This is a genomic window from Pseudonocardia sp. (genome assembly GCF_035305885.1).
Classification (GTDB): Bacteria; Actinomycetota; Actinomycetes; order Mycobacteriales; family Pseudonocardiaceae; genus Pseudonocardia.
This window is the reverse complement of sequence record NZ_DATGOP010000017.1, coordinates 1-54,592: the sequence shown is the minus strand read 5'-3', so window position 1 is coordinate 54,592 and position 54,592 is coordinate 1. Positions and strand designations below refer to the sequence as shown.

The window sequence follows — 54,592 nt, the reverse complement described above, 5'->3', positions numbered from 1 at the left end:
CGTCGCGTGGACACCGTCGTGCTCGACAAGACCGGCACCGTGACCACCGGTCAGATGAGGCTCACCGGCGTGCACACCGCCCCGGGGGTCGACGCCGACGAGGCGCTGCGGATCGCGGGTGCACTGGAGAACGCGTCCGAGCATCCGATCGCCAGGGCGATCGCGCGGGGAGACGTCGAACTGGTCGGCGAGCTGCCGGGCGTCGACGACTTCGCCAACGTCGCCGGTCTCGGCGTCCAGGGCATGGTCGACGGTCACGTGGTCCTGGTCGGGCGGGCGGCACTGCTCGAGCAGTGGAGCCAGGAGCTGCCGGAGGACTTGGCCAAGGTGCGCGCCGACGCGGAGAACCGCGGGGAGACCGCAGTGGCGGTGAGCTGGGACGGCGAGCCCCGCGCGGTGCTGCTGGTCGCCGACACCGTCAAGGAGACCTCGGCGGAGGCCGTGACCCGGTTGCGTGCCCTCGGGCTGCGCCCCGTCCTGCTCACCGGCGACAACGAGGCGGTGGCCCGTACCGTCGCCGCGCAGGTGGGCGTCGACGAGGTGGTCGCCGAGGTGCTGCCGCAGGACAAGGTCGACCAGGTCGCCAGGCTGCAGCGCGACGGCAGGGTCGTCGCGATGGTCGGTGACGGCGTGAACGACGCCGCCGCGCTCGCCCAGGCCGACCTGGGCATCTCCATGGGCACCGGCACCGACGTGGCGATCGAGGCGAGCGACATCACGCTGGTCCGCGGCGACCTGCGCGCGGCCGCCGACGCGATCCGGCTCTCCCGCCGGACGCTCGCCACCATCAAGGGCAACCTGTTCTGGGCGTTCGCCTACAACGTGGCCGCCCTCCCGCTCGCCGCGGCCGGCCTGCTCAACCCGATGATCGCCGGGGCCGCGATGGCGTTCAGCTCGGTGTTCGTCGTGGCGAACAGCCTGCGGCTGCGCCGGTTCCGCTGAGCCGGCGACGGGCCGGACCGGAGCGCCGGTCGGGCCCTGTCACGCGGTCGCGGCGGTCCCGAGCGCGTGCCAGGCGACCGTCCGTTCGAGGCCGGTGCGCAGGTTCGTCCGCGCCCGCCACCCGAGGTACTCGCACGCCGGCCCGGGATCGGCGACGAGGTCGCGGTCGCCGGGCCGGTCCCGCAGGCGCCCCCACCGCGGCGCGACGGGCGTGCCGAGAACGTCGGCGATCAGCGACACGACGACACGGATCGACACCGGCTCGCCCGTGCCGATGTCGAGGACGCGCCCGACCGCCCTCGGCTCGACGGCCGCGGCGAGCAGGGCGTCGACGGCGTCGTCGGCGTACACCCAGTCGAGCCGGCGGGTGCCGCTGGACAACGCGGGTGCGACGCCACCGAGGAGGCTCTCGACGACGTGGGGCACCAGCCTGGCGGCGTTCGGGTCGTCCGGGCCGTAGACCATCCCGAGCCGCGCGACGACGACCGGCAGGCGTGCGAGGTCGCGGAACAGGGTGGCGTACGTCGTCGTCGCGATCTTGGACGCCGCGTACGGGGAGGAGGCGCCCTCGCCCGGTTCGAGGCCGGCGTGCTCCTCGAGCGAACCGGCCAGCACCACCCGGCAGCCCGGGACGTCGGCAGCGGCGGCCATCACGTTCACCGCGCTCACGAGGTTGTCGTCCAGCATCGGCCCGACCAGCGCGAGGCTGCGGCCGCCCTCGGCGCGGCTCGCGAGGTGGACCACGACGTCGGGGCGCACCCGCCGCACGACGAGGGCGGTGGCCTTCGCGTCGGCGAGGTCGGCGCACCACCACCGCACGCCTGGCTGCGCGTGGGGTTGCGAGCGGCTGGTGGCGTGCACCTCGGCGCCGTTCGCCACCAGGCGGCGGACGACGTGGCGGCCGATGAACCCGCGGCCGCCGGTGACGAGGTGACGAGTCGGATCGGTGCGCATGAAGGCCTTCGCGGGAGTGGGCTGGTGGGGACCTGGCACCGAGTCTTCGCGGCCGACGCTGTGGCGACGCTGAACCCGGCCCGCCCGGCGTACCGTCGGCGGCGGGTGCGGTGGTCGCACCGGGGAGGACCGGGGGATGGGAGTGCCCGACGTCGAGCGCCTGCGCCGCTTCTGGGACCGCCACGCGGACTCCTACGACCGGCAGATGGCGTTCCTCGACCGCAAGCTGTTCGGCGACAGCAGGCGGTGGGCGTGCCGCGGCGCCGCCGGGGACGTGCTCGAGGTGGGCATCGGCACGGGCTTGAGCCTCGACGGCTACCCCACCGACGTCGCGCTCACCGGCGTCGACCTGTCCCCGCGGATGCTCGAGCACGCCCGCCGCCGGGCCGCCGCGACCGGCCGCCCGGTCACCCTGCAGGTCGGCGACGCGCAGCGGCTCGACTTCCCCGACGCCGCCTTCGACACCGTGGTGTGCACCTTCGTGCTGTGCTCCGTCCCGGACGAGCGCCGCGCGATCGCCGAGATGTGGCGCGTGCTGCGCCCGGGCGGGCGGCTGCGCCTGGCCGACCACGTCGTCAGCACGTCCGCGCCCGCCCGCGCGCTGCAGCGGCTGATCGAGCTGGTGTCGGTCCCCGTGGGCGGGGAGCACTTCCGCCGCCGCCCGGTCACCCACCTGCCCGGCCAGGGGTTCGCGGTCGAGCAGCAGGAGCGGTTCGCGCTGGGCATCGTCGAGCGGGTCGTCGCGCGGAAGCCGGCAACCGGTACCCGGGTACGGGCTTAGCGTGGCGGCGGAGGTGAGCGCGATGACGCGGCGGTCGAGCCGAACGCTGCGGTCGGGCGAGCTGGCGAGGGCCGCGGGGGTGAACGTGCAGACGCTGCGCTACTACGAGCGTCGCGGCCTGCTCCCCGAGCCGCGCCGCAGCCTGGGCGGGCACCGCGAGTACGACCAGGACGCCGTCACGGTGCTGCGGGTCATCCGCGGGCTGGCCCGGCTCGGGTTCACGCTCGCCGAGATCGCGGAGCTGATCGACGTCGGCTCCCACCGCGGGCCGCGCCCCGGCCTGCGCGAGGCCGCGACCGCCAAGATCGCCGAGGTCGACGCGAAGATCGAGCACCTGTCGCGGGTCCGCGCCGCGCTCGCGGCGGTGGTCGGCGCCGAGTGCAACGACCTCGCCGCGTGCTCGTGCGACCCGGCCTGCCCGATCCCGTTCACCGAGCTCGCACCCGCCCCGGACGCCCGGGCGCGGTGATCGGCGGCCGGGGGTGTCGAATCGGTCGGGTCCTCGGACGTCTCAGGGGCGTCGAGACGCCGACCCCGTGGGAGGACACGTGAAGTACGTGCTGATGTTCGCCGAGACAGCGCAGTACGCCGAGGAGCTCGCCGCGGCGAGCGACGCCGAGCGCCAGGCCGCCTACGAGGAGGTCGGGCGCTGGTTCGCCGAGCACGCCGCGCGGATCACCCACCACGTCCACCTCCAACCCCCGCACACGGCCACCACCCTGCGCCGGGACCACGGCCGCGTCGAGGTGACCGACGGGCCGTTCGTCGAGGGCAAGGAGATCGTGAGCGGGTTCGTCGAGGTCGAGGTCGCCGACCTGGACGAGGCGCTCGCCATGGCCCGCTCGTGGCCCGCCTGCCCGGTCGTCGAGATCCGCCCCGTCGACCCGTGACCGTTCCGCAGGACGAGCTGGCCCGGGTGGTGCGCGACCACGCGGGCCGGCTCGCGGCGACGCTCACGCACCTGCTCGGCGACTTCTCCGCGGCGGAGGACCTCGTGCAGGACGCGGTCGAGGCCGCGCTGCGGCGCTGGCCGGTCGAGGGCGTCCCGGACCGCCCGGACGCGTGGCTGTTCACCGTCGCCCGCAACCGCGGGCTCGACGTGCTGCGCCGCCGGGCCCGCCACCGCGAGAAGCTCGCCCAGCTGCGGTGGCCGGTCCGGGAGGAGCCGGACGACCGGCTGCGGCTGCTGTTCACCTGCTGCCACCCCGCGCTCCCGCGGCACGCGCAGGTCGCGCTCACCCTGCGCACGATCTGCGGGTTGACGACCGCCCAGATCGCCGCGGCGTTCCTCGTGCCGGAAGCCACCGTGGCGCAGCGGATCACCCGGGCGAAACGCAAGATCACCGACGCGGGCATTCCCTACCGCGTCCCGTCCGACGCCGAGCTGCCGGAGCGGCTGAACGAGGTGCTCACCGTCGTCTACCTGCTCTACAACGAGGGCTACCTGTCCTCGACCGGCGACTCCGCCTGCTCGCGGCGCCTCGCCGAGGACGCCGAATGGCTCGCGACGTCGCTCGCCTGGACACTGCCCCGCGAGCCCGAGGTCCTCGGGCTGCTCGCCCTGATCCGGCTCCACCAGGCGCGCGCCGCCGCGCGGTTCGACGGGTCGGGGCGCATCGTCCCGCTGCCCGAGCAGGACCGGAGCCGGTGGGACCACGCCGCCATCGCCGGTGCGGGGCGGCTGATCGCGCGGGCCGCCGCCCTCGGCCGGCCCGGGCCTTACCAGCTGCAGGCCGCGATCGTCGCCTGCCACGCCGAGGCGCCGGGCTTCGCCGACACCGACTGGGCACAGATCGTCGTGCTCTACGACATGCTGCTCACGCTGGCCCCGTCCCCGGTCACCCGGCTGCAGCGCGCGATCGCCCTGCGCCACCTCGCGGGGCCGGCGGCGGCGTTGGAGGAGGTGTCCGCGCTCGCCGACCAGCTCGACCGCTACCCGCTCCTGCACGCCACCCGCGCCGAGCTGCTCAGGGCGCTCGGCGCGGCGGACGAGGCGCGGGAGGCCGACCGCCGCGCGCTCGACCTCACCGCGAACCCCGCTCAGCGCGCGCTGCTCGAGGAGCGCCTCGGCGGGGTCTGATCGCGTCGCCACGGGGCCCGCCCGAGGAAGGCCAGCATCCGGGTCTGCTCGTCGCTGCCGTCGGGCGGCGCGAGCTCCGGCCCGAAGAAGCCCGGGCGGCGCACCGCGTGCGCGCGGGCCCAGTCGAACGCGAGGGTGACGAGCGCCGGGTCGAGCCGCACGTCCCGGCCGAGGGCGTGCCCGACGTCCCACGTGTGCGCCACGAGGTCGGTCGTGAGCAGCGTGACGACGGCGCCGAGCGGGACCTCGCCGATGCCCGTGATCGACGTCGTCCGGGCGAGCGCCTCCGGGTTCAGGGTCGCCGTCGATCCGGCGCGGGCGGCCCGCCAGGCCGCAACCGGGTCGGGGCCGGCCAGCTGGGCCGGGTTTGGTGCGCCCGGGGCGCCCCGCTGATCCGGGTGGTCCTCCCCGGTCGCCCAGGCCCGCAACTGGTGCTGCCCCCAGATCGCGTGGCCCGCCACGTCCCGCACCGTCCACTCCGCGCACTCCGACGGTGCGTCCCACTCGTCCGGTCGCACCTCGGCCAGCACCGCCTCGAAGTCGTCCTGGGCCTTCCGGTAGTCCTGCAACGCATCCACGGGTCGTCCTTCCGCTCGGGATCCGACAACCCGCAGACGAACCAGCGCCCGCCGATCTCGACAGCCGGCACCCCGGTGTTCGCTGGTTTCCTCTAGACTTCCTTCTTTGGCCTAACCAAGGGAAGTTGAGATGACACAGCTGTACTCCGTGGAGGAGGTCGCGGCGCTGCTCGGGCTCCACGTGAAGACGGTGCGGAGCTACGTGCACGACGGCAAGCTCGACGCCGTCCGCATCGGACGGCGGTACCGGATCCCGGCCGAGGCGCTCGAGGCCTTCACCGGCCGCGCGGTCGCCCCTCCCCGGCGGGGTGCAGCGGTCGAGGTCTCGAGCGTCGTCCAGATCGACGACGTCGACCGCGCGCTGGCCGACCGCATCTCCACGCTCGTGGTGAGCAGCCTGGGCGGCGCGCCGAACGACGACGGGCGGCTGCGCGTCGAGTCGTCCTACGACCCCGCACGGTCGCGCCTGAAGCTGATCGTGCTCGGCGGCCCGCAGAGCACGGCCGAGCTGCTGCGGCTCGTCGGCGCGCTCGTGGAGGACCGGTCGTGACGGGCATCTACACCTCGCAGGCCGGTGCCCGCGCCGTCGAGGAGACCTACCGGCGGCTGCTCGCGGGCTGGCCGGTGCCCGCCGAGCACCTGCGCGTGCCCACCCGCGAGGGCGAGACCTTCGTCGTCGCCTCCGGCCCGCCGGACGCGCCGCCGCTGGTGCTCCTGCACGGCTCCGGCTCCAACGCGTCGATGTGGGCGCCCGACGTGGCGGCGTGGTCCGAGCGCTTCCGGGTGTACGCCGTCGACGTCATCGGCGAGCCGGGCCGCAGCGCCCCCGCGCGACCCGCGCTGTCGTCCGGGGCGTATCCGCGCTGGCTGGGCGACGTCCTCGACGCCCTCGGCGTCGCCCGCGCGGCCGTCGTGGCCGTCTCGCTGGGCGGGTGGCTCGCGCTCGACTTCGCCACCCGGTACCCCGAGCGCGTACGGCGCCTCGCGCTGCTGACCCCGGTCGGCGTCGCCCCCGCACGGGCCGCAGGGGTGCTCGCCGCCGTGGCGGTGAAGCCGTTCGGCGCGTGGGGGACGCGCGCGTCCGTGCGGCTGCTCCTCGGCCCGGAGGCGCGCAGGCAGGAGGCGTCCGCGGAGTTCGTCCGGCTCCTGGCGCGGCACTACCGCTACCGCATGGAGCCGGTCCCCGTGGTCGACGACGCCGCGCTGCGCCGCGCCACCATGCCGGTGCTGGCGGTCCTCGGCGCCCGCGACGCGCTCGTGCACACCCCGCGCACGGCGCGCCGGCTCGTGCGGCTGGTGCCGTCGGCCACGGTCCGGGTCCTCCCCGGCGTGGGGCACCTGCTGCCCCCGCAGACCGCGCCGGTGCTGCAGTTCCTCACCGCCGCGGCCTGACGCGCTACGCGCGCAGGGCCGCGTCGCGGGCGATCCGGTCGGCCCGGCGCGTGGTCTCCGGCAGGCGGTGCCGGGCGAGCCGCAGCACGTGCTCGCACGCGGCGTCGAGGCCGATGCGGTGCCCGACGGACACGAATACCGGGCGGACGCCGTGCTGGGTGCGCAGCGCCCGCCCGATGACCTCGTCACCGTCGAGCTGCGGCGTCCACGAACCCCGGGCGGGCTTCGGCATCTCGAACGGCACCGGCGGCGACTTCGCCACGCCGATCGTCGGCACGTCGGTGAGCAGCCCGACGTGGCAGGCCAGGCCGAAGCGGCGCGGGTGCGCGACGCCCGCGCCGTCGCACAGGATCAGGTCGGGCACGCGCTCGACCGACTCCAGCGCGGCGGTGACGGCGGGCAGCTCGCGCAGGGCGAGGAGGCCGGGCTCGTAGGGGTGACCGGCGGGGGCGCAGGCCGTGCGCGTCTCGACCGGCCGCAGCGTGGTGGCGTCCAGCACCACCACCGCGGCCACGACGTCGTCGGTGCCCTCGCGGTGCGCCACGTCGATGCCGGCGACCGTGCGCAGGTCCGCCGGGCCGTCACCGGTGGCGTGGACGAGCGCGCTCAGCTTCTCCTGCTGCGCCACGGCCTCGTCGCGCGTGGTCGGAGGCGGCCCGAGGGGATGCAGGTGCACGTCGGCGGAGGCTAGCGGTTTCCACCCCGTCGGTCACCGGTCGAGATCGATCAATCCAAGATCGACATCACCCGGAAGCCGGCCGGCTCGCCTGCCCCGCGGCGGGCGAACTCCTCGTCCCCCATCGCGAAGGTCCGGCGGCGCAGCGAAGCTCGTCGGTCCGATGCGGGAACCGCGAGGCGGTGACCGAACCGGAACGATCGGGTACACCTGCAGTGTGAGCGAGCACGAGGAGAAGGTCCTGGTGCCGGCGCTGGTCGGCCTGGAGGTGAGCGACGCGCACGAGCTCGCCTTCGAGGCCAGGGTCGTCGTGGTCACCGCCGACCCCGACGAGCCGCTTCCCGTCACGGGCACCGTCATCGCGCAGACGCCGCCCGCAGGCACGAGGGTCCCGCCGGCCGCTCCGGTCGCCATCGCCGTCGACTCCGGCGGGGGCGGGGGCGGAGGCGGGGGCCGCCGGCTCACGACACCGCCACCGGGGCCGCGCGACCCGTCCGGCACGAAGACGCCCGCGTGACCCCGGCGGGAAACGCGGGCGCGCCGACCGCGCGGTCCTGTTAGGGTCCCCCGCGTGGCAGCCGCAGGGGACGACGACATCTCCGGGTGACCCGGAGCCCGTCGCCGATTCCCTCTCCCCCACGCCGTGGAGGCTGCCGCATGTCGATCGTCTGCTCGCACCTGTCCTTCTCCTGGCTCGACGACACCCCGGTGTTCCAGGACCTCTCCGCCACCGTCGGATCCGGCCGCACGGGGCTCGTCGCCCCCAACGGCGCCGGGAAGACCACGCTGCTCAAGCTGATCGCCGGGACCCTGCGGCCCACCGGCGGCTCGGTCACCGTCGACGGGGTGCTCGGGTACCTGCCGCAGGAGCTGCCGTTCACGGCCGCGCTGACCGTGGCCGAGGTGCTCGGGATCGCCCCGGTGCTCGCGGCGCTGCGCGCCGTCGAGTCCGGTGACGCGAGCGAGGAGCACTTCACGACGATCGGCACCGACTGGGACGTCGAGGAACGCACCCGGGCCCAGCTCGACCGGCTCGGCCTCGGCGACGTCGCGCTCGACCGGCGGCTCGGGACCCTGAGCGGCGGCCAGGCCGTCTCCCTCGGTCTGGCCGGGCAGCTGCTCGCGCGGCCCGACGTCCTGCTGCTCGACGAGCCCACCAACAACCTCGACCGCGACGCCCGCCGCAGGCTCGCCGCCGTGCTCGACGACTGGAGCGGCTGCCTGCTGCTGGTCAGCCACGACCGCGCCCTGCTCGACCGGGTGGACCGCATCGCCGAGCTGCACCGCGGCGAGATCCGCTTCTTCGGCGGCGGCTTCACGGCCTACACCGAGGCGGTGGCCGCCGAGCAGGAGGCCGCCGAGCGGAGCGTGCGCACCGCCGAGCAGGAGGTCAGGCGGGAGAAGCGGGAGATGCAGCAGGCGCGGGAGCGGGCCGCGCGACGGGCGAGCACGGCCGCGCGCAACGTCAAGGACGCCGGGCTGCCGAAGATCCTCGCCGGGGCGCGGCAGCGGCGGGCCCAGGAGTCGGCCGGGAAGGCCGACGGCACCCACGCCGCGCGGGTCTCGGCGGCGCAGGCCCGGCTCGACGAGGCCGAGCAGGGCCTGCGCGACGAGCAGAGGATCGTGCTCGAGCTGCCCGGCACCCGCGTCCCGGCCGGGCGCACCGTGTTCGCGGGCGAGGGCATCCGGGTGCGCGACCTGTTCGCGGGCCGCGGGGTGGACCTCACGATCCGCGGGCCCGAGCGGATCGCCCTCACCGGGCCCAACGGGGCGGGCAAGTCCACCCTGATGCGGGTGGTCCAGGGCGAGCTCGAGCCCGACGCGGGCACGGTGAGCCGCGCCGACGGGCGGATCGCCTACCTCTCCCAGCGGCTGGACCTGCTCGACCCGGACCGGACGGTCGCCGAGAGCCTCGCCGCCGCCGCGCCCGCGATGCCGCCCTCGCGGCGGATGCACCTGCTCGCCCGCTTCCTGTTCCGGGGCGCGCGCATCCACCTCCCGGTGGGCGCGCTCTCCGGGGGCGAGCGGCTGCGGGCCACGCTCGCGTGCGTCCTGTTCGCCGAGCCCGCGCCCCAGCTGCTGCTCCTCGACGAGCCGACGAACAACCTCGACCTCGTCAGCATCGGCCAGCTGGAGAGCGCGCTCGCCGCGTACGAGGGCGCGTTCGTGGTGGTGAGCCACGACGAGCGCTTCCTCGCCGAGATCGGGGTGGGCCGGTGGCTGCGGCTCGCCGACGGCCACCTGCGCGACACCGGCGCCCCCTGACCGCGACTCGCGCGCCCTCAGCCCGCGACTCGCCGAGGCCCCGGCGAGTCGCGGGCTGGGTGTCCGCGAGTCGCGGGCTGGGCGTCCGCGAGTCGCGCGCTCAGTGCGGGTGAGTCGCGAGCCGGGTGCGGACGCCGACCGCCGCGACCGCACGCTGCACGTCCTCCTGCACCAGGTCGGCGTTCAGCGCGATGGCGGCGGCGCAGCCCGCGCCCGCCGCCGTCACGACCTGGGCGCGCGGGTCCACGACGTTCCCCGCCGCCCACACGCCGGGCACGCCGGTGCGGCCGGTCGGGTCGGTGCGGACGCGGCCGGCGTCGTCGGTCGCGCAGCCGAGGCCCGTCAGCAGCTCCGCACGGGGGACGAACCGCGGTGCCACGAACAGCGCCGACCTCGGCACCACCCGCCCGTCGGCGAGCTCGACGCCGCGCAGGACGTCGCCGTCCACCACGAGGCCGGTCACCTCGCCGTCGGCGATCCGCACGCCGCGGGCGACGAGCTGCTCGCGCTCGCCCGCCGACAGCTCGGTGCGGTGCGGGAAGAACACCGTGTCCGCCGACCACTGCGGCAGCAGCAACCCCAGGTGCAGCGAGCCGAGGACGCCGATCGGCCGGTCGCGCACCTCGTACCCGTGGCAGTACGGGCAGTGCAGCACGTCGCGACCCCACCGCGCGCGCAGACCCGGTACGTCGGGCAGCTCGTCGCGCAGGCCGGTGGCGACGAGCACCCGGCGAGCTCGCAGCGCGCGGCCGCCGGCGAGGAGCACGGCGAAGCCCGGCTCGATCCGGACCACCCGATCCGTGACGAGCGCGCCGCCGTAGCCCACCACCTCGGCGCGGCCCACCTCGAGCAGCCGCCCCGGCGCCATACCGTCGCGAGAGAGGAAGCCGTGCACGTGGGCGGCGGGCGCATTGCGGGGTTCGCCCGCGTCGACCACCGCCACCCGGCGCCGGGCCCGCGCGAGCACCACCGCCGCGTTCAGCCCGGCGGCACCGCCGCCGATCACCACCACGTCGAAGGAGTCCATGCCCGCAGCGTTCGCCCGCCGGCCCGGATTCGGCAAAGTTCCTTGCCGTTTCCGGGACGGCGGCGTTGCCTGGCACCGTGCAGGACACACCGACGATCAGGAGCGCCCTCGCCGAGGTCGGCCCGCGGCTGCGGAGGTTGCGGACCCAGCGCGACATCACCCTCACCGCGCTCGCCGAGGCCACCGGCATCTCCACGAGCACCCTGTCGCGGCTCGAGTCCGGCGCGCGGAAGCCCAGCCTGGAGCTGCTCCTGCCGATCGCGGTCGCGCTGCAGGTGCCGGTCGACGAGCTGATCGGGACGCTGCGGGTCGCCGACCCCCGGGTGCACACCAGCCCGCGCCGGGTGGACGGGCGCACCGTGCTCCCGCTGACCCGCCACCCCGGGCCGCTGCAGGCGTTCAAGCTCACCATCCCGGCCGACCAGCACGAACCCCGCCTCGTGACGCACGACGGGTACGAGTGGCTCTACGTGCTGTCCGGGCGCCTGCGGCTGTGCCTCGCCGACCACGACCTCACCCTCGGCCCCGGCGAGGTCGCCGAGTTCGACACCCGGCTGCCGCACTGGTTCGGCAGCGCGGGGCGGGGCCCCGTGGAGATCCTCAGCCTGTTCGGCCGCCACGGGCAGCGCATGCACGTCCGCGCCCGGCCGCGCCGCTGACCGCGACCCCGGGCTCCCGCCCGGACGCGCCTGCACCCAGCCCACGACTCGTCCACACCGGACCGCGACCCGCGGACACCCAGACCGACCGCGACTCGCGGACACCCAAACCCCGACTCGCCGGCACCCAGACCCCGACTCGCCAGCACCCAGAGCGCGACTCGCCCACACCGAGACCGCGACTCGCGGGCACTCGGCGCGCGACTCGCCGGGGTCAGGGGGTGGCCTGGACCGGGGCGCGGTGCCGTGCGGTGAACTCCATGTCCCGGGTGAGGTCGCCGAAGCGGGTGGTCACCAGGTCGATCGGGTAGCTGTGGCGCAGCACCCACGGCCCGGCCGCACCCTGCTTCGGCAGCAGGTGCTCGGCCCGCCGCACGTAGCCGGAGGTCAGCGCGAGCAGGGGCCGGGTGTCGCCCCTGCCGTCGAACCGCGGCGTGGCCGCGCCGTAGCCGTGCTCGTCCATGTGCGCGAGCAGCCGGCAGACGTAGCGCGCGGTCAGGTCGGCCCGCAGCGTCCAGGACGCGTTGACGTAGCCGATGCAGATCGCGAGGTTCGGCACGCCGGACAGCAGGCAGCCGCGGTAGACGACCGTGCGCCCCGGATCGACCTCGGCGCCGTCGACCGTGATCCGGATGCCGCCGCAGACCTGCAGCTGCAGCCCGGTCGCCGTCACGACGACGTCGGCGGCGAGCTCGCGGCCGGAGTCGAGGCGGATCCCGTTCTCGGTGAACGTGGCGATCGTGTCCGTGACGACCTCGACGCGGCCGGCCCGCATCGCGCGGAACAGGTCGCCGTCCGGCACGACGCACAGGCGCTGGTCCCACGGCCGGTAGCGGGGGGTGAAGTCGCGGTCGATGACGGTCCGGTCGGGGATCTGGCGCTCGAGCCCCGCCCGCAGGACCCGTTTCGCCAGGTTCGGCGCGACGCGGGTGAGGTGGTAGAAGCCCGCGTTCACGGCCACGTTCTTCCAGCGGACGAACCGCTGGGCCCACGCGGGCACCCGGTCGACGAGCCGGTCGGTGCCGGGCAGCGAGATGAGGTAGCTCGGGGAGCGCTGAAGCATGGTCACCTGCGCCCCGCGCTCGGCGAGGGCGGGCACGAGCGTGACGGCCGTGGCCCCGCTGCCGATCACGACGACCCGCTTTCCGGCGCAGTCGAGGTCCTCGGGCCAGTGCTGCGGGTGCACCACCGTGCCCCGGTAGTCGCCGATGCCGGGGAACTCGGGCAGGTAGCCCCGGTCGTAGCGGTAGTAGCCGGTGCCGAGGAAGAGGAAGTCGCAGGTGTAGCGCTCCGTGCCGCCGCCGGTGACCTCGACCTGGACGCTCCACCGCTGCTCGTCGCTCGACCACGCGGCCGCGGTGACCCGCCTGCCGAAGCGGATGCGCCGGTCGATGCCGAACTCCGCCGCCGTCTCCTCGACGTAGCGCCGGATCGACGCCCCGTCCGCGATCGACGTCGCCGAGCGCCACGGCCGGAACGGGAACCCGAGCGTGTACATGTCCGAGTCGGACCGGATGCCCGGGAACCGGAACAGGTCCCAGGTGCCGCCGATCGCGTCCCTGGCCTCGAGGATCGCGTAGCTGCGGCGCGGGTGCTCGGTCTGCAACCGGTAGGCGGCGTCGATCCCGGAGATGCCTGCGCCGACGACGAGGACGTCGAAGTGCTGGTCCACGGGCGCTCCCCCCTGACGGGATCTACCTGCCCCGCATCATGCCCCACGCCGCCGCCGCGCGACGACCGCGCCGACGAGCCCGGCCACCACCACCGCGGCGGCCCCGAGCGCCACCCAGCCGGCGGGCGCGATGACGGTCTTGGCGGCCGGCGCGGCCGCGGTCGGCGCCGCCTCGCCGGGCGGGGGCGCGATCTGCGCGTACCGCGGCCCCGGTTCCGGGTCGCCCGCGACCGTCACGTCGAGCTCGATCGGCACGGGCGCGGCCGCCTCGGGGTCCTCCGCGGCGGGCCCGACCTGGACCGCGATGTAGTAGGCGCCCGCGACGCTCTGCGTCCGCACAGCGTTGTCGTCGGCGGTGCGGTTGTTGTAGCGCACTCCGACGGTGGTCAGCGCGGGCTCGTTCGCGGGGAGCACGGTCTCGGAGCCCGTGTAGCTCGTGTTGTCCGAGTCGATCTCCTCCCGCGACGGGGCGTAGACGACGGTCGAGACGGGCGACAGGTTGCGCAGGGTCCGGCCGGGGGTCTCGGCGAACCGCACGCGGTAGGCGAGCCCCTGCCCCCAGTCGAGCTCCACCCGGTAGAACACGAACTCCCCGCGCTGCAGGGTGTCGGTGTAGCGCCCCGGGCCGTCCAGCTCGGCGGCGACGTTGAACGAGCCGCCCCCGACGACCGACCGGGCCGGCCCCTGCGGTTCGACGAAGTCCGGCGCGGGCAGCACCGCGGCCGGCCCCGGGTCGGTGACCGGCGGCTCCACCAGGACGAGCAGCTCGACGGGCAGCCGCTCCGGCACACCGCTCGACACCCGGTCCCAGGTGAGCGCGAACGTGTAGCGGCCCCCGCCCCGGCACTTGTCGCCGGTCGCGCTGCCCGTGTCCGGTTCGGTCGCGCCGGTCCACGTCGACTCGACGGTCAGCGCCTCGCCGTGGCTGGAGTTCGTGGCCTGCTCGCTGGTGAACTCGTGGCAGTCCTCGCCGTCCTCGCCGAAGGTGCGCAGTTCCAGCACGTTGAAGTCGCTGGTGGCGCTGACGCCGGACAGGCGCGGGAACGACACGGTGGCGCTGAAGTACGCCGTGGCGCCCTCCGGGACGTCCACCGCGTAGTGGCGCTGCTCGTGCCGGCCGATGGTGTCGAGGTGCTGGCCCGGCGCGGCGACGGGCGCCGCCGCCACGGTGGGCGCACCGGTGATCGGCGTGCCGGCGGGCTCGTAGTTGCGCAGCGCGGACCCGGCGACGCGCGGCAGCACCCGGCGCAGCGCGTCGGCGTCCGGGGCGTCGGTGTAGGTGCCGCCGGTGGCCTGGGCGATGCAGCTGAGCTCGGCGCGCGCCTCGTCGTCGACGCCGAACCCGACGGCGTGCACCACCAGGTCGACGCCCTGGCCCGCCAGCGTGCGGACCACCTCGCACGGTTCCGGCGGCGCGCAGGTGTCGACCCCGTCGGAGACGAGCACGATCGAGCGCGGCCCCTCCTGCGGCAGCTCCTCGGCCGCCACCTGCAGCGACCGCCCGATCGGCGTGTACCCGCGCGGGGTGAGGTCGTCGACGGCGGCGCCGAGGCCCGCCCGGTCGAGCGGGCCGACGGGGCGCACGACCGTGACGTCCCGGCAGCCCTGATCACGTTCGGCGTCGGAGTTGCCCGTCGACGTGCCGTACGCGGCGAGGCCGACGGGGGCGCCGTCCGGCGCGGCGTCGAGGAAGGCGTGCACGGCCTGCCGCGCGGCGTCCATCCTGGTGCCGCCCGCCGGGTCGGCACCGTTCATGGACCCGGACGCGTCGAGCACCACCATCGTGGGCGCGAGCCCGTCACCCGGCTCCTGGGCCTGCGCGGATGCGGGAGCCACCCAGGCGCACACCAGGACGGCGAGCGCGCCCAGGAAGCTCATCTGACGAGTGCACACGGCGGCCGAGTCTCGCACGAGCACCGTGGGCCGGATGGCGCCCGGGTTCAGCCGAAGCGGTCCGGCCGGTAACGGTGCAGGTCGAGGCGGGGTGGCTCGCCGAGCACCACCTCGGCCACGAGCGCGCCCGCGAGCGGGGCCATGGTCAGGCCGGTCGGCCCGAACCCGGTGGCGAGCACGATGCGGGGGTGCCGGGGCGGGGTGGAGCTCAGGGGTCCGAGCAGGGGCAGCCCGTCCGGGCTCGCGGGACGGAAGCCGACCCGGGTCTCCAGCAGCGTCGCGTCGTGCAGCCCGGGCGCGGCGCGCAGCGCCTGCTCCAGCACCTCGAGCTGCCCGGCGGCGGTCACCCGGTGGTCGAACCCGCTGCCGGTCTCCCGCGTGGCCCCGGCGACGACGCGTCCGCCCGGGAACGCCAGCAGGTAGTGGTCGCTGTCGACGGAGGTCACCACCGGCCACCGGTCGGTCTCGTCCGGCACCCCGAGGTGGGTGATCTGGCCCCGCTGCGGCGCCACGGGCAGGTCGACGCCGAGCGGGGCGAGCAGCTCGCGGCTCCACGCCCCGGCCGCCACGACCACGGCGTCGGCGCCGCGCGGCTCACCGCCCACCCGCACGCCCTCGGCGGACAGGACCGCCGTCCCGGTCTCGAGCCGCGCCCCGCGCCGCCGGGCGGCGTCGAGCAAGCAGGCCCGCAGCTGCCGTCCGTCCACCCGCGCGCCGCCGCTGACGTGCACGGCCGCGAGGTCCGGCCGCAGCGGCGGGAACAGCTCGCTCGCCCGCCCGGGCTCCAGCAGCTGCGCCTCGCCCGCGGCCGGGTGCTGCGCCGCCCGCGCCGCCGCCCGCTGACGCAGCCGTCGCAGCACGGCCTCGTCCCGGCCGACGACGAGGCCGCCGACCACGGCGTAGGACGACGGCTGGTCGGTGTCCTCGGCGAGCTCCGCGACGAGCCGCCGGTAGTAGCTCGCCGAAGCCCCGGAGAAGGCGAACAGCTCCTCACCCGCCGTCGCCCACGGCGAGACGATCCCGGCCCCCGCCGCCGTCGCGAGCCCGCGCCGTTCGTCGTCGACCACGACCACCTCGACGCCCCGCCGCGCGAGGTGATAGGCGGCGGACGCCCCCGCGATCCCGGACCCGACCACCACGACCCGCATGGGCGAGATCGTCGCACGGCTGCGCTCAGTCGGGGGTGGCCGCCGCCCCGGCGAACTGGCTCTCGTAGAGCGCCGCGTAGGCGCCGCCACGGGCCACGAGCTCGTCGTGGGTGCCCTGCTCGACGATCCGCCCCGACTCCATCACGAGGATGAGGTCGGCGTCGCGGATGGTCGAGAGGCGGTGCGCGATCACGAAGCTCGTGCGGTCGGTGCGCAGCGCGGCCATCGCGCGCTGCAGGAGCAGCTCGGTGCGGGTGTCCACCGAACTGGTGGCCTCGTCGAGGATGAGCAGCGTGGGGTCGGCGAGGAACGCCCGCGCGATCGTGATGAGCTGCTTCTCCCCCGCGCTGACGTTGGAGCCCTCGTCGTCGATCACGGTGTCGTAGCCGTCGGGGAGGCTGCGCACGAACCGGTCGACGTAGGTGGCCCGCGCCGCGGCGAGGATCTCCTCCTCGGTGGCGTCCGGCTTGCCGTAGGCGATGTTGTCGCGGATCGTGCCGGCGAACAGCCACGTGTCCTGCAGCACCATGCCGATGCTCGAGCGCAGGGTGGCCCGGTCCATGGTGGCGATGTCGGTGCCGTCGAGCGTGATGCGGCCCGCGTCCAGCTCGTAGAACCGCAGGATCAGGTTCACGAGCGTGGTCTTGCCCGCCCCGGTGGGGCCGACGATCGCGATCGTCTGCCCCGGCTCCGCGGTGAGCGAGAGGTGCTCGATCAGCGGCTGGTCCGGCCGGTAGCGGAACGAGACGTCGGAGAACACCACCCGGCCGCAGCGGGTGGCGGGCGCGGCGGGCCGCTCCGGGTCGGGCACCTGCTCCTCGGCGTCGAGCAGCTCGAACACCCGCTCCGCCGACGCGACGCCCGACTGCAGCAGGTTGATCATCGAGGAGACCTGCGTGATCGGCTGGGTGAACTGGCGGGAGTACTGCACGAACGCCTGCACCTCGCCGAGGCTCATCGCGCCCGACGCCACCCGCAGGCCCCCGACCACGGCCACGAGCACGTAGTTCAGGTTCCCGATGAACATCATCGACGGCATGATGATCCCGGAGATGAACTGCGCGAGGTAGCTGGCGCCGAACAGCTGCTCGTTCCGCCGGGCGAACTCGGCCTCGACGTCGCGCCGCCGCCCGAACACCCGCACCAGCTCGTGGCCGGTGAAGGCCTCCTCGATGTGCGCGTTGAGCTCCCCGGTGTGGCGCCACTGCGCCACGAACTGCTTCTGCGACCGCGTCATGATCGCCCGCGAGACCAGCAGCGACAGCGGGACCGACACGATCGCCACGAGCGCGAGCAGCGGTGAGATCACCAGCATCGCCACCAGCACCCCGACGATGGTGAGCAGTGAGGTGAGCAGCTGCGACATCGTCTGCTGCAGGCTCTGGGAGACGTTGTCGATGTCGTTGGTGACGCGGCTGAGCAGCTCGCCGCGCGGCTGGCCGTCGAAGTAGGACAGCGGCAGCCGGTTGATCTTGTCCTCGACGTCGCGGCGCAGGGCGAAGATCGTGCGCTGGACCACGCCGTTGAGCAGGTAGCCCTGCAGGTAGGCGAACAGCGACGCGGCCACGTAGATCACCATGACGGCCACGAGCACCTGGACCAGCAGGGTGAAGTCGACGCCCCGGCCCGGCACGACCCCGGCGCCCTCGAGGACGTTCGCGTAGGCGTCGTTGCCCGCCGCCCGCTCCGCCGCCGCGACCTCCGCGACCGACGCGCCCGGCTCGAGCCGCTGCCCGATCACCCCGGCGAAGATCACGTCCGTGGCGCGGCCGAGCACGAGCGGCCCGACCGAGGACAGGGCCACGCTGAGCACCGCGAGCACGACGACCGCGAGCACCCGCAGCCGCTCCGGCGCGAGCCTGCCCAGGAGCCGCCGCGCCGACGGACCGAACGCGAGCGACCGCTCCGCGGGCATGCCCATCCCGGCCCACGGCGGCCCGCCGCGGCGCTGGGCCGACATCTCGCGCGCGGCGCGATTGGTGTCCGCGGCGGGGTTCGGCCGGGTCATGCCACTTCCTCCGGGGTGAACTGGGACGCGACGATCTCTGCGTAGGTCGGGCACCCGGCGAGCAGCTCGTCGTGGGTGCCGATCCCGACCACGGCGCCGTCGTCGAGCACGACGATCTGGTCGGCATCGCGGATGCTCGCCACCCGCTGGGCGACGACGACCACGGTCGCGGTGGCCGTCACCGGCGCGAGCGCCGCGCGCAGCCGGGCGTCGGTGGCGAGGTCGAGCGCGGAGAACGAGTCGTCGAACAGGTAGATCTGGGGCCGCCGCACGAGCACGCGGGCGATCGAGAGGCGCTGGCGTTGACCGCCGGAGACGTTCGTGCCGCCCTGGGCGATCGGGGTGTCGAGCCCGTCCGGCATGGCGCGCACGAAGTCGGCGGCCTGCGCCACCTCGAGCGCCGCCCACAGCTCCTCGTCGGTGGCGTCCGGGTTGCCGTAGCGCAGGTTGCTCGCCACGGTGCCGGAGAACAGGTACGGCTTCTGCGGCACGATGCCGACCCGGCTCCACAGGTACTCCTGGTCGAGGTCGCGCACGTCGACACCGTCGACGAGCACCGCGCCCTCGGTCGCGTCGAACAGCCGCGGCACGAGCCCCAGCAGGGTGGTCTTCCCGGCGCCGGTGCTGCCGACGATCGCCGTGGTCGTGCCCGGGCCCGCGGTGAATGAGACGTCGCGCAGCACGGGCGCGTCGGCACCCGGGTAGGCGAACCCGGCGCCGCGCAGCTCCAGCACCCCCGTCGGCGCTGCCGGGGTGACCGGACGGGCGGGCGGCACCACCGACGACTCGGTGTCGAGCACCTCGACGATCCGCTCGGCGCACACCGCGGCGCGCGGGATCATCATCGTCATGAACGTGGCCATCATGACGGCCATCAGGATCTGGATCAGGTAGGCGAGGAACGCCGTCAGCGCCCCGATCTCCATCTGGCCGGCGTCGATGCGGCCCGCGCCGAACCACAGCACGGCGACGCTCGACGCGTTCAGCACCAGCATCACGGTCGGGAAGATCAGTGCCTGCAGGCGGCCGACGTGCAGGGCGACGTCGGTGAGGGCGGTGTTCGCGGCCGCGAACCGGGCCGTCTCCTGTGGCTCCCGCACGAACGCGCGCACGACCCGGATGCCCGTGATCTGCTCGCGCAGCACCCGGTTGACCTCGTCGATCCGGGCCTGCATCGCGCGGAAGCCGGGCATCATCCGCAGGATCAGCGAGCCGATCGCGAGCACCAGCACCGGCACGCAGACCAGCATCAGCCAGGACAGGTGCGTGTCCTCCCGCAGCGCCATGACCACGCCGCCGAAGCACATGATCGGCGCCGCGACCATCATCGTGCAGGTCATCAGCACCAGCATCTGCACCTGCTGCACGTCGTTGGTGCCGCGCGTGATCAGCGACGGGGCGCCGAAGCGGTTCACCTCGCGGACGGAGAACTCCCCGACGCGGTGGAACAGCGCCGCTCGCACGTCGCGGCCGAAGCCCATCGCGGTGCGGGCCCCGAAGTAGACCGCGGCGATCGAGCAGACGATCTGCACGAGCGTCACCGCGAGCATCCAGCCGCCGACCGACATGATGTAGGCGGTGTCGCCGCGGGCGATCCCCCGGTCGATGATGTCGGCGTTGAGGCTCGGCAGGTACAGCGACGCCATCGTGCCGCAGAACTGGAGCACCACGACCGCGGCGAGCGGCCGAGCGTAGGGGCGCAGGTGCGCCCGCAGCAGGCGGATCAGCATCCGGGGGCCTCCGCGGTGGTGGTGGGAGCGAGCAGCCCGTCGAGCACCACCTCGACGACCTCCTCGGTCGACAGCGGTCGGCCGAGCGAGATCAGCGGGTGCGTCGAGGAGAACACGAGCATCCGCAGGACGTGGGCGAGGTGGTCGGCGGGCACGCGCAACGCGGCCGCGTCGGCGCCGACGATGTCGACGACCGCCGCGCGGTAGGCGGCGTCGGCCTCGGCGGCCGGGCCGCGCTGCGACTCGTCGGGCGGTCCGGGCCAGCCGAGCGCCTCGAGCAGCCCGAAGACCTCGGCGAACCGGCGCTGCAGCACGTCCACGACCGCAGCGAGCCGGGGCCGCAGGGGCAGGGAGCGGTCGATCGCGGCCAGCTCGCGCCGCGTGGCCTCGGGGTCGAACGCCTCGGCGAGCGCCGCCCGCACCAGCGACTCCTTGTCCGGGAAAACCCGGAAGATGGTGCCCTCCGCGACGCCGGCCGCCTCGGCGATCTGCCGCGTGGTGACGGCGGTGCCGTGCTTGCGCACCAGCGGGACCGTCGCCGCGAGGATCGCGGCACGGCGCGCGGAAGGCGCCATCCGCGGCGCGCGGCGGGAGGACGGGGACACCGCGCCCACGGTAATGAGTGGCCACTCACTAGCCAACTCGATTTCGCCGCCGGCGAAGGTGGTGGCCCCCGATGTCAGGAAAGCCACATTCCTGAACCTGGGCGTCAGGAAAGCCACATCCCTGACGCCCGGGCGGAGGAGAACCCGGGCCGAGGTCGCCGGGTGGCCCCGCTGAGGGGGACGGGGCCACCCGGCAGGTGGGCCGGCGGGCACCCCGAGCTGCCCGGCGACCCACGTCGGTGCCTCACCCGCCGAGGAGCCTCCCGGTGACGCCCTCGACCGTGTCGACCAGCGCGCCGACCAGCCGGCCGACGAGGCCGGGCTGCTCCTCCGGCCGGTCGGGGGACTGCTGCGGCGGCTGCGGCGCCGGGGCGGCGGCCGCGGGTGGGGCGCTCGGCGGCGTCGGCGGGCTCGGCGAGGGGCGCGGGCCGTCGGTGGCCCGGGCTGCGTCGTCGTCCGCGTCGTCGGGGCGCGGCCGATCCGCCCGGTCGCCGGGATCACGCCGGTCGTCCGTCCGGTCCTCCGCCTCGTCCTCCGGCGCGGCCGGGGCGGTCGACGGGCGCGGGGCGGACGCCGCGGGACGGGGGCCGTCGTCGCCGGGCGCGGGCCGCGGCGTCCGGGGGGCGGGCCGCGGCGTCCCGGGGGCGGGTCGGCCGGCCGCGAGGCCGGGTGCGGGGCCGCCGCCCGGCGGGCGGCGTGGCGCACCGGCCGCGGGCGGTTCCGCAGGGCCGCCGGTGCCGTCGGCCTCTTCGGAAGTCACCTCGGGTGAGGGCGGCGCCGGCACCGGAGCCGGCGCGGCGACGGCGGGCGGGGCGGCGACCACGTCCACCCGCCCGGCCGGCGGGGACGTGGTGGCGACGGCCGCCACGCCGAGGGCGCTCGCCGCGACCAGCAGCGCGCCCGCGCCGACCGTCCGGCGCAGCCGCTCCTGGCGGCGCCGCAGCGCCCCGATCAGCAGGTCCACCACGACGAACGCCACCAGGCCGAGCCCGAACGCCGGCATCAGCCAGGCGAGCACGACGGTGACCAGGACGACCGGCACCCCGATCGCCGGGGTGAGCCCGCGCAGCGCGGGCGGCGGCGCCTCCGGCAGCCGCGCCTCGCCGTACGGGTTGCGCCGCCACCACATCCGGTAGCCGAGCAGGATCACCACGATGGTGGCGATCACGATCAGCACCAGCACGACCTGGTTGGCGACGCCGAACAGGGTGCCGGTGTGCGCCTGCACGCCCAGCTCGACGACCCGCGCGAGGAACGGGTAGTCCTCCCATCCGATCCGCTCGGTGACCTGGGCGGTGTAGGGGTCGACCGTGATCGCGTCCTTGCGGATCGGCAGGCCGGGCGAGACCTCGGCGACCGTGTACGGCCGGTCGGGCGCGGTCGGCGCGGAGACGCGCAGCTCGCCGGTGAGCCCCTCGGCCCGCGCCAGCTGCAGCACCCGGTCCACGCCCACGGGGCGGACGCCGAAGGGCACCTCGACCGGGGCGGCAACCAGCTCGGGCGCCCGCACCTGCGGCAGCCCCCACCCGGCGAACCGGCTCATCGTCAGGCCGGTGCCGCTCAGCACGAGCAGGCCGACGGTCAGCCAGACCCCGAGCGGCCCGTGCACGGCGCGCATCCGCGCCTGCTCCCCCTTGCCCCGCGGCCACGGCGTCAGCAGCTCGCGCACGCTGCGGCGGCGCCGCCCCTGCTTGGCCACCCACAGCACCAGCCCGCCGACGACGAGCGCGGGCACCCAGCTCGCGGCCACCTCGGAGTAGAGCCGCCCGAGTTCACCGAGGTGGAGGTCGGCGTGCAGCTGGCGCAGCCAGACGTTGGCCGGCATCCGGCCGTCGACGGTGGTGAGCTCACCGCTGATGAAGTTGGTGTACGGGTCGACGAACACGCTGCGCGCCTCGCCGGGCCGGGTGAGGTTCGGCACCGCCAGGTCGACCCGCGTGGTGCGGTCCGGGGCGGGCGGGGGCACGACCGCGCGCAGCTGGCCCTCCGGGTGGGCGGCGAGCGCCGCGGCGACCTGCTCGCCGACCGGCCGGGGCGCCCCGCGCACCTCGGGGACGAACAGCTGGTTCGCGTAGAGGTCCTCGTGGATCTGCGGGCTCACCGCGTACACCAGCCCGGTCAGGCACAGCAGGAGCAGGAACGGCGCCACGAGGATCCCGGCGAGGAAGTGCACGCGGCGGGCGAGCGGGCGCAGCTGCGCGACGGAGCCGGCGAACGGCCCGCCCCGCAGCCGGACGGTGCGGGCCTCGGCCGGGTCCGGCCGGGCCTCGTGCCGCGGGCTCATCGCGCGACCTCGGCGGGGGCGGGCCCGCCGTCGGGCTGGGCGAGCAGCGCCGACCCGGACGCGGGCACGGCCGACCCGAGCAGCGCCGCGGCGACGGCGGCCGCGGCGATCGCGGCGAGCCGGCGCAGGCGCGCCCGCCCGGACGCGTCGCGCCCGCGGGCGCCGGCGCGCCTGCGCACCCACCAACGGCCGGCGAGCCCGGTGGCGGCCGACAGCACGCCCAGCACGAGCAGCGCGACCAGCCGCCAGCCCGCGGCCGCGACCGGGGCGATCACGAGCAGCAGCACGCCCGCGACCGGCATGAGGCGGGCGAGCCGCGGCACCGCGAGCCGCAGCACGGCATCGCCCGCGGTGCGCATCAGCACCCACAGCAGCACCGGCCCGCCGGCACAGACGGCCACGGCGAGCAGCAGCGCGACCTCCGCGGCGACCGCGAGCGGGGGGTGCCCCGGCCGGGCGAGCGCCCAGGTGGCCGCGGGCGCGGCGGCGACGGCGAGCACCGCGGCGGAGCGGATCCCCCGCTGCGCCGGGTCGGCGGTGTACGGGCCGGTCAGCCACTGCACGAGCGCGGCGGTGACCGGGACGAGCACGAGCAGGCGCACCAGCAGGGCCCCGCCGATCTCCGACGCGAACCCGGCCGCCACGACCGCGGGGTCGAACGCCTCGGTGACCGGGAGCCGGGCGGCGTAGCCGCCGAACGTGACGGCGGCGCCGAGGGTCGCCACGACCAGCCCGCACCACGCGTAGGTGATCGGCCGGCGCGCCGGCGGGTGATCGACCCCGGCCGGCCAGGCGGCGGCGAGCGCGAAGGCCAGACCGGTGCCGAGCGCGAACGCCGCCGTGGCGGCGATGCGGAAGACGTCGTGGAGCGCGCCGACGACCGGGCTCGGCCCGGCCGGGACCTGTGGGACGGCAACGGGCGGGGTCGGGGCGAACACGTGGAACCGCGACGAGCCGGTGATCGGCTCGAGCGTGCTGGACGGCACCGACCAGGCCACCGAGTACGTGCCGCCGTAGCGGGTGAGCGGCATCGGCACCGCGACGGAGTTCTCCTCGCCCGCGACGGGCTGCGGTGGCCCCTCGACCACCTGGTCACCGGAGGGGACGGTCATGCGCACCGTCACCAGGCCCGCGGGCACCGGCCGGTCGAAGGTGAGCCGCACCTCGTCCGGGGACTTGACGGTGGCGCCGTCGCTCGGCGACACCGAGACCAGCGCCGGGTCGCCGGTGCCGGTGGGCGGCGCGAGCAGCAGCGCGCCCCAGGAGGCGGCGATCACGAGGAGCAGTCCGAGCAGGCCGCGCCCCCAGCGCGGCCGGGCGGTCCGTGCTGCCGGGGTCATCGGCGCCCCACCTCGATCCGGTGCCGCGCCGCCGGCTCGCCGGTCACCCGGCGCCGGGCCGGGCGCGTGCGCCGCTCCTGCTGCCGGTACCCCAGCACGCCGCCGACGCCCGCGACGAGCACCCCGGCGGTGAGCAGGAGCCAGGGCAGCGGGCCCGGTCCCCCGCCCGATCTCGGCACGGGTGCCGCCGCGGGGGCGCCCGCGGGCACCGGCGCGGGTGCGGCCGGGGCCGCACCGGGCTGCTCGGCCGGGGCGGCGCCGTCGACCGGGGTGCCGTCGACCGGGGCGATGACGACGGTCGGGGCGCCGGGCCAGCCCGGCCGCTCGGCCGGGGCGGTCCACCGGTCGACGCTGCCGTCCGCGTAGCCCTGGGCGGCGCCGAGCACCAGCCGCCCGCCGCCGGGCGGGAGCGGGCCCGCGGTGACGAGGAACTGCTCGAACCGGCGGGGCGCCACCTCGCCGCCGGTCCACACGATCGACGCGACGGCCTCGTCGACCTCCTCGCCGCCGATCTCGACCGGCGGGTCGACCGGGCGCATCTCGACCCGCGCGCGCCACGAGCCGACGCGCGCGACCTCGACGCGCGGGACCACGACGTCGTCTCCGAAGGTGAGCTCGAGCCGGGTGGTCACCAGGTCGGGCTGTTCGTTGGACAGGCGGACGGCGAAGGTCTGCGTGCCGCCGCCCTCGACCGACCCGGGAACGACGGTCACCCGCGCCGACGCCGACGGCGCGAACGCCAGCATGCCGATCATCGACACGACGGCGGTCGCGAGCGCCGTGGCGAGCGTCGCCGCGAGGCGTCGGGGACTGGATCTCCGGCCGCAGGCCATGGGGGAACTCCCTCGAGCGGACGGTGCGGCCCGGCTGCGGGGCCGGGCCGCGACCGCGGTGGTGGGACGAACTCGGTGCGGTCCGGGGCCGGGGAGCAGCCCCGGACCGCACCGTTTGTCGATCGGCAGCTGGGGCGTCAGCCGATCGGGTTGAGCTGCTCGGGCGTCAGGTCCTCCCGCCACCCCGCGGGAACCTGCTGTGACCAGCCGTTGTAGACGAGCGGGATGGGCAGGACGCCCTGGCCGCCCACACCGGCGTGTGCGACGAGCTCGTCATCGATCGCCGTGTCCGCCGTGCCGTCCAGCACCAGCTGGCCTGCGACCGCGGCGTCGGAGATGTCGCCGTCGCCGTTCGGGTCGACGTCGATCACCTGGACGGCGTTGGAGAACTTGTTGGAGATGTAGGCGTAGTAGCCGCCGCCCTTCTTGGCGCCGAAGTTGGCGCCGTGGCATCCGGCGTTGCAGGGCAGGTCCTTGATCACCTCGTCGGTCCTCGGGTCGATCACCGAGACCGTCTGGGACAGGGTGTTCGCGGCCAGCAGCGCCTTGCCGTCCGGGCTCACCGGGAGCTGGATGGTCAGCCCGCCCCACGGACCGGTGGGACCGGTCTGCGGGTCGTAGTTCTCCCAGAGGTCGATCGTGGAGCTGTGCGCCACCGCGCCGTCGGAGGTGCGGCAGGCGTCCTCGGCCAGCGAGACGCACGAGACGCTCATGCCGAGGAAGTTGGACACGTACGCCTTCTTCGAGTCCGGCGTCATCGAGGTGGCGATCGGGAAGGCGCCGACCGGGTCGTGCTTGATGGTGCCCGACTCCATGTCGATGATCACGGCGTCGTCGGTCAACGTGTTCGGAGCGACGACCGTCTTGCCGTCGTGGCTGGTCCAGTGCGCGTGCGGGTGCGGGGTGATCCCACCGTCCGGGTCGGTGTGGATCCGGCGGGTGACCTCGGTGCCGCCGGGGGCCAGCTCGACGATGTCCGTGCCCGCGTTGATGCCGACCACCAGGTGGTCGGTGTCGGGGCGGGTCATGACGTGCGCCGGGTTGGGCCCGACCTCGACCTGGCGGACGGTCTCACCGGTCTGCAGGTCGAACACGTCGGTCTCGTTGTCGAACCACTCGTTCGCGTACAGGAACCGGTAGTCCTTGTCCGTCCACATGTTGTGGGGGTTGTTCATGTCGATCCCGGGAGCGGCGATCTTCCGGTCGATCGTCCAGCTCTCGACGTCGATCTTCGTGATGGAGCCGTGCTTCTCCTTGCCGGCGAAGTCCTCCATCTGGGTCGCGATCCAGACCTCACCCACGCCCGGCACGTCCGGCTTCTCGTTCAGCGCCGGGAGCGTCCGCGGGTAGCTGAACTTCTGGTCGAAGTAGGCGTCCAGGTTCGGGATCAGGACGGGGTTGCCCGCCCCGTCCCACTGCAGGATCGGCGCCGGCGGCTGGAACGGGTTCCAGGCCACGTCCTCGGTCTCGCTGAACCGCTGCCAGTTGTTCGGGTTGGTGATCACGAAGAACGCGTTCACCAGGCGCTGGATGATGTCGGCGTTCGACGGGACCGCCGCGTCCTGCCCGTTGACCAGCAGCTTCTTGCCGAAGTCGAGGCCCAGCGTGAGCGGATCGTCCACCACGACCGCACCGAGCATGTACGGCGCCACCGAGTCGGCGAACGCGTAGAGGCCCGGCTCGGTCAGCTGGATCGTCTTCTCGCCGAAGAACGCACCCTTGGGGTCGACGTACGGGAAGTCCTCGGCCCCCTCGGGCGCGATGAGCCCGATCGGGTTGCGGATGCCCTCGGACTTGGCCGGGTCGACGTTGAAGGTCACGGTCACCGGCGGGCCGACCACGGCGAACTCCGCGAGCGAGTCGAGCACGCCCTGCAGGTTCACCCAGACCGGGAGGTCGACCAGGTTGACCGGGGCATCGGCGGGCAGCGCCTCGACGATGCCGGCCAGCTCGCCGAGCAGCGACTCGGCCTCGAGGGCGAGCCCGGCGGCCTCCGGCTTCGCCGCGGCGATGCCCTGCACGGCCGACAGGGTCTGCTCCAGGCCCAGCACGTCGCCGAGGCCCAGCAGGCCGCCGGACGGCTCGGGGGCAGCCGCCGGGGCCGGAGCGGGCGCCGCCGCCGGGGCGGGGGTCGGGGTGGCCGAGGCCTCCTCGTCCTCCTCGTCCTCGTCGGCGGTGGCGCTGGGGGTGGCGGAGGTGCTCGGGGCGGCGGGGGTGGACGCCGGAGCGGGCGCCGCGGCCGGCTGGTCGCCGCCGCCGAGCAGGCCGCCGACGATCCCGCCGACGCCGTCGGTCAAACCCTCGACCAGCCCTTCGGCGGCCCCGCCCGACACACCACCGGTGACGCCGTCGACCAGGCCACCCAGGTCCTCGGGCAGCAGGGGGCCGCCGATCCCGGGCACCGCGACGTCCGTGCCGAGCCGGGGCAGCACGGCGATCGCCAGCGAGCTGCTGCCGAACAGGTTCAGCCCCGAGTCGAACCACGCCCCGTTCTTGTCCGTCAGGTCGAACCTGATCGGCACCGGACCGGCGCCGACCGGCTGCTGGGCCGCGGCGGGGCCGGCCGTCGTGGTCGTCGCGCCGACCGCCGCCATCACCGCGACCGCGGCGAGGCGGCGCCGTCTCCTCCCGGTCCCCGATGAATTTTGGGGAGCGATTTTCGACATGTGTTTCCTCTCGTTCCTCCCGCCGTTCGACCGGCGCACCGGAGCCGCAAGCGACTACTTATTGGATACGCGCGGGACGACGGCACACGGAATCACCGCGGCGACCGTTGCAAGAGAATGCGTGGAGCACTCTTCGCGTCACTCCCGGGCCACGGGATGCGCAAATCTTGCACGCAGAACGTAACGCCGGAGTTCGAATGGATGACCCTTCCGTTACATCCCACTAGTCCATACGGAGCACGGTGGTGTGAGCCGGTCGACACTCAGCTTTAACGCCATCCGGCGTAACCCCCGACGGTGATCACTCGTTGGTTCACCCGGCCCACCGCAGCGGCGACGAAAGAACAAGAAAGAATCCGCCCTGCACCGCAGGACGGATTCCGTGAGCGTTGCTGTTCGGTTGTGGCGTCGGTCGGGCTATGCCACGGCGGTCTCCCCCGCCATCGCCCGGCGGGCCAGCGCCCGCACGTCGTAGTCGGCGGCCACGAGCTCGGCCTCGGTCGGCGTGACGCGCTCCAACAGCCGCCGCGCGGCCATGTGGGTGCCCGGGTCGTTGACCGACTCGACCGCGGTCAGCCGCCCGTCCTGCAGGCAGAACACCGAGAACCGCCGATCGTCGCCGCGGATCACCAGCTGGGAGGGTCCCCTGGCCACGCCGACCAGCTGCAGGCGCAGCGAGCCCTGGCTGCTCCAGAACCACGGCAGCGCGAAGAACGGGCGCCGCTCCCCGAGGATGCGCGCGGCCGCGTACCGCCCCTGGTCGGTGGCGTTCTGCACCGACTCGAGCCGCTGCCTGCCGCCGGCGGCGTCGCACACCACCGCGCAGTCGCCGATCGCGGTGATCCGCGGGTCGGACGTGGCGAGCCACCGGTCGACGAGCACGCCGTCGTCGGTGGCGAGGCCGGCCCGCCGGGCCAGCCCGTCCTCCGCGGTGGCCCCGACGCCCAGCACCACGAGGTCCGCGGGCAGGACGCGGCCCGACGCCATCCGCACGCCCGTGACGTGCCCGCCGCTGCCCAGCAGCTCGGTGGCGTGGTCGCCGAACCACAGCCGCGTCCCGTCGGCGCGGTGGTGCGCGGCGACCGCGGCCGATACCGGCGCCGAGACCGCCCTGGCGAGCAACCGGTCGCCCCGCTCGACCACCGTCACGTCGACGCCCCGCTTGCGCGCCGCGCTCGCGACCTCCATGCCGATGAACCCGCCGCCGAGCACGACCACCCGCGCCGCTCGGGCCAGCCCGATCCGCAGGGCGGCCGCGTCGTCGAGGGTGCGGAGCTCGGCGACCCCGCGCAGGGTCCGGCCGGGCAGCTCGATCCGGCGCGGCACGGCGCCCGTCGCGAGCACCAGGTGGTCGTAGCCGACCGACCCCTCGCCCGCGAGGTGCACCTCCTGCGCGGCGCGGTCGATGCCGACCGCCGTCCCGTGGCGCAGGTCGATCCGCTGCTCGGCGAAGAACGCCTCGGAGCGCAGCACGAGCGCGTCCGGGTCACCACCGTCGGCGAGCACCTCCTTCGACAGCGGCGGCCGCTGGTAGGGCAGATGTCGCTCCGCACCGACCAGCGTCACCGGCCCCGGGTACCCACCCGCCCGCAGTGCCGCGGCGGCCTCCACGCCGGCGTGCCCGGCGCCGACCACGACGACGCCGCGCATCTCAGACCTGCTCCGCGGGAACGCGCACGACCAGCTCGGCGCCTTCCTCCATCGGAACGAGCTGGCAACTCAGGCGGCTGTTGGCCAGCCGCGGGGCGGCCGTCCAATCCAGCATTTCGTCCTCGTCGCCCGATGGGGGCGCGAACCGCTCGGTGCTGTGGTCGACGTACACGTGGCACGTCCCGCAGCTCGCAGCACCGCCGCATTCGCCGACGATGCCGCGCACCTGGTTGCGCAACGCCGCCCGCATGAGGTTCGTCGCGACAGCCACCTCGACGGTGTGCTCGGAACCGTCGTCGTATCGATAGGTGACTTTAGGCACGCTCGATCTCCTTCTCGTGGTGACGGCACCCGGTCCACGCAAAAAGCGGTGAACCGACCCTGCCAAACCGCCGTGACCGCGGCGTCGCACACCGTGAAGCCGCCGTAACGAATACCTCCGCCCGCGGCCCTGGTCACCGTGAGCTTATGCGGCTTTCGATCACCGACGCCCGGTCCCGGGATCGGGAATTCCTATCGATCCCCGGTAACAACCGCGAATGGCCGTGTGGGTCGTTTTGTTACGACCCACTCCCGGGAGTGGACCGCGGCGGGTGAGCAGGCCGTCACACGATGTTCACGACGATCATGGATCTCGGTCGTTGGGAAGCATCCGGTCCGGGCCCCCACGCATGAGTCATGCTGGGGGCGTGACGATCGACAACCAGGTGCACCTCATCGGCGCGGACGAGCTGGAGGCGACCGTACGCGCGATCTTCGCCGCGGCCGGGTGCGACGAGGAGGAAGCGGGCCTCATCGCCCGCGAGCTCGTCGGCGCGAACCTCGCCGGCCACGACAGCCACGGTGTCGTGCGCGTCCCGCTCTACGTGGACTGGATGGGCGAGGGCTGGGTCCGCCCGGGGCAGCGGGCCGAGGTCGTCACCGACGGGGGCGCGTTCGTGCTGCTGGACGGCCACCGGGGCTTCGGCCAGACGATCGCCACCCAGGCGGTGGCGCTCGGCGTCGAGCGCGCCACCGCGAACGGCACCTGCATCGTGGCGCTGCGCAACTCGGGGCACGTCGGCCGGGTGGGCGCCTACGCCGAGACCGCGCTCGCCGCGGGCCTGGTCTCGATCCACTTCGTCAACGTCGCCGGCTCGCCGCTCGTGGCCCCGTTCGGGGCCGTGGAGCGACGGTTCTCGACCGCGCCGTTCGCCGTGGGCATCCCGCTGCCGGGCCGCCCGGTCGTGCTGGACTTCGCCACGTCGCTCGTCGCCGAGGGCAAGGTCCAGGTCGCCTCCTACGGCGGGAGGCCGCTGCCGCCGGACGCCCTGATCGGCCCGGACGGAGTGCCGTCGGGCGACCCGCGCCTGCTCTACGGCGACTACGGGCCCACCGACCTGCGCCGCCCCGGCGCCGGGGTGGGCGCCATCCGCGCCTTCGGCGAGCACAAGGGTTCCGGGCTCGCGCTGATGTGCGAGCTGCTCGCGGGCGCCTTCACCGGCGGCGGCTGCGCGGGCCCGCTGGACGGCCCGCGCACGGGCATCGCCAACGGGATGCTGTCGATCTACCTCTCGCCCGCCCACTTCGGCACGCAGGCCGAGTTCGAGCGGATCGCCCGCGAATACCTGGAGTGGGTGCTGGGCGCCCGCCCGATCGCCCCGGCCGCGCCGGTGCTCGCCCCCGGCGACCCGGAGGCGGCCAACCGCGAGGAGCGGCTCGCGAAGGGCATCCCGTTGCCGGTGGACACCTGGGCGGCGATCGTCGCGACGGCGGAGCGGCTCGGCGTCATCCCCTGACGCCTGCGGGCGCGCCGCGGGCCCGCGCTTCCACGGTCGGACCGCGACTCGCCCACACCCAGACCGCGACTCGCCCACACCCAGACCGCGACTCGCCCACACCCAGACCGCGACTCGCCGGTACCGGGAGCGCGACTCGCCCGAAGCTGGCACTCCGGAACGGGGCTTGCGCTCACCCGGACGCGTGGCTACGGTCGCCGCGTCGCCGTCGATGCGTATCGACTCTCCCGACGGAGGGGGTGCCGTGGTCACCAGCCGGGACGTCGCCCGGGTCGCGGGTGTCTCGCAGAGCACCGTCTCCTACGTGATGAGCGGCAGGCGGTCCATCTCCCCCGAGACCCGCAAGCGCGTGCTCGACGCGATGGAGCAGCTCACCTACCAGCCCAATGCGGGCGCCCGGGCGCTCGCGAGCCAGCGCACGCAGGTGATCGGCCTCGTCGTCCGGTTCCGGCCCGGCGCCGACACCACCGGCCTGCTGCCGTTCATCGAGACGATCGCGGGCTGCGCCCGCGCCGAGGACCACGACGTCCTGCTGGTCACGGCCGACGAGGGTTCGGCCGGGCTCACCCGGCTCGCCGGTCGCGCGCTCTGCGACGCGATCGTGATGATGGACATCGAGGCCGAGGACCCCCGCATCCCCGTGGCGGCGACGCTGCGCGTGCCGGTGATCCTCATCGGCGTCCCGAACGACTCCGCGGGGCTGCACTGCGTGGACGTCGACTTCGCCGAGGCGGGCCGGCTCGCCGTCGGCGAGCTGGCCGCCGCGGGGCACGACCGGATCGTGGTGATCGGGCACGCCCCCGAGGTCGTCGCGCGCGACATCAACTTCGTCCGCCGCTTCCAACGCGGGGCCACCGCGGCCGCCGAGGGGCGCGGCATGGCGCTGGAGGTGGTCAGCCCGGTCCAGCCCGACCGGGCGGGCGCCGAGGCGGCGGTGGACCGCGCGCTCGCGCTCGGCGGCGACCGCCCCGGCATCGTCGTGCCGAACTCGCAGGCCGTCCAGCTCGTGGTGCAGGCCCTGCTCGACCGCGGCCGCGTGCCCGGCCGCGACCTCTCGCTCGTCGGTCTGTGCACCGACGCGGTGGCGGAGGCGTGCGCGCCCGCCGTCACCAACGTGTCCCTCGAGCCGCGGGACGTCTCGCGGCGCGCGATGGAGATCCTGTTCCGCCTGCTCGACCGGGAGCAGACGCCGCCCGAGCAGCTCGTCGAGCTGATCCCGCCCCGGCTCACCCGCCGACAGACCACCCTGCCCGCCCCGTAAGCCCAACAGAACAGTCGCGGACCGCCGCGGCCATCCGCACGTCCGCAATCGATACGTATCGATTGAAAGATCGACCGAGAGGACCGGACATGGCTCGACGAGGAGCAGCCCTACGGACCGCCGTCCCCGCGCTGGTCGCGGCCACCGCGCTCGGGCTCACCGCCTGCGGTGGCGGGAGCGCGGGCGGCGGCAGCGGCGAGGTCACCTCGCTGCGGGTGCTCGACTACTACGACAACGACCCCGACCGCGGCGTCTACGAGCGCAAGCTGAACGAGTGCGGCCAGCAGGCGGGCGTGACGATCGAGCGCGAGGCCGTACCCGGCGAGCAGCTGATCCCGCGGGTCCTGCAACAGGCCTCGTCACGGACGCTCCCGGACGTCCTCATGATCGACAACCCGGACCTGCAGCAGATCGCCTCCACCGGCGCGCTGGCCCCGATCAGCCAGTTCGGCCTGTCCGCCGACGGCTACCAGGAGGGCGTCCGCGACGCCTCGACGTTCGAGGGCGAGGTCTACGGACTGCAGCCGGTCACCAACTCGATCGGCCTGTTCTACAACGTCGACATCCTCGACGAGGCCGGCATCACCCCGCCCACGACCTGGGACGAGCTCAAAGCCGCCGCCGCGGCGCTCACCGACGGCGACCGGTACGGGATCGCGTTCTCCGCCGTGGCCGACTACGAGGGCGCCTGGCAGTTCCTGCCGTTCATGTGGACCAACGGCGGCGACGAGACCAACATCGCCACCCCGGAGACCGCCGAGGCGCTGCAGCTGTGGGTGGACCTCGTGAACTCCGGGTCGGCGTCGCGCTCGGTCGTGAACTGGGGCCAGTCGGACGTCCGGGACCAGTTCTCGGCCGGCAACGCCGCCATGATGATCAACGGCCCGTGGCAGTTCCCCGCGCTCGACCAGGTGGAGGGCCTCAACTACGAGGTCGTGCCGATCCCCGTACCGAACCCGGGTGACACCGTGGTGGCCCCGCTCGGCGGCGAGACCTGGACGATCCCGCAGACCGGCGACCCGGCCCGCCAGGCCAAGGCCGCCGAGGTCGTCGCCTGCCTGAACACCGACGAGAACCAGATCGCGCTCGCCACCGAGCGCCAGACCGTGCCCACGAAGACCGCCCTGCGCGAGCGGTTCGTGAGCGAGGTGCCGCGGATGGCGGCGTTCACCGAGATCGTGCAGACCGCCCGCGCCCGCACCGGCAAGCTCGGACCGGAGTGGCCCGCCGCCGCGACCCGCATCTACACCGCGATCCAGACCGCCATCACCGGCGGCGCGCCGCCGCTCGAGGCGCTCCGGCAGGCCCAGAATGGCTGAGCGCGCCACGTCCGCGGTCGCGGGATCGCCCCGCCCCGCGGCCGCCGCGGGCCCGCCGCACCCCGACCGGTCCCCCGCGGGCGGCGCGGCGGCGCGCGCCCGCTCGCGGGGCCCGGCGGGCGGGTGGTGGTCGCCGCGCGGGCGCGAGCGGATGCTGCAGCTGGGGTTCCTCGTCCCGGCCGTGCTCTACCTGGTGCTCTTCTTCGGCTACCCCGTGGTCGAGAACCTCATGATGGGGTTCCAGGAGTACACCACCCGCAGCTTCTACACCGGCGAGGCGCCGTTCGTCGGGTTCGCCAACTACGCCGCCGTGATGTCGTCGGGGCTGTTCGGCACCGCCCTCGCCAACACCGTGCTGTTCACGGTCGGCTCGATCGCCGGCCAGTTCACGATCGGGCTCGCGATCGCGCTGTTCTTCCACCGGCGATTCCCGTTGTCGGGGCTGCTGCGCTCGCTGCTGCTGCTGCCGTGGCTGATCCCGCTGATCGTGTCCAGCGCCGTGTGGCGCTGGATCCTCGACCAGGACAACGGCGTGCTCAACCAGTTCCTCGGCGCGCTGGGGATCGCCGACCACCCGGGCTGGCTCACCAGCACCTCGCTGGCCCTGATCACGGTGATCGGGGTGAACATCTGGCTCGGGATCCCGTTCAACGCCACGATCCTCTACGGCGGCCTGCAGGACATCCCGCAGGAGCTGTACGAGGCGGCCGCGCTGGACGGGGCCACCGGCTGGCGGGCGTTCCGCCACGTCACGTGGCCGCTCCTGCGGCCGGTGGTGAACGTGGTGCTGGTGCTCGGGGTCGTCTACACGATCAAGGTGCTCGACCTCATCCTCGGCCTCACCGGCGGCGGCCCGGCCAACGCGTCGCAGACGATCGCGACGCAGGCCTACCACCTGTCGTTCCGCGAGTTCCGCTTCGGCGAGGGCGCGGCGATGGCCAACGTCCTCATCGTCATCTCGCTGGTGTTCGCCCTCCTCTACCTGCGCGCCAACCGGCGCGCGATGGCCAGGTGAGCCCGATGACCACACGGATCCGCGCGTACGGGAACACCGCGATCGGCGTGCTGATCATCGCCGTGATGCTGTTCCCGCTGTACTGGATGGTCAACGTGTCGCTGCAGCCCACCGGCGGGGCCGTCGCGACGCCCTGGTTCCCGCTCGAGCTGTCGTTCCACGGCTACGCGAGCGCGCTGCGCGACCAGGGCGACAACCTCGTCACGAGCCTCGTCGTGGCGCTCGGCACCGTCGCGTTCAGCCTGCTCGTCGCCACGCCCGCGGCGTACGCGCTCGCGCAGTTCCGGGTGCGCGGGGCCGGGGTGCTGCTGTTCGCGATCCTGATCAGCCAGATGATCCCGGGGATCGTCGTCGCCAACGCCCTCTACAGCGCCTACAGCGACCTCGGGCTGCTCAACTCGATCCCCGGGCTGATCCTCGCCGACGCCACGCACGCCATCCCGTTCGCGATCCTCATCATGCGCGCGTACCTGCTGTCGATCCCGGCCGAGGTCATCGAGGCCGCGCGGGTGGACGGGGCCGGGCAGATCCGCGCGTTCTGTTCGATCGTCGTGCCGATGAGCCGCAACGCGCTGGTGACCGCGGCGCTGTTCACCTTCCTGTTCACGTGGAGCGACTTCCTGTTCGCGCTCACGCTGACCACGACCGAGGACGTGCGGCCGGTGACGCTGGGCCTCTACCAGTACATCGGCGCGTACGGCGTGCCCGACTGGAGCCCGGTGATGGCCACCGCCGTGCTCGCCTCCATCCCGGCGGTCGTGCTGCTCGTCGTGGCCCAACGCTTCGTCGCCGCGGGCGTCGCCAGCGGCGCCGTGAAGTAGAAACCGAAAGGATCCGATCTGTGACTCCCGTCCGCGTGACCGTCTGGGGCGAGAACCGCCACGAGAAGATCGAGGAGCACGTCCGCAAGATCTACCCCGACGGCATGCACAACACGATCGCCGACGGCATCCGCGAGAACCTGGGCGACGGTGCCGTCGTGCGCACGGCCACCCTCGACGACCCCGAGCACGGTCTCACCGAGGAGGCGCTGCAGGACACCGACGTGCTCGTCTGGTGGGGCCACGCCGCACACGACGAGGTGGCCGACGAGGTCGTCGAGCGCGTGCACCGCCACGTCCTGTCCGGCATGGGACTGGTCGTCCTGCACTCCGGGCACTGGTCGAAGATCTTCGTCAAGCTCATGGGCACCACGTGCACCCTGCGCTGGCGCAGCGAGCACGACCGCGAGCTGATCTGGACCGTCGACCCCACCCACCCGATCGCCGAGGGGGTCCCGCACCCCATCGAGATCGCCGAGGACGAGATGTACGGGGAGTTCTTCGACATCCCCGCGCCCGACGAGCTGATCTTCATCAGCACGTTCTCCGGTGGGGAGGCCTTCCGCAGCGGCTGCACGTTCCGCCGCGGCCACGGCAAGATCTTCTACTTCCGCCCCGGCGACCAGGACTACCCGACCTACCACCACAAGGACGTCCGGCGGGTGATCGCCAACGGCGTCAAGTGGGCACGCACGGACCGGCCCGAGCGCAGGCTCCCGGAGCTGCTGCGCTACGAGACCGGCGAGTTCTTCAAGGGCGCGAGCTACACGGGGCCGCTGGGATGACCCTCGCCGACCCCCTGCGCGTCGTGCTCGTCGGCGCGGGCCTCATGGGCCGGGCGTGGCGCGACGTCATCGAGGCCGCGCCGGGCGTGGAGCTGGCCGGGATCGCCGACATCGACCCGGCCACCGCCGAGGCCGCCGCCGAGGCGCTCGCCCGCCCGGTACCCACCGGCACCGACGGCGTCGCGCTCGCGGCGGCCACCGGGGCCCGCGCCATCGTCAACGCCACGGTGCCGGAGGCCCACCACCCGGTCACCACGGCCGCGCTGTTCGCCGGGCTGGACGTCCTGGGCGAGAAGCCGGTCGCGCCGACCGTGGCCGAGGCGCTCTCGCTCGCGGCGGCGTCGGAGGTGACCGGGCGGCTGTTCATGGTCAGCCAGTCGCGGCGGTGGAACCCGCAGCTGTTCGCGCTGCGCGCCATGGCCGAGGACCTCGGCACGCTCGGCGCGCTCACCACGGAGTTCTTCCGCGAGGCCCACTTCGGCGGGTTCCGGGAGGAGATGGACCACCCGCTGCTGGTCGACATGGCCATCCACCCGTTCGACTCGGCCCGGTTCGTGCTCGGGGCCGAGCCGGTGTCGGCCTACTGCGAGGCGCACAACCCGCCCTGGAGCTGGTTCGCGGGCCACGCCTCCGCCACGGCCGTCTTCGAGATGACCGGCGGGGTCCGCTACACCTACACCGGCAGCTGGGTGAGCCCCGGCCGGCAGACGTCGTGGAACGGCGAGTGGCGGCTGTCCGGGGAGAAGGGCTCCGCGCACTGGGACGGCGACAACGACCCGGTGGTCGTCGGCGACGTCGACCCGGCGCCCCGGCCCGCCGCGCCCCACTCCGGCATCGAGGGGGCGCTGCTCGTGTTCACCGACGCGCTGCGCACCGGGGTGCCGCCGATGGGCGAGGTGCACGAGAACGTGCTGAGCCTCGCGATGGTCGAGGCCGCCGTGCGGTCGGCGGACACCGGGCGGCGGGTGCTGATCGACGACGTCCTCGCCGAGGCCCACGCCGAGGCGCTGCGCCGCGAGACGCACCCGGACGTCCGGGACGCGCTGGCCGCCTGGCCGTCGGTGCGGGAGGTCCTGACGGCCCGCCCGTCCTGACCGCCCGGAGGTTCAGGAAAGCCACATCCATGAACGTGGGCTTCGTGAATGTGGCTTTCCTGCAACCCCGGGGTGCCTCGGTTGGGCGGGTGGCCCGGGGACGGGTTTTCCGAAACGGCCCCGCGCGGGCGGGGTCGGGGCCTACCGTCCCGACCATGGACGGACGCGAGTTTCTCGCCGCCTACCAGGACCGCCTCCAGGACGTCCGGGACCGCACGGCCAGGGCCCGGCGGGCGCTGGCCGCCGTCGCGGGCACGGCCACGAGCCGGGACGGGGCGGTCGTCATCACGGTCGACCAGGCGGGCGCCCTGCAGCGGCTGCAGTTCACCGAGCACGCCGAGGTCCTCTCCCGCGCCGAGCTCGCCGCCACCGTGCTCGACACCGCGCGGCGGGCGCGGGCGGAGGCGGCCCGGCAGGCCGAGGCGGCGCTGGTGCCGGTCCTCGGCGAGCGCAGCGAGGCCATGCAGGTGGTGCGCTCCCACCTCACCCCGCCGGAGCGGTGATGGACCGCATCCGGCTCGACGACGCGGTGCTGTCGCGGCACGCGCAGGACCTCGACGCGCTCGCCGCGCGGCTGCGCACCGCCGCGGCCGCGGGCACGCCGCTCGGGCTCGAGGCCTACGGCGTGATCGGGCGGGTGTTCGCGGCGGCGGCCGTCGACGCCACCGCCACCACCTCCCGGTCGGTCGCCGGGTTGGCCGAGGGCGCGCAGGCCATCGGCGACGGCGTGCGGGCCACCGTCCGCGCCTACCAGGAGGCCGAGCGGCGCATCGCGGCGCTGTTCGGCACGGGTCGATGACCGAGCCGAACCCGCTGGTCGCGCAGCCGGTCGACGAGGACGCGCAGCCGTGGGACGACCTGGCGGGCGCCGGGGTCGCGTCGAGCTGGGCGGACCTGCACGCCGCCGCCTCCGCCGACGACGTCGATCCGCTCCAGGTGACCTACGCCGCGGCCGCCGCGGGCCTGGACACCCTCGGCGCGATCACCGACCCGCTCGACTCCCTGCTCACGGCGGGCGTCGGTTGGCTCATCGAGCACGTGTGGTTCCTGCACGAGCCGCTCGACGCGCTCGCGGGCGACCCGGCGCAGATCACCGCCCAGGCCCGCACCTGGCACAACGTCGGCCGCGAGCTCGGCGCGGTCGCGCGCGACCACCGCGCCGCCGCGGCGGCGCTCGGCGCGTGGGAGGGCGCGGCGGGCGACGGCTACCGGGCCGCCGTCGACGGCTTCACGGGCGCCCTGGAGCGGGCGGGTCGCGACGCGGGCACGCTCGCCGACCTCGTCCTCACCACCGGCGCGCAGGTCGGCACCGTGCGCGCGGCCGTCCGGGACGCGATCGCGGGGTTCGTCGCCGACGCGATCAGGACCATCGCCGTGGCGGCCGTCGGGGCGCTGGTCACGGCGGGCGGCGCGCTCGCGGCGGCCACGCTGCGGGTGATCTGGACGGCGCTCGAGCTCGCCGACGACATCCGCCGCACGATCGAGCGGCTGCTGGACGCGATGACCCTCGCCGGCGGCACGGCCGCGCAGCTCAGCGGGGCCGTCCGGCAGACCGCCGCCGCGGTCCGGGCGGCGCGGCCGCTGCTCTCCGACGTCGACGAGGCCGCGGGCGGCCTCCACGCCGACGAGGTGGTCGAGGCGGGCAAGCAGTTCACCGGCGCCGAGCAGCAGCGGCGCGAGTGGGGCGGAGCGGCCTGGGCCCCGACGTGACCCGCGGCGCGGTCCGGCGGCAGGATTGCGCCATGGCACAGGTGACCGCGCGGACCGAGCGCACGATCGACGCCCCCGCCGAGCGGGTGCGCGCCGCGCTCGCCGACTACGAGAAGGTGCGGCCTGCGATCCTCACCGAGCACTACCGCGACTACCGGGTGGAGGCGGGCGGCCAGGGCGAGGGCACGCGCGTGCACTGGCTGCTGCAGGCCACGAGCAAGCGGGTACGCGACCAGCTGATCGAGGTCACCACGCCCGGCGACGACCGGATCGTCGAGAAGGACGCCAACTCCAGCATGGTCACCACCTGGACCGTGACGCCCGCCGGGCCCGACCGCAGCGTCGTCACGGTGGAGAGCAGCTGGAAGGGCGCGGGCGGGATCGGCGGCTTCTTCGAGCGCACCTTCGCGCCGAAGGGCCTGGCCCGGATCCACGACGGCGTGCTGGACAAGCTCGCCGGCTCGCTGCGCGACTGAGCCGAAGGGGGCTGACGATCAGCACGGCAGAGAACGGGATCATCGCCGTCGCGGGCGAGGCGCTGGTCGACATGGTCCCGGCGCCCGTCGGCGACTACTTCGAGGCCGCGCCCGGCGGGAGCCCCGCCAACGTGGCGGTGGCGCTCGCCCGGCTCGGGGTGCCCGCCCGGTTGCTCGCCCGCATCGCCGACGACATGCTCGGCCGCCGCATCCGCGAGCACCTCACCCGCAACGGCGTGCAGCTCGATCACGCCGTCACCGCGACCGAGCAGACGTCGCTCGCCATGGTCGCGGTCGGCCCCGACGGCGGCGCGAGCTACGACTTCCGCGTCACCGGCACGGCCGACTGGCAGTGGACGCCCGACGAGCTGGAGGGCGCCCTCGACGGGCCGGTCGTGGCCCTGCACTCCGGGTCGCTCGCGCTCACCACGCCACCCGGGGCGGCCGTGCTGCGCGACCTCATCGCGCGTGCCGCCGCGTCGGTGACGATCAGCTACGACCCGAACTGCCGCCCCCTGCTCATGGGCGAGCCGGCCCGGGTGCTGGAGGGCGTGCACGAGCTGCTCGCCGTCGCCGACGTGGTGAAGGTCAGCGCGGAGGACCTCGAGTGGCTCCTGCCCGGCCGGTCCCCGGAGGAGCTGGTCGACGACTGGCTGGCCCGCGGCCCGGCGATCGTCGCGGTCACGCTCGGCGGGGACGGGGTCCTGGCCGGCACCGCCTCCGGCATCCGCACCCGGCGCCCGGGCGTGCCGGTCACGGTGGTCGACACCGTCGGGGCGGGCGACACGTTCTCGGCCGCCCTGCTCGCCGGGCTGCACCGGCGCGGCCTGCTCGGGGCCGCCGCCCGCCCCGCGCTGCGCGCCGTCGACGCCGAGACGTTCGACGCCCTGCTCGACGAGGCCGCGCGCGCCGCGGCGATCACCTGCAGCCGCCGCGGCGCCGACCCGCCCACGGCGGCCGACCTCGCACGCGCCTGACGGCGCAGCCGGAAGGCGGTTCAGCAGGGCGCCGTCGGGTCGCCGATGGTGGCGGCGTGGGCGCCGACCGCGGCGCCGCCCGCGTTGTCGCGCACCAGGTTGCCGCAGATGCGCCCGTGCGGCCCGGGGTCCTGCACCTTGATGCCGCCGCCCGCGTTGTCGGTGATCACGTTGTGCTCGACGTGGGTGCCGACGGCGTCGCCGGGCCGGTCGCCCCCGATGCGGACGCCCGCGGCGGCGTTGTGCTGGATGACGTTGTGCCGGAACGCGTTCGCCGGCCCGCGCGCGTCCATCGCCCCCGAGCCGCCGTTGCGGGGCTGCTGGCCGGTGCAGGTGTTGTGCTCGACGACGTTGCCGCGGGCACCCTCTTTGATGTCGACGCACTCGGCGCCGCGGGTGTCGATGGTGTTGCCGCGCACCTCGTTGGCGTCGCTCGCGTCCGGTTCCGGGGTGGGGTTGCGGTCGAGCTGCTCGGGCGCCGTGCCGATGTAGACGCCCTCACCGTTCTGGCCCTGGCCGGGGTTCGGGATCGCGAAGTCGTGGATACCGCACGGGCCGATCTCGTTGTCCGCGACGAGGTTGCGGGTGGCGAGGTACTTCAGCCGGATGCACTCGCCGCCGAGGTTCGCCACTCGCATCCCGAGGATCCGCGTCCCGGACACCCCGTCGTGCGGGACGGTGCTCTGCACGTAGATCCCCTTGTCGCGGAAGCAGTCCTCCACGAGCTCGGCGCAGACGGCGCCGTCGATCGTGAACCCGCGCAGCGTCGTGTCGTCGTGGCGGACCTCGAGCACCCGACCCGAGGTGGGTGCGCCGCGCAGCACGGCGTCGCGCGGGCCGGTGATCGTGACGCCGGGGCGCACGGTGACGACGTGCTCGTCGTAGGTCCCCGGCCGCAGGACGACGGTCTCGCCGGGCCCGGCCGCGGCGAGCGCCCGGTTGATCGTGCGGAACGGGGCGGTGGCCGCGCCCGTGCCGCGCGCGTCGTCGCCGTGCACCGGGTCCACCTCGTACCCACCCGAGGTGGGCCCGACCAGCGCTGCCCAGCAGGCGGCGACCAGCACGACCGCCCCGGCCTTGATCATCAGCCCAGGCGCCTCGGGGCGCGGTCGGGGTAGTCGTCGGGTTGACCGGTCGCCGGGTCACCGGGGGCCAGCGACAGCTCGGCCGGCTCGCTCTCCGGCAGCGCCCACTGCATCGCCCAGTCCATGTGCATGGCGGTCGGGCCCCCGGCCGGCGGGAAGTAGTCCAGCTGCATGGTCATGTTCATCGGCCGCGGCGGGAACTTCTCGGAGTCGGTGTTCGAGTACCACTCCTCGCCGTCGACGTAGGCGGTGATCCGCTCGGGCGTCCACTCCAGGGCGTAGGCCGTCCACCGCGTCGAGTCGTGGCGCACCGAGCCGTGGTCCTGCTCGTTCTTCGGCCCGTGGTGGAGGAAGAAGTCGGTCTCCTGCCGGTCGTCGTCGAGGATCTCCATCCAGTCGATCTCGCCGCCCACCGGGAAGTCCTCCGCGACCGGCCAGAGCAGCAGCAGCGCGTTCAGCCCGCCCGAGGCCGCCGCGGAGCGCACGCACGCCTCCCAGCGCCCGAACCGCTGGCCGGGGTGCCAGCTCATCGCGCCGGTCGTGCCGTCCTGCGTCGCCGAGATCGTCACCACGCCGTCGGCCACCGTGATCGCCTCCGGGGTGCGGATCCCCTGCTTCGCGTGGCCGGGCTCCGGGCCGTAGGGGTGCCAGTCGCCGGGCAGGCCGTCGGTGAAATCGGAGCGGCGGGTCGGCTCGCCCCAGCCGTGCCGCTCGGCCGCGGTCGCGGGGCAGCGCGACGGCTCGGCCGGGGCGGGCGCGACCTGGCCACCGGCCAGCACCGCGCACACCCCGACGAACACCGACAGCAAAACGGACATCTGCACCACCAGCACCTCCAGCCCCATTGGAACCGGGCGGAGGGCGCGGCGCGAGATCAGCCACGCGTACGGGTGAGGAGCTCCTCCACGGGCCGGGTGTTGATGATCCGCTCGGCCGGCACCCCGCACTCGGCTGCGCGCTCACAGCCGTTGCGCAGCCAGTCGAGCTGGCCGGGGGCGTGGGCGTCGGTGTCGATCGTGAAGTCGCAGCCGGCCGCGAGGGCGAGGCGCAACAGCCGCTTGGGCGGGTCGAGCCGCTCCGGCCGGGAGTTGATCTCGACCGCGACGCCCCGCTCGGCGCACGCGGCGAACACCGCCTCCGCGTCGAACTGCGACTCCGGCCGCTTGCGGTTGCCGGTCACCATCCGACCGGTGCAGTGCCCGAGCACGTCGACGTGGGGGTTCTCGATCGCCGTGAGCATCCGCTCGGTCATCTCGGCCCGCGGCATCCGCAGCTTCGAGTGCACCGACGCCACGACGACGTCCAGCTGCGCGAGCAGGTCCTCGTCCTGGTCGAGCGAGCCGTCCTCGTTGATGTCGACCTCGATGCCGGTGAGCACCCGGAACCCGGGAAGCTCGGCGTTGAGCTCGGCGATCTGCTCGATCTGCGCCCGCAGCCGGTCGGCGGACAGGCCACGCGCGACGGTCAGCCGCGGCGAGTGGTCGGTGATCACCAGGTAGTCGTGGCCGAGCGCCTGCGCGGTCTCGACCATCTCCCGCAGCGGCGACCCGCCGTCGGAGGCGTCGGTGTGGCTGTGGCAGTCGCCGCGGATCGCCTCGAGGAGGCCCTCGGCGGCCAGGTCGAGCGGCGACGGCTCGATCTCCTCCAGCTTCTGCAGGTACGCCGGCGGCTCACCGCGCACCGACTCGGCCACGCACTTCGCCGTGACCTCCCCGACGCCCTTGAGCCGCACCAGCTCGCCGGTGCGCACGAGCCGTGCGATCTCCTCCGGGTCCTTCCGCGCCAGCACGGCGGCCGCGGTGCGGAACGCGCGCACCCGGTAGGTCGACTCGTGCGCGCGCTCCAGCAGGAAGGCGATCCGCCGCAGGTCGGCCACGGCGTCGCGGGGCTCGGTCACACCGCGATCGTCGCACGGCGGGCGGCGGGCTCAGCGGGTCGGCAGCGGCGCCGCGGCCACGCCGCAGGAAGGGGCCTCGAGGGAGGTGCCGGGCTCGTACACCTGGCACGCGTCGGCGAGCGCGTCGGCCATGGCCTGCGCGTCGAGCCGGTCCTCGAGCCGGGTGAGGTCGGCGAGCTCGGCGCGGGTCTCGGTGATCGGGTGGACGAGCATGCTGCAGCAGTCCTCGTCGGGCAGCTCGGAGACGGCCCGGGTACCGATCCGCTCGGCCTCGGCCATGATCTCGTTCTTGTCGAACCCGAGCAGCGGGCGCAGCAGCGGCAGATCCGCGGCCTCCTCGACGACCACCAGGTTCTGCAGGGTCTGGCTCGCCACCTGGCCCAGCGAGTCGCCGGTGACGAGGGCGTCGGCGCCGTGGCGACGGGCGAGGCGGGACGCGGTCATCACCATCAGCCGCCGCTGGGCGACGATGCCGAGCTTGCCCGCGCCGGCCGCGGCGAGCGCGCGCTGCGCCCGGCCCAGCGCCACCACGAGCAGACGCGCCGCGGGCTGGTACCGGCCCAGCTGCCGGACCAGGGCGTAGGCCTTGTAGACCGAGCGGGGGTCGGCGAACGGCAGCCCGGTGAAGTGCACGAAGTCGCACTGCAGGCCGCGGCGCATCGCCCGGTGCGCCGCGACCGGCGAGTCGTACCCGCCCGACAGCAGCACGAGGGCCCGCCCGGTCGACCCCACCGGCAGGCCGCCCTGGCCCGGGATGCGGTCGGTGTAGACGAGGATCTCGCGCTGGTCGACCTCCACGCCGATCTCGAGGTCGGGGTTGGTCAGGTCGACGCCCAGCCCGGTCGCCTGGTTGACCGCGGCCCCGATCCGCGCGCCGACCTGCTCGGAGGTCAACGGGAACGTCTTGTCCCGGCGGCGGGCCCGCACGGCGAAGGTCCGCACGCCCCCGCGCTCGGTCGCCTCCGCGACGAGCCCGACCGCGGCCCGGCCTGCCTCCTCGACCGAGCGCGGCGCGCGCACGGCCGGGTGCAGCATCGTCACGCCGATGACGTCCCGGCAGCGGTCCAGCATCTCGTCGTACGGGACGTCGCCGGAGACGAGGAAGACGCCCTCGCGGCGGGTGATGCGCACGCGCCCGACGGGATCGAGCGCCGCGCGCAGGTTGGCGCGCAGCGCCGCCTCGAACCGCCACCGGTTGCGCCCCTTGAGGACGAGCTCGCCGCACTTGAGCACGACGCACCGCCGCGGGTCGCGCATCACCGCCTCCTTCCGGGATCCGATCACAGGTCGGGCTCGGCAGGCCCGCCCTCAGAGGTACACCAGACGACGGGACACCGGATGGGTCAGAGGTACAGGTCTCCGCCCGGCTCCCGGCGCGTCTCGCCGTTGCCGTTGCCGCCGGAGCGGCCGCTGCGCAGCTTCTGCAGCTGCGTGCGGGCGGCCATCTGCTGGGCGGCCACCGCGGCCTGGATGCCGTGGAAGAGCCCTTCGAGCCAACCCACGAGCTGCGCGTGCGCGATGCGCAGCTCGGCGTCGGTCGGGGTGGATCCCGGGTCGAAGACCGTCCGCAGCCGCTCGAGCTCCTCGCGCAGGTCGGGCGACAGCCCGCTGCCGAGCTCCTCGACGCAGATGCGGTGGATCTCGCCGAGGCGGCCGCGCGAGGCCTCGTCCAGCGGGGCGGACCGGACCTCCTCCAGGAGGGTTCTGGTCATGACGCCGAGGCGGGTGATCTTGGCGGGCTCCTGGATCGCCTCGGCCGGGCGCTCCGCAGGCCGGTGCTCGTCGTCGGGTGCCGACCGGCCGTCCTCGCCGGTGGCGGGCTGGGTGGTGGTGCTCGCGAGGTCCACCGTCGACGCTCCGTGCTCCACTCGGGGGAGGGCGGGGACTCCGGCGTTCGCCGGGGCCTCCCGCCCCGCCGCAACCTTCACTCCCTAGCTCAAACAACTTGCATCGGCCACAGTATGTTCCCGGCTTCAGCGCAACCACCGGCGGTTGCGGGGACGCCACGCCTCGGCCCACAGCTCGGCCAGCTGCGCCTCGATCGCCTCCGCCCGGGCGGCGTCGCGCCCGTACAGCACCCCGAACGCGAAGCCGTTCTCGCCCTCGCCGTGGGCCTGGGCGGCGAGCTCGCGCAACGCCTCGCGGGCGACCACGGTGTCCTGGTGCTCGCCGAGGGCGTCCTGGAACGCCTTGAGCTGCTTGGCGAACCGCTTCGCGGGCTTGCCCACCGCGGGCGTGGCGACCTCGGTGGCGTAGCGCAGCCGCTTGCCCGCCTTCCTCGCGTCGTGCACGGCGATGTCGCGCTCCTCGGCGGGGGTGGCCGGGTCGACCGCCTTCTCGACCGCGCGGGCCAGCCGCCGCGCCGCCCGGGCGACGTGCCCGGGCAGCTCCTTGCGGGCGGGTCGGGCGGCCCGCTTCGTGAGCGGGGGGTTCGCGAGCAGCTCGTCGAGGTCGCGGCGCAGGCGCGCGTAGGCGTCGCCGTCCAGCGCGCTGAGCACGGCCGCCGTCGCCTCCCGCTCCACGCGGGCGAAGTGCCGGGTGACCTGCGCCTGCACCGGCCCGAGCAGCAGCTCCGGCTCCAGCCCCGCGAGGCCCTCGCTGATCCGCTCGTGCAGGACCTCCGCGTCGCGGGCGGGGGCGAGCTCGCGGGCGAAGTCGCGCAGCGCCGCCACGAGGGGGTCGGTGCGCTCGCGGTCCAGGAGCGGCCGGTAGGACTGCAGGGCGCTGCGCAGCCGCCGCGCGGCCACCCGCAGCTGGTGCACCGAGTCCGGCTCGTTGCGCCGGGTGCGCAGGTCCTCCGCGGCCAGCCGGTCGACCTGTGCGGTGAGGTAGTCCAGCAGCGCCGCGCCCGCCGTGCCCGGCGCGGCCCGCTTCCCGCCGCCCCGCTTCCGCCGCGGCCCCTCGGGCCGCAGCAGCCGGTCCAGCTCCGCGTCCGCCGAGGTCGACGCGGGGTGCAGCCCGACCTCGCCGAGCCGCCGTTCGAGCTCGGCGGCGAGCCCGGCGTCGGCCAGGTCGTGCAGGTGCACCTCGGTCCACGCCACGCCCCGGGTCGACGACCCGAGCGTGGCGACCGTGACGTGGTCGTGGTCGACGGTGCCGAGCGGTCTGTCGCCCTCGCCCAGCATGCGGGTGCTCGCGCGCACCCGCCGAACCCGGCCCACCGGCCGCAGCTCGCCGTCGCGGACGACGCCGCGCACCAGCTCGGCCAGCTCCCCCGGCACGTCCGGCACCGGCGGCGCGTCGGGCGCGAGCGGGACGCGCAGCTCCTCACCGCGGTCGGCGTCCGGGAGGTCGAGCCGCCAGTGCGCCTGCTCGCCCTCGGCCCGGTGCACGGCCAGGGTGATCCCGGCCGCGGCGAGCCTGCCGTCTGCGGTGTCGAAGCGCTCGACCTCGAGCACCCGCTGCCCTTCGCCGTCCGTGCGCTGCACCCCGGGGAGCCCGTCGAGCCGGGGGCTCCCGGCCTCGGCGGGTCCGCGGAAGGCACGGCCGGCGGTGCGGGGCGTCGTCTCCGTCATCCGATCAGGGTGCCCCAAAGGAGCGACCCGTTCACTCCCGCGGAAGGCGGGATTTCTGCACCTTCCCCATGTCGTTGCGGGGCAGCGCGTCGGTGAACCGGACCTCGCGGGGCCGCTTGTGCGGGGCGAGCAGCGCCGCGACGTGGTCGATCAGCTCCCGCTCCGGCGGCGGGGTGCCCGCGGGCACGACGTGGGCGACGATCCGCTCGCCGAGATCGGGGTCCGGCACCCCGACCACCGCCACCTCCGCGACGCCCGGGTGCTCCAGCAGCGCGTTCTCGATCTCGCCCGCCCCGATCTTGTAGCCGCCGGACTTGATCAGGTCGGTGGCGCTGCGCCCGACGATCGCGAGCGCCCCGCTCTCGGTCCAGCGCCCGATGTCCCCCGTCGCGAACCAGCCGTCCGGGGTGTGCGCCGCGGCCGTGGCGTCCGGGCGGTTGAGGTAGCCGGAGAACAGGCTGGGCCCGCGGACCTCCACCGCGCCGAGGCCGTCGTCGCCGCCGCCCGGGAGCGGCGCGAGCCGGATCTCGGTGCCGCGCAGCGGCGGCCCGACCGTGCCGACCTCGGGCTCGTCGGCGGCCCGGGCCGCGGTGAGGATCAGCGTCTCGGTGAGCCCGTAGCGCTCGCGCACGGCGAGGCCGGTGGCCCGCAGCAGCCGGGCGTGGTCGACCGCGGTGAGCGCCGCGGACCCGGACACCAGCAGCCGCGCCCGGCCGATCTCCTTGGCCGAGTCGGGGTCGGACTCGAGCTGGTCGGCGAGCCGGTGGTACTGGGTGGGCACCCCGAACACCATCGACGGCCCCGCCGCGGCCAGCGCCTTCGCGTCGAGCTTGCCGATGTGGTGCAGGCTCCCGCCGCGCCGCAGCGGGCCGAGCACGCCGAGCACGAGGCCGTGCACGTGGAACAGCGGCAGGGCGTGGGCGAGCAGGTCGTCGCCGGTCCACTCCCACGCCTCGGCCAGCGCGTCCAGGTCGTAGGCGATCGCGCTGCGCGGCAGCACCGCGCCCTTGGGCGGGCCGGTGGTGCCGGAGGTGTAGATCACCAGCGCCGGGGCGTCCGGCGGGGGCTCGTCGGTCGGCACCGGGGCCACCGCGGTGAGGTCGACGTCCAGCCGCGGCAGCGCCCCGAGCGGCCCGGGCAGCGTCGCGCCGGGCGCGGCCAGCACGAGGTCGGGCGCGCAGTCGCCGACGACGTGCCCGAGCTCGCGCTCCCCCAGCTTCGGGTTCACCGGCACCACCGCGACGCCCGCGAGCAGCGCGGCCGTGACCCCCACCGCGGTGTGGATCGTCGGCGTCGCGTGCACCGCGACGCGCTCGCGACCCGCGAGCGAGCCGGCGATCGCCCCGGCCGCCCCGGCGAGTTGGCGGTAGGTCAGCACGTCGTCGCCGAACCGCAGGGCGGGCCGGTCGTCGGGGTCGAGGAGAGCGGGGAACAGCGGGTTCACACAACCACCTTGCCGGGATTGAGGATCCCCTTCGGATCCAATGCCTGCTTCACCGCGCGTTGCAGCGCGAGGACTCCGGGGCCGAGCTCGGCGCGCATGCCCGGCAGCTTGAGCAGTCCCACCCCGTGCTCGCCGGTGACGGTGCCGCCGAGGGCGAGCGCGGCGTCGACGATGTCGTCGAACGCGGCCTGCGCACGCCGCTTCGCGGCCTCGTCGCCGTGCGGGGTGATCAGGAGCGGGTGCAGGTTGCCGTCGCCTGCGTGGGCGATGTTGGCGATCAGCACGTCGTGCCGCACGGCGATCTCCTCGACGCGGGCCAGCATCTCGGCGAGGCGGCCGCGCGGGAGGCAGACGTCCTCGGTGAGCATGGCGTCGCCGCGCTGCTCCAGCGCCGGGTAGGCCAGGCGGCGGGCGTCGAACAGCGCCTCGGCCTCGGTGGCGTCGGTGGAGAAGACGGCCTCGCGGGCGCCCGCGGCCTCGAACTCGGCGTGGATCGCCGCGGCCTCCTCCCCTGCCGCGGGTTCGGGCAGATCGGTCTGGGCGAGCAGCAGCACCGCCGCGTCCTCGGGCAGGCCGGCGTGCTTCCAGGCGTTGACCGCGTGCAGGCACACGCGGTCGATCAGCTCGAACGCCGAGGGCTGCAGCCCGCGCGCGGTGACCCGGTGCACCGCGTCGCCCGCCGCGGAGAGCGTGTCGAAGAACCCGACGACGGTGCGCGGGACGGCGGTGCGCAGCGGCCGCAGCCGCACCGTGACCTCGGTGATCACCCCCAGCGTGCCCTCGGAGCCGACCATGAGCCCGGCGAGGTCGTAGCCCGCGACGCCCTTCGCGGTGCGCCGCCCGACCCGCACCACGTCGCCCGCGGCCGTCACGACCTCGAGGGCGAGCACGTAGTCGCGGGTGACGCCGTACTTCACGCAGCACAGGCCGCCCGCGTTGGTGGCGACGTTGCCACCGATCGTCGACCAGGGCGCGCTCGCCGGGTCCGGCGGGTACCACAGGCCGCGCTCCGCGGCGGCGGCGCGCAGGTCGTCGTTGACCACCCCGGGCTGCACGACGGCCAGCCGCTCGGCCTCGTCGATCTCGACGATCTCCCGCATCCGCTCGGTGGACAGCACCACGCACCCGTCCACCGCGTTCGCCCCGCCGGACAGGCCGGTGCCCCCGCCGCGCGGGACGAGCGGGCGCACGTGCCGGTCGCAGGCCGCGACGACCGCGGCGACCTCGGCCGTGGTGCGCGGGCGGACCACGGCGGCGGCCCGCCCGTAGGCCGCCCACTCGGCCTCGTCGTGCAGGTACGGCGCCACCACGTCGGGGTCGACGAGCACGCGGTCGGCCGGGAGCGCGGCACGGAGGTCGGCGACGAGCGGGTCGGCGGGAGCGGGCACAGCTGGCACGCTAACCCGCCGCACGACCGCGCCGCACCCGTCCGGCGATCTCCCTTCCCAACAGGTGGCCCGATCGCCAGGCCGTCTCCACCCGCGGGCTGCCCCATCCGTCCCCGGCGAGCCCGATGCCGTCGTCGGTGAGGTGGAAGAGAGCCTCGCGGGTGCCGTCGGGGGACGCGTGCGGCCAGTGGCGCGCGAGCGTCCACTCCGGCGGGGTGCGGATGCCGAGCAGCTCGCGCAGCGCGTCGAGCACCGGCCCGACCGCACCGTCCGGGTCGGCCTCGTGGGCGCGGGCGACCTCGGCGGTGGTGTGCGCCACCAGGACGGGGGCGCCGTCGCCACGGCGGCTGCCGTCGTCGGCGACGAGGGTGAGCACCGGGTGGTCGTTGACGAACGCGGCGGGCAGCTCCGGCCAGTCCCGGGCCTCCCAGCCCGCGGCCACCGCGATCGCGGGCCGCCACCCGCGGCCGACCAGCGGGGCGGCGGCGGGGTGTTCCGGGCCGAGCAGCCGCAGCGCCTCCGGGTCGGGCATAGCGAGCACCACGGCGTCAGCGGGCTCGCCGTCGACGACCGGGCCCGGGCCGACCCGGCGCACCTCGCGGCCCAGCTCGACGTCGAGGCCGCGGACCAGCTCGGCGACGAGCCCGCCCAGCCCGCCGGGCGCGGCCCAGCGCTGCGGCCCGGGCGCCCGGTCGCGGGTGCCGCGGCCGAAGACGGCGAGCTCAGAGGTCCACGGCCGGACGAGCCCGGCGTCCCGCCACCGCCGCACGACCCGCTCGAAGGCCCCGTCGCGCACCGTGAAGTAGGCGGCGCCGAGGTCGACCGGCCGGCCGGCGACCCGGTGGCCGCCCATCCGGCCGCCGACCTCGCCCGCCCGGTCCACGAGCCGCACCGGCACCCCGGCCGCCGCGAGCTCGGCGGCGCAGGCCGCTCCGGCGATGCCCGCGCCGATCACCACGACGGTCACGGCCGTACCGTACGGCCGTCGCCCGCGGCGGCGACCCGGTCGAGCCGCTCCCGCCACCACCGGACCCGGTCCGGGGCGGCGGCCACGGCGGCGCGGCGCACGGGCTCGGGGGCGCGCCGCGGCACGGGCAGCCAGCCGTCGACGGGGCGCAGCGGCTCCTCGACGACGTCCGCGGTGAGCAGCGCGCCCGTGCCGATCCCGCACGCCATGTCCAGCGTCGGCAGCGCCCCGGCGAGCGCCAGCTCGGCGGCGAGCCCGACGCTCGTCTCCAGCGCCGACGACACCACGCACGGCAACCCGCACGCCTCGGCCACGGCGAGGGCCCTGCGCACGCCGCCGAGCGGGGCGACCTTGAGGATGGCGACGTCGGCCGCCCCGGCCACGGCGACCCGCAGCGGGTCCTCGGCACGGCGGATCGACTCGTCGGCCGCGATCCGCACGTCGACCTGGCGCCGGACCGCCGCCAGCTCGTCGATCGTGCGGCAGGGCTGCTCGACGTACTGCAGGCCGCCCGCCGCCCGGTCCAGCGCCGTGATCGCCTCGACCGCCTCGTCCACGCCCCACGCGCCGTTGGCGTCCACCCGCACCGCACCCGCCGGGCCGAGCGCGTCGCGGACCGCGGCCACCCGCTCGAGGTCCGCGGGGAGCGACCCGGGCGCGTCGGCGACCTTGACCTTCGCGGTGGCGCACCCGGACGCCCGCACGATCTCCTGGGCCCGCTCCGGGCCGACCGCCGGGACGATGCAGTTCACCGGGACCCGGTCGCGCACCGGCTCCGGCCACCCCTCCTCGGCCGCCTCCCGCGCGGCGGCGAGCCACGGCACGGACTCGCGATCGTCGTAGTCGGCGAACGGGCAGAACTCGCCCCACCCGGCCGGGCCCTCGACCAGCACCCCCTCGCGGACGGTGATCCCGCGGAAGCGCGTGGTCAGCGGGATGGAGTAGACGTCGAGCACCGCCCGACCCTACGTCGCCGCGCCCGCGCCCAAACCCCGACTCGCACGCACCCGGAGCGCGACTCGCCGATGCCCCGGCGAGTCGCGGTGTGGGTGCGGGTGGGTCGCGGTGCGGGTGTCAGGCCAGCAGCTCGTGGTCGGCCGGGCGGACCTTGCGGGTGCGGCGGCGGAACTGGAAGGTGTAGCCCGGCCAGAGGGTGCGGTTGCGCCCGTCCTCGTCGAGGTACCAGCTGGCGCAGCCGCCCGCGGTCCACACCGAGCCCTCGAGCCTGCGCTGCAGCTCGGCGTTGTAGGCGTCCTGGCGGTCCCGGCGGGTGTCGAGGGCCACCGCGCCGTGCTCGTCGAGCACCCGCAGCGCGTCCAGGACGTAGTTCAGCTGCGACTCGATCATGTAGATCATCGAGCTGTGCCCCAGGCCGGTGTTCGGCCCGGTGAGCACGAACAGGTTCGGGAACCCGGCGATCGTCGTGCCGAGGAAGGCCTCGACGACGCCGGAGTCGGCGAGCCGCACGCCGTCGCGGCCGATGATCGGCACCGACTTGCCCAGCCCGGCGCCGACCGTGAACCCGGTGCCGAAGATGATCGTGTCGACCTCGTGCTCGGCGCCGTCGGCGGTCACCACGGCGTCCGGGGTGATCCGCACGATCTTCTCGGTGACGACGTCGACGCCCGGCCGCTTGAGCGCCGGGTAGTAGTCGTTGGACATCAGGATGCGCTTGCAGCCGATCGTGAAGTCCGGCGTGACCTTGGCCTCGAGGTCGGGCCGGTCGGCGAACACCCGGTGCAGGTAGGCGCGGGCGATCCGCTCCACGACGGCCATGCGCCGCGGCTTCAGGAAGCCGCTGACCAGGGCCTCGTTGCGGGCGTAGATCAGGGCGCGCTGCAGCTTCTGCAGCGCGGGCGCGGCCCGGTAGAGCCGGCGCACCGCGGCGGGCACCGGGCGGTCCGGCTTCGGCAGCACCCACGGCGCCGTGCGCTGGAAGAGGGAGAGCGACGCCACCCGCGGCTGGATCGCGGGCACGAACTGGATGGCGCTCGCCCCCGTGCCGATCACCGCCACCCGCCGGCCGGTCAGGTCGTGGTCGTGGCGCCACTGCGCGGAGTGGAAGGCGGTGCCTGCGAACTCGTCCAGGCCGGGGATGTCGGGCACCGACGGCTCGTGCAGCGCGCCGGTCCCCCACACGACGACGCGCGCGTGCACCTCCCCGCCCTCGCGGAGCCGCAGCCGCCAGCCCCTGCCCACCCAGCGGGCCTCGGTGACCTCGGCGCCGTAGCGGATCCGGTCCCGCACGCCGAAGCGGTCGGCGACGCGCTCCAGGTAGGCGCGGATCTCCGGCTGCCGCGCGAACGTGCGCGTCCAGTCCGGGTTGGGCGCGAACGAGAACGAGTACAGGTGCGACTGCACGTCGCACGCGCAGCCCGGGTAGGTGTTGTCGCGCCAGGTGCCGCCGAGCGTGTCGCCCTTCTCCAGGATGACGAAGTCCTCGCGGCCGGCCCCGCGCAGCCGCACCGCGGCGCCGATCCCGGCGAACCCGCTGCCGACGATGGCCACGTCGACCCGCTGGACGTCCATGTGCGGCTCCTCCCGAAGGGTTACCGCCAGTAAGTTACCACGAGTAAGTTACCTCCGGTAGGGTTCGGCCGTGGACCCACGGGCACCCCGGCGCCGCGTCGGCCGTGCCGAGCGCGAGCGCCAGATCCTCGACGCGGCCGTCGCCGTGTTCGGCGAGCGCGGCTACCAGAACGCGTCGATGGACCAGGTGGCCGAGCGCGTCGGCGTCACCAAGCCGGTGCTCTACGCGCACTTCGGCTCCAAGGACGGGCTCCTGCTCGCGTGCATCGCGCGGGCTCGCGCCGAGCTGCTCGAGGTGACCTCGACGGCGGCCGCCTCGGCAACCACCCCGGAGGAGATGCTGCGCCGGGGCACGCTCGCGTTCTTCGAGTACCTGGAGCGGCACGCTCCGGCGTGGCGGCTGATGTACGCGGAGTCGGCGGTCGCGGGCGACGCGATCGAGGAGATCCGCGCCCAGCAGACCGACTTCATCGCCACCCTGCTCGCGGCCCAGGCCCCCGACGCCGACCACCAGCGGCTCACCGGGTGGGCGCAGGTGATCGTCGGCGCCTGCGAGCGGCTCGCGCTGTGGCGCGACCGGGCGGGCGTCACGAGCGAGGAGGCCACCGAGTACCTCATGGACCTCGTCTGGACCGGCCTGGGGCACAGGGCACAATCCGCTCGATGAGCACGACGGCACCCCGGCTGCTGCAGGTGAGGCGCAGCGAGCGGATCACCCCGCGGATGGTCCGCGTGACGCTCGCGGGAGACGAGCTCGCCGGGTTCCGCGGCGAGGGCCCGGACCGGCGGATCAAGATGTTCTTCCCGGTCGCGGGCCAGGAGCGGCCCGCCGTGCCGCGGGCCACGTCCGGCGGCCCGGTCTGGCCCGCGGGCGAGCCGCGCCCGGCCATCCGCACCTACACCGTGCGCCGGTTCGACCCGGTGGCGGGCGAGCTCGACGTCGACTTCGTGCTGCACGAGGGCCACGGCCCGGCCGCGGCGTGGGCGCGCGACGCGCGCCCGGGCGCGTGGGTGGGCGTGTCCGAGCCCGGCGGCCGCTACGAACCGGACCCGGCGGCGGACTTCCACCTCGTGATCGGCGACGAGACCGCGCTCCCCGCCGTCGCCACGGTGCTCGAGGCCCTGCCCGCGGGCGTCCCGGTGCTCGCGTTCCTCGAGGTGGCCGACGCCGCCGAGGAGCAGGAGCTGCCCGGCTCCGCGCAGGTGCGGTGGCTGCACCGCGGCGACGCCGCGCCGGGCGAGCCGCTCGCCGCCGCGGTGCGGGCCGCCGAGTTCCCGCCCGGCAGCGGGCAGGCGTGGCTCTCCGGCGAGTCGGGCTGCGTGCGCCACCTGCGCAAGCACCTGCTCG

General features: G+C 75.0%; 51 protein-coding genes. 24 read left to right on the top strand and 27 right to left on the bottom strand.

The genetic code is table 11. The features are described from left to right. Positions 1–942, top strand: a 942-nt coding sequence (locus VKZ81_RS02780; protein WP_324239782.1) for a heavy metal translocating P-type ATPase, incomplete at its 5' end; no start/stop codon positions are given. 39 nt (positions 943–981) lie between these two features. Here the strand turns inward: VKZ81_RS02780 and VKZ81_RS02775 are convergent. After that, positions 982–1,896 carry an NAD-dependent epimerase/dehydratase family protein gene (locus VKZ81_RS02775; protein WP_324239781.1) on the bottom strand — a complete coding sequence of 305 codons (915 nt, stop codon included), beginning with the start codon at positions 1,894–1,896 and terminating at the stop codon, positions 982–984. A 136-nt stretch (positions 1,897–2,032) separates the two neighbouring features. On the opposite strand from VKZ81_RS02775, the gene VKZ81_RS02770 reads away from it, so the two are divergent. From VKZ81_RS02770 to VKZ81_RS02755, 4 genes are all read left to right on the top strand, one after another. Further along, positions 2,033–2,677, top strand: a complete 645-nt coding sequence (locus VKZ81_RS02770; RefSeq protein WP_324239780.1) for a class I SAM-dependent methyltransferase — start codon at positions 2,033–2,035, stop codon at positions 2,675–2,677. Positions 2,678–2,699: 22 nt separating this feature from the next. Next, positions 2,700–3,146 (top strand): MerR family transcriptional regulator, encoded by a 447-nt coding sequence (locus VKZ81_RS02765; RefSeq protein WP_324239779.1) that lies wholly within the window; start codon positions 2,700–2,702, stop codon positions 3,144–3,146. A 79-nt stretch (positions 3,147–3,225) separates the two neighbouring features. Further along, positions 3,226–3,567, top strand: a complete 342-nt coding sequence (locus tag VKZ81_RS02760; RefSeq protein WP_324239778.1) for a YciI family protein — start codon at positions 3,226–3,228, stop codon at positions 3,565–3,567. Continuing rightward, positions 3,564–4,757, top strand: coding sequence for an RNA polymerase sigma factor (locus VKZ81_RS02755; RefSeq protein ID WP_324239777.1), 1,194 nt, complete (start codon positions 3,564–3,566; stop codon positions 4,755–4,757). The genes VKZ81_RS02760 and VKZ81_RS02755 overlap by 4 nt, the downstream gene beginning before the upstream one ends. Here the strand turns inward: VKZ81_RS02755 and VKZ81_RS02750 are convergent. After that, entirely contained in the window at positions 4,718–5,335 is a 618-nt protein-coding gene (locus VKZ81_RS02750) for a TIGR03086 family metal-binding protein (RefSeq protein ID WP_324239776.1), read from the bottom strand. The two genes, VKZ81_RS02755 and VKZ81_RS02750, sit on opposite strands and share 40 nt — an antisense overlap. Before the next feature lie 130 nt (positions 5,336–5,465). On the opposite strand from VKZ81_RS02750, the gene VKZ81_RS02745 reads away from it, so the two are divergent. Together VKZ81_RS02745 and VKZ81_RS02740 are read left to right on the top strand one after the other, a co-directional pair. Continuing rightward, entirely contained in the window at positions 5,466–5,885 is a 420-nt protein-coding gene (locus VKZ81_RS02745) for a helix-turn-helix domain-containing protein (protein ID WP_324239775.1), read from the top strand. Then, positions 5,882–6,727: an alpha/beta fold hydrolase gene (locus VKZ81_RS02740; protein WP_324239774.1), complete on the top strand. Its 846-nt coding sequence runs from the start codon at positions 5,882–5,884 to the stop codon at positions 6,725–6,727. Before VKZ81_RS02745 ends, VKZ81_RS02740 begins: the two co-directional genes overlap by 4 nt. A 4-nt stretch (positions 6,728–6,731) precedes the next feature. Here VKZ81_RS02740 and VKZ81_RS02735 read toward each other — a convergent pair whose 3' ends face one another. Then, the gene (locus tag VKZ81_RS02735) at positions 6,732–7,403 is read right to left on the bottom strand and encodes an endonuclease V (protein WP_324239773.1); all 672 of its coding nucleotides are present in this window, start codon (positions 7,401–7,403) and stop codon (positions 6,732–6,734) included. A 217-nt stretch (positions 7,404–7,620) separates the two neighbouring features. Here VKZ81_RS02735 and VKZ81_RS02730 point away from each other — a divergent pair, with 217 nt between their 5' ends. Further along, positions 7,621–7,920, top strand: coding sequence for a PASTA domain-containing protein (locus VKZ81_RS02730; RefSeq protein ID WP_324239772.1), 300 nt, complete (start codon positions 7,621–7,623; stop codon positions 7,918–7,920). A gap of 140 nt (positions 7,921–8,060) precedes the next feature. Beyond that, positions 8,061–9,668 carry an ABC-F family ATP-binding cassette domain-containing protein gene (locus VKZ81_RS02725; protein WP_324239771.1) on the top strand — a complete coding sequence of 536 codons (1,608 nt, stop codon included), beginning with the start codon at positions 8,061–8,063 and terminating at the stop codon, positions 9,666–9,668. 100 nt (positions 9,669–9,768) lie between these two features. Here the strand turns inward: VKZ81_RS02725 and VKZ81_RS02720 are convergent, their stop codons facing one another. Continuing rightward, positions 9,769–10,695: an NAD(P)/FAD-dependent oxidoreductase gene (locus VKZ81_RS02720; RefSeq protein WP_324239770.1), complete on the bottom strand. Its 927-nt coding sequence runs from the start codon at positions 10,693–10,695 to the stop codon at positions 9,769–9,771. 95 nt (positions 10,696–10,790) lie between these two features. On the opposite strand from VKZ81_RS02720, the gene VKZ81_RS02715 reads away from it, so the two are divergent. Further along, positions 10,791–11,354 (top strand): helix-turn-helix domain-containing protein, encoded by a 564-nt coding sequence (locus VKZ81_RS02715; protein ID WP_324239786.1) that lies wholly within the window; start codon positions 10,791–10,793, stop codon positions 11,352–11,354. A 214-nt stretch (positions 11,355–11,568) separates the two neighbouring features. Here the strand turns inward: VKZ81_RS02715 and VKZ81_RS02710 are convergent, their stop codons facing one another. The 12 genes from VKZ81_RS02710 to VKZ81_RS02655 all read right to left on the bottom strand — a co-directional run bounded on the left by VKZ81_RS02710 (position 11,569) and on the right by VKZ81_RS02655 (position 29,505). Continuing rightward, complete coding sequence (locus VKZ81_RS02710; protein WP_324239769.1) at positions 11,569–13,026, bottom strand: flavin-containing monooxygenase; 1,458 nt, start codon at positions 13,024–13,026, stop codon at positions 11,569–11,571. 36 nt (positions 13,027–13,062) lie between these two features. Next, positions 13,063–14,904, bottom strand: a complete 1,842-nt coding sequence (locus VKZ81_RS02705; protein ID WP_324239768.1) for a vWA domain-containing protein — start codon at positions 14,902–14,904, stop codon at positions 13,063–13,065. Positions 14,905–14,966: 62 nt separating this feature from the next. Continuing rightward, complete coding sequence (locus tag VKZ81_RS02700) at positions 14,967–16,067, bottom strand: NAD(P)/FAD-dependent oxidoreductase (RefSeq protein ID WP_324239767.1); 1,101 nt, start codon at positions 16,065–16,067, stop codon at positions 14,967–14,969. Between the two features lie 25 nt (positions 16,068–16,092). Continuing rightward, on the bottom strand, positions 16,093–18,075 hold the full coding sequence (locus VKZ81_RS02695; RefSeq protein WP_414709320.1) for an ABC transporter ATP-binding protein: 1,983 nt from the start codon (positions 18,073–18,075) through the stop codon (positions 16,093–16,095). Continuing rightward, on the bottom strand, positions 18,072–19,805 hold the full coding sequence (locus VKZ81_RS02690) for an ABC transporter ATP-binding protein (protein WP_324239766.1): 1,734 nt from the start codon (positions 19,803–19,805) through the stop codon (positions 18,072–18,074). The genes VKZ81_RS02695 and VKZ81_RS02690 overlap by 4 nt, the downstream gene beginning before the upstream one ends. Beyond that, positions 19,799–20,410 (bottom strand): TetR/AcrR family transcriptional regulator, encoded by a 612-nt coding sequence (locus tag VKZ81_RS02685; RefSeq protein WP_324239765.1) that lies wholly within the window; start codon positions 20,408–20,410, stop codon positions 19,799–19,801. Before VKZ81_RS02685 ends, VKZ81_RS02690 begins: the two co-directional genes overlap by 7 nt. A gap of 244 nt (positions 20,411–20,654) precedes the next feature. Next, a complete protein-coding gene (locus VKZ81_RS02680; RefSeq protein ID WP_324239764.1) occupies positions 20,655–22,694 on the bottom strand; it encodes a PepSY domain-containing protein in 2,040 nt (679 codons plus the stop codon). Next, entirely contained in the window at positions 22,691–24,034 is a 1,344-nt protein-coding gene (locus tag VKZ81_RS02675; protein WP_324239763.1) for a copper resistance CopC family protein, read from the bottom strand. The genes VKZ81_RS02680 and VKZ81_RS02675 overlap by 4 nt, the downstream gene beginning before the upstream one ends. After that, the gene (locus VKZ81_RS02670; protein ID WP_324239762.1) at positions 24,031–24,867 is read right to left on the bottom strand and encodes a DUF1775 domain-containing protein; all 837 of its coding nucleotides are present in this window, start codon (positions 24,865–24,867) and stop codon (positions 24,031–24,033) included. Before VKZ81_RS02670 ends, VKZ81_RS02675 begins: the two co-directional genes overlap by 4 nt. A gap of 137 nt (positions 24,868–25,004) precedes the next feature. Continuing rightward, a complete protein-coding gene (locus VKZ81_RS02665; RefSeq protein ID WP_324239761.1) occupies positions 25,005–27,461 on the bottom strand; it encodes a beta-propeller fold lactonase family protein in 2,457 nt (818 codons plus the stop codon). A gap of 489 nt (positions 27,462–27,950) precedes the next feature. Next, entirely contained in the window at positions 27,951–29,183 is a 1,233-nt protein-coding gene (locus VKZ81_RS02660; protein ID WP_324239760.1) for an NAD(P)/FAD-dependent oxidoreductase, read from the bottom strand. 1 nt (position 29,184) lies between these two features. Continuing rightward, complete coding sequence (locus VKZ81_RS02655; protein ID WP_324239759.1) at positions 29,185–29,505, bottom strand: 2Fe-2S iron-sulfur cluster-binding protein; 321 nt, start codon at positions 29,503–29,505, stop codon at positions 29,185–29,187. Positions 29,506–29,872: 367 nt separating this feature from the next. Here VKZ81_RS02655 and VKZ81_RS02650 point away from each other — a divergent pair, with 367 nt between their 5' ends. The 12 genes from VKZ81_RS02650 (at position 29,873) to VKZ81_RS02595 (ending at position 40,419) form a co-directional block, all read left to right on the top strand. Beyond that, entirely contained in the window at positions 29,873–30,961 is a 1,089-nt protein-coding gene (locus VKZ81_RS02650; RefSeq protein ID WP_324239758.1) for a malate/lactate/ureidoglycolate dehydrogenase, read from the top strand. Between the two features lie 244 nt (positions 30,962–31,205). Continuing rightward, the gene (locus tag VKZ81_RS02645) at positions 31,206–32,222 is read left to right on the top strand and encodes a LacI family DNA-binding transcriptional regulator (protein ID WP_324239757.1); all 1,017 of its coding nucleotides are present in this window, start codon (positions 31,206–31,208) and stop codon (positions 32,220–32,222) included. An 89-nt stretch (positions 32,223–32,311) separates the two neighbouring features. Beyond that, positions 32,312–33,541, top strand: coding sequence for a sugar ABC transporter substrate-binding protein (locus tag VKZ81_RS02640; RefSeq protein WP_324239756.1), 1,230 nt, complete (start codon positions 32,312–32,314; stop codon positions 33,539–33,541). Further along, entirely contained in the window at positions 33,534–34,556 is a 1,023-nt protein-coding gene (locus tag VKZ81_RS02635) for a carbohydrate ABC transporter permease (protein ID WP_324239755.1), read from the top strand. The genes VKZ81_RS02640 and VKZ81_RS02635 overlap by 8 nt, the downstream gene beginning before the upstream one ends. A gap of 5 nt (positions 34,557–34,561) precedes the next feature. After that, on the top strand, positions 34,562–35,377 hold the full coding sequence (locus VKZ81_RS02630; RefSeq protein ID WP_324239754.1) for a carbohydrate ABC transporter permease: 816 nt from the start codon (positions 34,562–34,564) through the stop codon (positions 35,375–35,377). Positions 35,378–35,397: 20 nt separating this feature from the next. Next, positions 35,398–36,162, top strand: a complete 765-nt coding sequence (locus VKZ81_RS02625; protein ID WP_324239753.1) for a ThuA domain-containing protein — start codon at positions 35,398–35,400, stop codon at positions 36,160–36,162. Further along, positions 36,159–37,256: a Gfo/Idh/MocA family protein gene (locus VKZ81_RS02620; RefSeq protein WP_324239752.1), complete on the top strand. Its 1,098-nt coding sequence runs from the start codon at positions 36,159–36,161 to the stop codon at positions 37,254–37,256. The genes VKZ81_RS02625 and VKZ81_RS02620 overlap by 4 nt, the downstream gene beginning before the upstream one ends. A gap of 155 nt (positions 37,257–37,411) precedes the next feature. Continuing rightward, positions 37,412–37,759 (top strand): YbaB/EbfC family nucleoid-associated protein, encoded by a 348-nt coding sequence (locus VKZ81_RS02615; RefSeq protein WP_324239751.1) that lies wholly within the window; start codon positions 37,412–37,414, stop codon positions 37,757–37,759. Next, positions 37,759–38,055 carry a type VII secretion target gene (locus VKZ81_RS02610; RefSeq protein WP_324239750.1) on the top strand — a complete coding sequence of 99 codons (297 nt, stop codon included), beginning with the start codon at positions 37,759–37,761 and terminating at the stop codon, positions 38,053–38,055. The genes VKZ81_RS02615 and VKZ81_RS02610 overlap by 1 nt, the downstream gene beginning before the upstream one ends. Beyond that, positions 38,052–38,966, top strand: coding sequence for a WXG100-like domain-containing protein (locus VKZ81_RS02605; RefSeq protein WP_324239749.1), 915 nt, complete (start codon positions 38,052–38,054; stop codon positions 38,964–38,966). Before VKZ81_RS02610 ends, VKZ81_RS02605 begins: the two co-directional genes overlap by 4 nt. 32 nt (positions 38,967–38,998) lie before the next feature. After that, complete coding sequence (locus tag VKZ81_RS02600; protein WP_324239784.1) at positions 38,999–39,442, top strand: SRPBCC family protein; 444 nt, start codon at positions 38,999–39,001, stop codon at positions 39,440–39,442. Further along, the gene (locus tag VKZ81_RS02595; protein WP_324239783.1) at positions 39,439–40,419 is read left to right on the top strand and encodes a carbohydrate kinase family protein; all 981 of its coding nucleotides are present in this window, start codon (positions 39,439–39,441) and stop codon (positions 40,417–40,419) included. Before VKZ81_RS02600 ends, VKZ81_RS02595 begins: the two co-directional genes overlap by 4 nt. Before the next feature lie 20 nt (positions 40,420–40,439). Here VKZ81_RS02595 and VKZ81_RS02590 read toward each other — a convergent pair whose 3' ends face one another. From VKZ81_RS02590 to VKZ81_RS02540, 11 genes are all read right to left on the bottom strand, one after another. Continuing rightward, positions 40,440–41,504: a right-handed parallel beta-helix repeat-containing protein gene (locus tag VKZ81_RS02590; protein ID WP_324239748.1), complete on the bottom strand. Its 1,065-nt coding sequence runs from the start codon at positions 41,502–41,504 to the stop codon at positions 40,440–40,442. After that, the gene (locus tag VKZ81_RS02585) at positions 41,504–42,322 is read right to left on the bottom strand and encodes a glycoside hydrolase family 16 protein (protein ID WP_324239747.1); all 819 of its coding nucleotides are present in this window, start codon (positions 42,320–42,322) and stop codon (positions 41,504–41,506) included. Before VKZ81_RS02585 ends, VKZ81_RS02590 begins: the two co-directional genes overlap by 1 nt. Positions 42,323–42,378: 56 nt before the next feature. Continuing rightward, positions 42,379–43,401, bottom strand: a complete 1,023-nt coding sequence (locus tag VKZ81_RS02580; protein ID WP_324239746.1) for a PHP domain-containing protein — start codon at positions 43,399–43,401, stop codon at positions 42,379–42,381. A 30-nt stretch (positions 43,402–43,431) separates the two neighbouring features. After that, positions 43,432–44,658 carry a tRNA uracil 4-sulfurtransferase ThiI gene (gene thiI, locus VKZ81_RS02575; protein ID WP_324239745.1) on the bottom strand — a complete coding sequence of 409 codons (1,227 nt, stop codon included), beginning with the start codon at positions 44,656–44,658 and terminating at the stop codon, positions 43,432–43,434. Positions 44,659–44,744: 86 nt separating this feature from the next. Next, a complete protein-coding gene (locus VKZ81_RS02570) occupies positions 44,745–45,248 on the bottom strand; it encodes a proteasome activator (protein ID WP_324239744.1) in 504 nt (167 codons plus the stop codon). A 126-nt stretch (positions 45,249–45,374) separates the two neighbouring features. Then, complete coding sequence (locus tag VKZ81_RS02565; protein WP_324239743.1) at positions 45,375–46,916, bottom strand: CYTH and CHAD domain-containing protein; 1,542 nt, start codon at positions 46,914–46,916, stop codon at positions 45,375–45,377. A gap of 31 nt (positions 46,917–46,947) precedes the next feature. Then, positions 46,948–48,360 (bottom strand): AMP-binding protein, encoded by a 1,413-nt coding sequence (locus tag VKZ81_RS02560; RefSeq protein ID WP_324239742.1) that lies wholly within the window; start codon positions 48,358–48,360, stop codon positions 46,948–46,950. Next, positions 48,357–49,748 (bottom strand): FAD-binding oxidoreductase, encoded by a 1,392-nt coding sequence (locus VKZ81_RS02555; RefSeq protein ID WP_324239741.1) that lies wholly within the window; start codon positions 49,746–49,748, stop codon positions 48,357–48,359. Before VKZ81_RS02555 ends, VKZ81_RS02560 begins: the two co-directional genes overlap by 4 nt. A gap of 10 nt (positions 49,749–49,758) precedes the next feature. Further along, entirely contained in the window at positions 49,759–50,715 is a 957-nt protein-coding gene (locus VKZ81_RS02550) for an NAD(P)/FAD-dependent oxidoreductase (RefSeq protein ID WP_324239740.1), read from the bottom strand. Then, positions 50,712–51,671 (bottom strand): o-succinylbenzoate synthase, encoded by a 960-nt coding sequence (locus tag VKZ81_RS02545; RefSeq protein WP_324239739.1) that lies wholly within the window; start codon positions 51,669–51,671, stop codon positions 50,712–50,714. The genes VKZ81_RS02550 and VKZ81_RS02545 overlap by 4 nt, the downstream gene beginning before the upstream one ends. Before the next feature lie 118 nt (positions 51,672–51,789). Next, on the bottom strand, positions 51,790–53,244 hold the full coding sequence (locus tag VKZ81_RS02540) for a flavin-containing monooxygenase (protein WP_324239738.1): 1,455 nt from the start codon (positions 53,242–53,244) through the stop codon (positions 51,790–51,792). A 70-nt stretch (positions 53,245–53,314) separates the two neighbouring features. On the opposite strand from VKZ81_RS02540, the gene VKZ81_RS02535 reads away from it, so the two are divergent. Both VKZ81_RS02535 and VKZ81_RS02530 read left to right on the top strand, forming a co-directional pair. Further along, positions 53,315–53,911, top strand: a complete 597-nt coding sequence (locus tag VKZ81_RS02535) for a TetR/AcrR family transcriptional regulator (RefSeq protein WP_324239737.1) — start codon at positions 53,315–53,317, stop codon at positions 53,909–53,911. Beyond that, a partial coding sequence (locus VKZ81_RS02530; protein WP_324239736.1) for a siderophore-interacting protein occupies positions 53,908–54,592 on the top strand: 685 nt, incomplete at its 3' end. The genes VKZ81_RS02535 and VKZ81_RS02530, both read left to right, overlap by 4 nt.

Bases quoted from the DNA above. Each gene is read 5' to 3' on its own strand.
- VKZ81_RS02775 (WP_324239781.1), bottom strand. From the start codon at position 1,896: ATGCGCACCGATCCGACTCGTCACCTCGTCACCGGCGGCCGCGGGTTC.
- VKZ81_RS02770 (WP_324239780.1), top strand. From the start codon at position 2,033: ATGGGAGTGCCCGACGTCGAGCGCCTGCGCCGCTTCTGGGACCGCCAC.
- VKZ81_RS02765 (WP_324239779.1), top strand. From the start codon at position 2,700: ATGACGCGGCGGTCGAGCCGAACGCTGCGGTCGGGCGAGCTGGCGAGG.
- VKZ81_RS02745 (WP_324239775.1), top strand. From the start codon at position 5,466: ATGACACAGCTGTACTCCGTGGAGGAGGTCGCGGCGCTGCTCGGGCTC.
- VKZ81_RS02725 (WP_324239771.1), top strand. From the start codon at position 8,061: ATGTCGATCGTCTGCTCGCACCTGTCCTTCTCCTGGCTCGACGACACC.
- VKZ81_RS02720 (WP_324239770.1), bottom strand. From the start codon at position 10,695: ATGGACTCCTTCGACGTGGTGGTGATCGGCGGCGGTGCCGCCGGGCTG.
- VKZ81_RS02705 (WP_324239768.1), bottom strand. From the start codon at position 14,904: ATGAGCTTCCTGGGCGCGCTCGCCGTCCTGGTGTGCGCCTGGGTGGCT.
- VKZ81_RS02700 (WP_324239767.1), bottom strand. From the start codon at position 16,067: ATGCGGGTCGTGGTGGTCGGGTCCGGGATCGCGGGGGCGTCCGCCGCC.
- VKZ81_RS02695 (WP_414709320.1), bottom strand. From the start codon at position 18,075: ATGACCCGGCCGAACCCCGCCGCGGACACCAATCGCGCCGCGCGCGAG.
- VKZ81_RS02690 (WP_324239766.1), bottom strand. From the start codon at position 19,805: ATGCTGATCCGCCTGCTGCGGGCGCACCTGCGCCCCTACGCTCGGCCG.
- VKZ81_RS02680 (WP_324239764.1), bottom strand. From the start codon at position 22,694: ATGAGCCCGCGGCACGAGGCCCGGCCGGACCCGGCCGAGGCCCGCACC.
- VKZ81_RS02675 (WP_324239763.1), bottom strand. From the start codon at position 24,034: ATGACCCCGGCAGCACGGACCGCCCGGCCGCGCTGGGGGCGCGGCCTG.
- VKZ81_RS02670 (WP_324239762.1), bottom strand. From the start codon at position 24,867: ATGGCCTGCGGCCGGAGATCCAGTCCCCGACGCCTCGCGGCGACGCTC.
- VKZ81_RS02665 (WP_324239761.1), bottom strand. From the start codon at position 27,461: ATGGCGGCGGTCGGCGCGACGACCACGACGGCCGGCCCCGCCGCGGCC.
- VKZ81_RS02660 (WP_324239760.1), bottom strand. From the start codon at position 29,183: ATGCGCGGCGTCGTCGTGGTCGGCGCCGGGCACGCCGGCGTGGAGGCC.
- VKZ81_RS02640 (WP_324239756.1), top strand. From the start codon at position 32,312: ATGGCTCGACGAGGAGCAGCCCTACGGACCGCCGTCCCCGCGCTGGTC.
- VKZ81_RS02635 (WP_324239755.1), top strand. From the start codon at position 33,534: ATGGCTGAGCGCGCCACGTCCGCGGTCGCGGGATCGCCCCGCCCCGCG.
- VKZ81_RS02630 (WP_324239754.1), top strand. From the start codon at position 34,562: ATGACCACACGGATCCGCGCGTACGGGAACACCGCGATCGGCGTGCTG.
- VKZ81_RS02620 (WP_324239752.1), top strand. From the start codon at position 36,159: ATGACCCTCGCCGACCCCCTGCGCGTCGTGCTCGTCGGCGCGGGCCTC.
- VKZ81_RS02615 (WP_324239751.1), top strand. From the start codon at position 37,412: ATGGACGGACGCGAGTTTCTCGCCGCCTACCAGGACCGCCTCCAGGAC.
- VKZ81_RS02610 (WP_324239750.1), top strand. From the start codon at position 37,759: ATGGACCGCATCCGGCTCGACGACGCGGTGCTGTCGCGGCACGCGCAG.
- VKZ81_RS02605 (WP_324239749.1), top strand. From the start codon at position 38,052: ATGACCGAGCCGAACCCGCTGGTCGCGCAGCCGGTCGACGAGGACGCG.
- VKZ81_RS02600 (WP_324239784.1), top strand. From the start codon at position 38,999: ATGGCACAGGTGACCGCGCGGACCGAGCGCACGATCGACGCCCCCGCC.
- VKZ81_RS02590 (WP_324239748.1), bottom strand. From the start codon at position 41,504: ATGATCAAGGCCGGGGCGGTCGTGCTGGTCGCCGCCTGCTGGGCAGCG.
- VKZ81_RS02585 (WP_324239747.1), bottom strand. From the start codon at position 42,322: ATGTCCGTTTTGCTGTCGGTGTTCGTCGGGGTGTGCGCGGTGCTGGCC.
- thiI (WP_324239745.1), bottom strand. From the start codon at position 44,658: ATGCGCGACCCGCGGCGGTGCGTCGTGCTCAAGTGCGGCGAGCTCGTC.
- VKZ81_RS02565 (WP_324239743.1), bottom strand. From the start codon at position 46,916: ATGACGGAGACGACGCCCCGCACCGCCGGCCGTGCCTTCCGCGGACCC.
- VKZ81_RS02540 (WP_324239738.1), bottom strand. From the start codon at position 53,244: ATGGACGTCCAGCGGGTCGACGTGGCCATCGTCGGCAGCGGGTTCGCC.